The sequence below is a fragment of the Burkholderia pyrrocinia genome, from assembly GCF_003330765.1.
GTDB lineage: Bacteria > Pseudomonadota > Gammaproteobacteria > Burkholderiales > Burkholderiaceae > Burkholderia > Burkholderia pyrrocinia_B.
The window spans coordinates 1,704,291-1,759,650 of sequence record NZ_CP024902.1; the positions used below are offsets into that span (position 1 = coordinate 1,704,291).

Below are 55,360 nucleotides of genomic sequence, written 5' to 3' on the forward strand. Positions count from 1 at the left end.
CGATCAACTGGCCGATCGTGATGTCCTTGCCGACGAGGGGTGTGAAGCGACGCGAGATTTCGTCGAACGGCACCGACTTCACGCCTTCGACCTGGAACGTCGTCGGCGTCAGGTGCCGCGACAGCAGCTCTTGCAGTTGCGGCGCCTGGGGTGCGACCTGCACGGTGACGTTCGGGCCTGTCTTCGGCGTGTTGATCTGGGGAAGGGAGTCTAGCGGGTTACCCGCGACGCGCGTTTGTGCGTGTGCCGTGCCTGCCGCTGCGATGGCGAGCAGCATCATCCATCTGTCGAGTCTGGATTTCATTGTTCTTCCTCGTAGGCCTTGCTTTTCGTCTTCTTTCTAATGCGGGCGCGCGACACCAGAGGGTCGCGCGCCGCGTGCCGCAATGCCGGTTGTATTTGTACGGCCGCACCCTCTGCTCCGGCTGCGAAGGTGCGACCGTCCTCCTTACTTGCCAACGCTACCCAGCGTGCCCAGTAATCCCGTTACCGGTGCCAGCAGGCCCGTCGAGCCGCCGCCCGACGATGCCGTACCCGAGACGCTGCCGACCAGCGACGTGACCGGCGCGAGCGGGCTCGAGCCCCCGGATCCTGCTGCACCGCCAACTGCGCCGGTGACAGTATTCAGCAAACCGGTGACGGGCGCGAGAGGGTTTGCACTGCCTGCGCCACCCGTTGCGCCGCCGAGCGTGCCCGTGACCGTCGACACGAGATTCGTGACGGGCGCGAGCGGGCCGCCGCTGCCACCTGCTGCGCCACTCAGTGCGCCGGTAACCGTCGAGACGAGGCCCGTGACCGGAGCGAGCGGGCCGCTGCCCGAGCCGCCCGTTGCGCCGCCAAGTGCGCCCGTGAGCGAGCCGAGCGGAGTCGAGCCGAGACCCGACAGCAGGCCGCCGAGCGGGTTCGTCGAACCGGAACCCGACGACGTGCCGCTCTGGACGCCAGCCGTCGAGCCGCCGACGAGGCTCGTGATCAGACCGGGGATCGGTGCCGCGCCGTTCGGGCCGTTCGGGTTGACGAGGCCGCCCGCGTTGGTCACGGTGTTGCCGACCGCGGTCACGAGCTGACCGACGTCGCCGACGAGCGGCTGGTTCGACGTGCTGCCGACCTGCTTGCCGGCCGAGCTGATCGCGCCACCGACCTGGCCGAGCAGGCCCGAGACGGGTTGGCCGAGGCCGGTCGTCGTGCCGACCTGTTGTGTGACCTGGCCGGCGGTGATCACGAGCGGCGTGATCGCCGAGCTGAGCGGCTGCGTAACCTGCTGCACGGCGCCCGACGACAGCGTCGAGCCGATCGTCGTACCGGCGGCCGTCAGGCCGTTGGCGACCGTGTCGAGCACGGTGCCGACCGGGGTCGTGACAGGCGCGAGCGGCGCGAGCGGGCCCGTGCCGAGCGCCTTGACCGTCGAGCTCAGGCCGGACACCGTGTTGCTCGTCGCGCCGACGACATTACCGAGACCGGCAACCGTCGTGCCGACCGGATCCTTCGTCGAGCCGATCTGTCCCAGCCCGTTGCTCACGGCATCGGCGGCCGCCCCGACGATCGTGCCGGTGCTGGAGAGCGTGCTGCCGACACCCTTCGTCACGCCGTCGCCGAGGCCAGGCAGGCTGATGTTGCCGACCGTGCTGCCGAGGTCGCTGGTCGTCTGGCCGACCGTGCTGACGACACCGGTGGTGCCGGTGGGCGTGCCGCTGGTGCCGCTCGTGCCAGGCGTGCCGCTCGTGCCGCTGGACGAGCCGCCGTTGCTGCTGGTCGGCGGCGAGCTGACGCCGCCGCCGCCGCAGGCGGCCAGCAGGCAGGCTGCGGCGAAGGCGGTGAGGGGCGCGCGCCACTGGCGCAGGGTGGCCGTCGTGAGAGAACGTTGCTGGGACATGATGGACTCCTCGCTGTCTTGTCGATGAATGGATACTGGTTTACTTGCCGTGCGTGCCGCCGAGCAGGCCGCCGATCAGCGACGTGACAGGTGCGAGCGGATTCGATGACGAGCCCGAGTTCGTGACGGCGCCCGTGCCGCCAGTCAGTGCGGGTGCGCCGACCGTGCTGGTGACCGTGGACACCGCGTTCGTTACCGGGGCGAGCGGGCTGCTGCCGCCTGCGCCGCTCGTCGCACCGCCGAGTGCGCCCGTGACTGCGCCGAGGAGACCCGTGACCGGCGCGAGCGGGCTGCCGCTCGTGCCGCCCGTTGCGCCGCCGAGCGCGCCCGTAACCGTGGAGACGAGGCCCGTGACCGGGGCGAGCGGGCCGCCGCTGCCGCCTGTTGCGCCACCCAGTGCGCCGGTAACCGTGGAGACGAGGCCCGTGACCGGGGCGAGCGGGCCGCTGCCGCCGCCCGTTGCGCCACCCAGTGCGCCAGTAACCGTGGAGACGAGGCCGGTGACCGGGGCGAGCGGGCCGCCGCTGCCGCCTGTTGCGCCACCCAGTGCGCCGGTGACCGTGGAGACGAGGCCCGTGAGCGGTGCGAGCGGGTTGGTCACGCCGCCGGTGCCGCCCGTGAGCAGGCCGCCGACGGTCTTCACGGTGTTGCCCGTCGACGAGACGGTGTTGCCGAGGCCCGTCGTGACAGGGTTGCCGCCCGTCGATGCGAGCAGGGCGCCGGCCTGGTTCAGGCCGTTGCCGACCGTGCCGAGCAGCGTGTTGACGGGCGCGCCGAGGCCGGTCGCCGAGCCGATCGTCTGGGTCGTCTGGCCAACCATCGTCGTGATCGGCGTGATGGCCGAACTGACCGTTTGCGTGACCTGCTGGATCGGACCGGTCGACAGCGCGTTGGCGAGGGTGGTGCCGCCGTTCGATACGGCGCCGCCGAGCGTCGACACGAGGCCGCCGACGGCACCCGTGACCGGCGCCAGCGGCGACAGCGGGCCACTGCCGAGGCTCGTGACCAGGTTGCCCGTCTGCGTGACTGCGCCGCCGAGCTGATTGACCACGCTGCCCGTGCTGGCGACCGTGGTGCCGATCGGATCCTTCGTCGCGCCGAGCTGGCCGAGACCGTTGCCGAGGCCGTTGCCGAGCGCGGTCACAGCGCCGCCGACGTTTTGCACGATGCCGCCCGCTGCCTGCGTGGTGGCCGGATTGACGCCCGGCAGCGACTGGCTGGCGATGACCGAGCCGAGGCCCGATACGGACGAGCCGATACCCGTGACGAGATTGCTGCCGCTTGCGAGGACCTGTCCCACCGCGTTCGACGACACACCCGAGGTGCCGCTCGTGCCGCTGGTCGTTCCACTCGTCGAGCCGCTGGTGCTGCCGCTCGTCGAACCGCTCGTGCTGCCGCTGGTCGAGCCGCTGGTGCTGCCCGACGTGCTGCCGCTCGTCGAACCCGACGTGCCGCCCGAGGTGCCGCCCGAGGTGCCGCCCGAGGTGCCGCCGCCCGACGTGGAGATCGAATCGCCGCCGCCCGAACTCGAGCCGCCGCCGAGGCCTTGGCTGATGGAGCCGGAGCCGCCGCACGCGGAGAGGGAAAGCATGGCTGCAACGGTGGCCGCGATCAGAGTCGTCCGGAACACGCCATGGGGGATAACCTTAATGTCCATTTTATCCTCGCGTTAAAAATGTGTTGTGAACTGCGTTGTGTTGAGTGGTGCGAGGACTACTCTGCAACTGTCGTGCCATTTCGATGCGCGACGGTTCGACAACAGGTTTTAAACGAGGCAATTCCTTGTCGGAAAAGGAAGTTATGGAAATTGAAAGATTGTTGAATTTGTTTAAGTGCAGGCGAATGAGAACGGTTTCGGCCGTTTCGTAACGTAACGTCACAACATTGGCGTTACGCGTGCGGCGTAACGTGGGGCCCACGCAGGCTTGGTGGACGCGGCAACTGTTTTACTGGTGGATTAGGTGTGCACATCTAACCTATCGTAAATCCTATGTGTAAGACGTACCGAAACGCCGTACAAATACGTCGTGCTTCTGGTCATTTTTTTCGATTCGAGTCGTTGAAAGAGGTTGGAAGTTAAATAGGATCGGATATAGAATCCGGAGAAGATGTAAGCAAATGTACGGTTCGGTACACAACGTTCGGGGAGGATCACTATCGCGAATGTTAACTTGTATCAAATTGTGAGACATGCCCTTCGGGGCGAACTATAAAGAAAGCGCACCCGGTTGTCGTTACAGAAGATGTGGCGAACGATATGGGGCAACACGGCCAGATATGCGGGGACGTAGAACGTATAAAAGGCCAAAAAAACGTACGTACAGGCACGAGGAATAAAAAATGAAAGCAATCATCAAGCGTTTCTTCAAGGAAGAAAACGGGGTTACCGCGATCGAGTACGGGCTGATCGCGGGTCTCATTGCAGTTGCCATCATTGCTGGAGCCTCATCGATAGGCACTAATCTCAGCAGCACCTTCTCGAAAATCGGAACCTGTGTATCGTCGCCGAGCAGCACGTGCTGGTCCGGCTCGGGCTCCGGCACGGGTACGACGACCACTACTGGCTGATAAAAAGCACCGGTTCTGAATATCGTCTTGCGGCTGCGCGGCGGACGAATTGTTGACACAATTCGTCCGCTGTCTTGGTCGGGGTGAATCGCGACGTGATGGCTCGTCTTATCTTCATCGGGGCATTCCTGGGCTGGGCGGCATTTGTCGCAGCTAGCGATATCCGCTTCCGGCGTATTCGAAACTCGCTCGTCATCGCGGGGTTGGTCTGCGCATTGGTAGGGGCGACCATCGGTAGAAATCCCTTCGGAATTTCGCTGGCTCAATCACTGGTGGGTGCGACTGTGGGGCTCGTTTGCTTTTTCCCCTTCTTCGCATTGCGCGTAATGGGCGCAGCAGACGTCAAGGTGTTCGCCGTGCTGGGCGCGTGGTGTGGCATGCAAGCGTTACTGTGGCTCTGGATTATCGCGAGCCTTGCCGCCGGCCTGCACGCGCTCTGGCTGATGCTTCGGTCTCGGACTTCGGTCGTCGCGCTGTACGCGCGTGACACACCCGCGATGACGCTCGGAGGCCGCCGAGCGACGCCTTATGCGGCGTTTCTCGTGATGCCCGCGGTTGTGTGGCTTCTGCACCTTGTGTATGTGAGGGGATTGTGATGGCTCGATGGACGCAAGCGCGCCAGCCGTCCGCATGGCGGCGGCAACGGGGAGTGGCGGCGGTCGAGTTCGCTATCGTATTTCCTTTGTTTTTCCTGATTGCATACGCGATCGTCACGTTCGGGATGATTTTCATCATCCAGCAAAGCCTGACATTCGCGGCATCCGAAGGCGCGCGCGCCGCGTTGAACTATACGTCGGCGCCGTGCGACCGACTGCAGGTCAATGCGCGGAATGCCGTGACGCAAGCGTTGGCTGGCGCGCCGTGGTCGCAGAACGTCAATTTCGCCGCACAGGCTTTGACCTCTGCGCCTGCGCCGGCATCAACGCCCGGCGTGACCTGTGGTGTGACATTCGCATCGACGTCCACATCCGCATTCAACGTGATGGTAACGACGACATATTCATACGCGGCGAATCCGCTGATTCCCTGGATATTCATATTCAATGCGCCGCAGTTGCAGAGTAGTGCGACCGTGCAGGTTCAGCCAAGCATGCTTTGAATCGCACACCGAATGTAATCGCCCGACCGTTGTTACGCACCAGAACCTGATTCCGGCATTCCCATATCAACATGGCCAACAATCTGACAAAAATCATCGCGGGGTTGCTGATTGCGCTCGCTGTTCTGCTCGGAATCTATGCATGGATGCTTGGGCGCAGTACGTCTCGTCCCGTCCCTGCGCAACAGGCCGTCGCTGCGAACCCGGTGTCGGTGGTAATCGCGACGCGCACGCTGCCGGTCGGTCAGCCGATTGCTGCCGATGCGTTGAAGGTCCAACCGACCGCCCCCGCCCCTGCAGGCGCGTTTGCCGATCCGGCCACCGTGATCGGTCGCATTCCTGCGAGGGACATCCCAGCGTCGACCCCGATCGTTTCGGACGCACTTGTGTCCGGGCTCGCCGAAGACGTTCAGCCGGGCGAGCGCGCGATTGCGGTTCGCGTCGACGAGACCAATGCGGTCGGCAACCGCCTGCGGCCAGGCAACTTCGTCGACGTATTCGTGAACCTGAAGCGTGAAGGGGGCGGCACGATGCTCGACGGCGAAGTTTCGCAGACGCAAGCGCGGCTCCTGATGTCGAAGGTTCGCGTGCTGTCGTTCGGCGACGCGACGCCGGAGCGCGACAGCGGCAGCAACACGAACGGCAATAACGGTCAGCCGAGCAACACGCGCATCGCGGTACTCGCGGTACCGACCGCGCAGGTCGATGCACTGACACTCGGCGAGACGAGCGGCCGACTGACGCTCGCGCTGCGTAATCCGCGCGACGATGAGCTTGCGACGCAGACGGTGGCGGTGCGCACGGACAACAAGCTGTCGCCGTCGGCGCTTGCCGCAGCCGGTGTATCGCTGCAGCAGCTGTCCGGCACGCCGAGGACTGCGGTGGCCAACGTGAATGTGCCGCCGCTGCCATCGCGCCTGCAGCCGGCGATGCGGTCCGGCGGAAGCGGAGGCGGGGGCAGCATCGAGGTGATCCGCGGCGGCCGGTCGGAAACGGTTGCATATTGAACAACATCGATGGCCATCGATATCAGCGACGACAAGTAAAGGCCGTGCGACGGTCCAACAAACAATGAAAAACACACTGACTGCATTCGCGATTGCTCTCTGGGCCCTGACATTCGCCTCAATTGCAAGCGCGAGCGGCACGATCGAGCTCGCGGTCGGCGCGCAGCGGCAGATTTCCGCCGGCCGCGCGCTGCAGCGAATCGCGGTCGGCGATCCGGCGATCGCCGATGTGCTGATCATGAAGGGCAGTCGTTCCGGTTCCGTGCTGCTGACCGCGAAAGCGCCAGGCGCGACGAACGTGATGTTGTGGGAACGCGGGCGCGACGAGCCGACGGTCTGGAACGTTGAAGTCGTCGACGCGGCTGCGCATGCGGTGCTTGACGGTTCGACCCCGCAGGTGAAAGCGTACGGCGGGACGTCGGTGTTGCGAGGGGCGGCGACCTCGCTCGACGCTCACCAACGGGCCGTGGCGGTCGCCAAGAACATGAGCCCGAAAGGCACGGTGATCGATCGGTCGACGCTGGCTGGCAAGAACGTGGTGCAGGTCGACGTGCGAGTGGTCGAATTCAGTCGCTCGGTGCTCAAGCAGGTGGGGTTCAACTTCTTCAAGCAGAGCAATGGCTTTTCGTTCGGCTCGTTCTCGCCGGGCGGTGTGCAGTCGTATAACGGCGGATCAGGTCCGGGCACGGGAGGGTACATTCCGACGCTTGGTGCACCAGTTGCGTCTGCATTTAATCTGGTTGTGAACGCGGCGGGACGCGGTATCTTCGCCGATCTGTCGTTGCTCGAAGCGAACAACCTTGCCCGCGTGCTCGCGGAACCGACTCTCGTAGCGCTGTCCGGCCAGAGCGCCAGCTTCCTCGCTGGTGGCGAGATTCCGGTGCCGTCGCCGCAGGGGCTCGGTTCGACCGCGATCCAGTGGAAGCAATACGGCGTCGGGCTGTCGCTGACCCCGACGGTGCTGAGCCCGAACCGGATCGCGCTGAAGGTCGCGCCGGAATCAAGTCAGCTCGACTTCGTGAACAGCGTGACGATCAGCGGCGTCGCCGTGCCGGGCATCACGACGCGTCGTGCTGATACGACGGTCGAACTCGGCGACGGTGAGAGCTTCGTGATCGGCGGCCTGATCGACCGCCAGACGATGTCGAACGTGAGCAAGGTGCCGCTGCTCGGCGATCTGCCTATCATCGGTACGTTTTTCAAGAACCTGAATTACCAGCAGAACGACAAGGAGTTGCTGATTATCGTGACGCCGCATCTCGTCGCACCGATCGCGAAGGGGGCGGTACTGCCGGCCACGCCCGGCGAGTTGTCCGAGCAGCGTGACGGGCCGGTCTGGCGATCCTATCTCGGCGGCGCGGCGTCGCCAGATGCAGCGCCGGGGTTTTCGAAATGAATTTAAAGCATTGCGCGTTGCGGTACATCGCTACGCCTTGCGTAATCGGGGGTGTTCGACATGAATGCACGAATCCAATCATTGTGTGAACCCGCCGTGACCGACTACTTTGTTTGTGCATCGCAGAAGGAAGCGCATGTGCGCTGGCTGGCCGACACCCTGGTGTCGGCCGGTGCGGTCGAGGCCGCCTCGCTGGAGCCGGGTGTGCTCGCACAACGCATCACGGGGCTCAATCCGGCGCTTGTCTTCATCGATTTCTCCGAACGCAGCGAAGCAGCGAGCGTCGCTGCCGCCACGGTGCGCGCTGCGCATCCGGGCCTGCCGATCGTTGCGCTCGGCTCGCTCGCGCAGCCGGAGAGCACGCTTGCGGCGCTGCGTGCGGGCGTGCGCGATTTCATCGACGTGTCGGCATCGGCCGAGGACGCGCTGCGCACAACGCGTGGATTGCTGTCGCACGTCAGCGAGCCGGCGAGCCGCCACGGCAAGGTCGTCGCGCTGCTTGGCGCGCGCGCTGGCATGGGCGTGAGCACGCTCGCCGCAAATCTTGCCGTGTGGTTGCAGAAGCGTGCGCTCGGCCCGGGCGCGGCGGGTGTTCCGGATGGCGGCGCACCGGCCGGACGTCAAACCGCACTGATCGATCTGGGACTGCCCGCCGGCGATGGTGCGCTGTTCCTGAATACGCGCTGCGAATTCCATTTCATCGATGCTGTGCAGAATCTGCGCCGCATCGACCGCACGTTCGTGAACACCGCGCTCACGCGGCATCAGAGCGGCGTCGCACTGACGACGCTGCCGCCGGATCTCGGCGGGCTGCGCGATGTGTCGTATGCGTCATGCGTTGGTTTGCTGAACCGCTTTCGCGCGTTCTTCGACCAGCAGGTCGTCGATCTCGGCGGGTTCTCGAATCGCGAGTTCGTCACGCAGATCGCGGCATCGGCCGACGAGGCGTGGCTTGTCTGCGATCAGGGCGTCGCATCGATCGTGTCGGCGGCTGACCTGCTCACCGGGCTGCGCGATGCGGGCGTCGATACCGACCGCGTCAAGCTCGTGGTCAACCAGTACGATTCCGCGCTGGATCTGATGCCCGGGCAGATCGCCGAGCGTCTCGGGTTGTCGCTGGTCGGCACCTTGCCCGCGCGTCGCGTCGCGATCGGCCATGCCGCGAACCAGGGACGGCTCATTGTCGATGCGGCGGAGCGCGATCCGTATGTGCGCGCACTCGAATCCCTTGCCGCGCGGCTGCCTGGCGTATCGGGCATGGCGGGCGCGTCACGCGCCGCGCCGGGCCTGTCCGCGCTCAAACGTTTCATTCAACCCTCGTCCAAGCGGTCGTAACCGATGGCACACGACATTCAATTCGCCGACGGCGCAGCGCCGTTCTCCCAGACGCAGCAATTCCACGACATCAAGAATGCCGCGCACGAGCACTTGCTGACGCGCATCGAAGAACTGGGCGCCGAGTTCGGCCGTTGGTCCCGCCAGGCGATCAACCAGTTCGTCGATCTCGAAATCGACAGCTTCGTGCGCCTGCGCCGCATTCCGCTTAACGAGACCGAGGTGCGTGCGATTGCCGAGGCGCTGACGAAGGAACTCGCGGGCTTCGGGCCGATCGAGGACCTGCTCGCGGACCCGGCTGTCGAGGACATCCTGATCAACGGCTACAACGACGTGTATGTATCGCGTCACGGGATCCTCGCGAAACTGCCGGTACGCTTCACCGACAACGCGCACCTGCTGCGGATCGTGCGGCGGATTCTCGCGCCGATCGGCCGCCGTCTCGACGAGTCGAACCCGATGGTCGATGCGCGGCTGCCCGATGGCGGCCGCGTGAACGTTGTGATCGAGCCGCTGTCGATCGACGGCCCGGTTGTATCGATCCGGAAATTCCGTAAGGATCCGCTGAAGCCGTCCGACCTGCTCGGCAACGGGACGTTCAACGAAGAGATCAACACGCTGCTCCAGGCGGCGGTCGAGGCACGCTGCAATATTCTCGTGTCGGGCGGCACGAGTTCCGGCAAGACGTCGTTGCTCAACGCGCTCGCGTTCCACATTCCGGAAATCGAACGTGTCGTGACGATCGAGGATACGGCCGAACTGTCGCTGAACCACCCGCACGTCGTGCGGCTCGAAAGCCGGCCGGGCGGCTTCGACGGCACCGGCGTCGTGTCGATTCGCGACCTTCTGCGCAATACACTGCGGATGCGCCCGGACAGGATCATCGTCGGCGAAGTTCGCGGCGGTGAGGTGCTCGAAATGCTGCAGGCCATGAACACGGGCCACGACGGCTCGATGGGCACCGTTCACGCGAGTTCGCCGCGCGAGTGCCTGTACCGTCTCGAGATGCTGGCCGGTTTCGCGGGCTTCCAGGGTACCGAGTCGAGCTTGCGTCGCCAGATCGCGAACGCGATCGACTTCATCGTGCAGATCGGGCGGCTGTCGAACGGGCGGCGCCGGATTCTGTCGGTTACCGAAGTCACCGGCCTGTCCGACAACATCATCGCGACGCAGGAACTCTATCGCTACGAAGCGCGCGTGACGCCGGAGGGCGAGGAAGTCGATCACTGGGAATCGCTCGGCATCCATCCGCATTCGCCGAAGCTCGCGCGTTTCCGCCAGACGTTGACGAACAGCGGTTTCGGCGGCGGCTTTGGGGGCGGCGGTTTCGGCCGCGGCGGGGGCTTCAATGTATAGCGCGATGATCTGGTTGCTCGCGGTCGCGATGGTGTGCGTTGCATCGGCACTGATGCTGTGGCGACATGCGGAAACCCGGCGCGTGCGGACCGATGCGAAGCGCTTCATCGACAGCCGGCTCGAACCCGGTGCACGCGCGGCAGCGTCGGCTGTGAGACCCGCGGCACCTGCTGCGTCGCGTGCTGTGCAGTCGTCCGGTGCCGCGCACAGTGTGATGTCAGGCGCGTTCTGGGCGCACTGGTATGCAGTGGCGACTGAGTATCTGACGAACCTCGTGAGCCGCGCAGGGATCGAGGGCGCGCGTGGCAAAGCGATCGCCGCGTTGTCCGTCCTGGTCGTGATTGCAGCATTCGCAGGCAGCCACGGCGGCGCGCTTGCGTGTTTCGCGGCGCTCGTCTGCGGGAGCGCGATTTTTGGCATCTGGCTCACATCGCGAATCCAGCGGCGGCGGCTGAAAATCGTGCGGCAAATCCCGTCGTTTCTCGACGGGATTGTGCGACTGGTGACGCTTGGCAACAGCGTACCGGCCGCATTTCAGGCCGCGCTGCTGACGACGGAGGAACCGCTGCGGGCGTGCCTCGATCATGTGTCCCGGATGCTGCGTACGGGTGTCGAGATCGATCGCGCGATGCTTCATATCGCGAAGATCTACCGGGCGCAAGAATTCGAATTGCTCGGGTCGGTGCTGCGGTTATCGGTCAAATATGGCGGGCGCGCGGACGTGATGCTCGAACGCATGGCCGTGTTCATGCGTGACCTTGAGCAGGCGGAGCGCGAGCTGACGGCGATGTCGGCGGAGACGCGGCTGTCGGCGTTCGTGCTCGTGATGCTGCCGATCGGGATCGGCAGCTTTGTCGTGATGACCAATCCGAAGTACCTGGAAGGAATGTGGATCGATCCGGGCGGCCGAATTCTCCTCATCTTTGCATTCCTGATGCAGGTTGCGGGTAGCGTGTGGTTGTATCGAATGGCTCGACTCAGGTGATGCGATGACAGCAACTCAGATCGGATCGGTCGCTCTAGCGCTCGGCGCGCTCGGCGTGCTGTTGTTTGGAATGATCGCGTTGCTGCGTGCGAGCGCCGCGTCGCGTGCCGAACGTGCGCTGGCCGATGCGCTCGACCAGCGCATGGCAGCGCTGGAAGTGGCCAAGGGGCGGACCGTGACGGAGGATAATGCTGCCGCGAAACCGAACCCGCGCGGCCGCCAGCGCGTCGAGCGCATGCTCGCACGATTGTCGGCAGCAGGGATGCGCTGGCTCGACACCGGGCTCGGCAAGCACATTGTCGCGGAAGAGGATCGTCGTCTGCTCGAGCAATGCGGCTACATCGACACACGCACGCGCGGGTTGTTCCTGAGCGCGCGGATCGCGTGCGGGATCGGGGTGCCGCTTCTGTTCGCGATATTCGCCAGCGGACGAATGAAGGGCGGATACTGGATGATCGGCATGTTCGCCGCATTCGCGCTCGGTTTCATGCTGCCGAAACTTTACGTGCAGCGCCGTGCCGCCGCGCGTCGCCAGAGCGTCGTCGATGAACTGCCGCTGTTCGTGGACATGTTGCGTTTGTTGCAGGGAGTTGGGTTGTCGCTGGATCAAAGCCTGCAGGTCGTGACCAACGATTTTCGCGGGATGATGCCCGTACTGTCGTCGGAGGTTGGCATCGCGCAGCGTCAGTTCGCGGCGGGCCGCACGCGCGAGCAGTCGATGCAACGATTGTCGGGCGGGTTCGACAACGAGGACTTGCGCGCGATTGCGCGGCTGATGGTGCAGGTCGACAAGCACGGCGGCGCGGTACAGGAGCCGCTCAAGCAGTTTGGTGACCGACTGCGCGAGACGCGCCGTGCCATGCTTCGCGAGCGAATAGGTCGATTGACCGTGAAGATGACGGGTGTGATGGTCCTGACGCTGTTGCCCGCACTGCTGATCGTGACGGCCGGACCCGGGTTTCTGGCAGTGATGCATGCGCTGTCGGCGCATCATTGATGGGTGGAAGGAAAGACGATGAAGCGGATCAGCAGGATGGCGATGCACGCAAGTATCGCGACAACGGTGCTGCTGCTTGGCGCATGCGCAACCAAGGAAAGCGGGTACGGCATCGGTGCACAGACCGAACGCGCGGCGCTGATTCAGGCGGCTGACCAGAAACAAGCGGTGCCGGATACACCCGCGATGTATCTCGGGCTGATCCAGCGGATGCAGGCACAGGGTCTCTATTATGCGTCGCTCGCGCACATCGACGCTTACGACAAGGCGTACGGCGTGTCGCCGGATACGATCTTGCTGCGCGCGGACGCACTTCGGATGACTGACCAGCCGGCCGCCAGCGCGGCTGCATATACGCAGTTGCTCAAGACGCCGCTCGCCGCTCGCGGTTACCGGGGACTTGGGTTGATCGCCGGTGCGGCCGGCGATTTCGGTCAGGCGGTACAGGCACTGACACAGGCGTCGGAGCTCGCGCCGACCGACGCATCGCTGCTGTCCGATCTCGCGTATGCGAAATTGCGCAACGGCGATGTGGTCGGCGCGCGGGTGCCGCTGATGAAGGCGGCGGAACTTGACCAGCGCAATCCGAAGATCGTCAGCAATCTCGCACTGTATCTGCTCGCGGCGGGGCGCGCGCAGGACGCGCAGCGGCTGATGAACCAGCAGCATCTGCCGGCGGATATCCGCAAGGACATCAGTAGCGATGCTGCGAAAATTGCGGCCGCGGCACGTGTGCAACAGCGTGCGGTTGCGACGCCACCGGTGGTGTCGCGGCACGCCGCGACCGCGCCAATCACGCCGATGGCAAACAATTTCGGCTATGACCAGACCGTGCCGCTGCTGCAACGGTTTGCACAATGAACGGACAGGCGGGGAACGACATGAATAATAAACATTACCGGAACGCGCTTGCGGGTCGAATCGCGGTGCTGGGCGCGATCATGGCTATGGCAATGGGTACCATAACCGCGCAGGCGCAACAGAGAACGGCACCGGCCGTATCCGACGTCGACCGTTCGACGAAAGAGTGGCTCTCGATGCAGCGGGACAACCGTGCGGCGGCACCGACGCAGCCAATGCTCGGCGACGTCGCGTCGCTCGTCTACCAGCGCTATCTCGATTCGTTCAAGAACAAGATTCCGGAGTCGATGAGCACGCAGCTTGGTTCGTCCGCCGGCATGTCCGGTAGTGGGCAGGGCACGCAGTAAGCGAGATGACGATGCGCGCAGATCAACCATATGAATCTCGGTGGCGCGGCGCTCGCTGGCCGAGGAGACGACGTCAGCGCGGTTCCATCGTGGTCGTGGCAGCCGTCTGGGTCATGGTCGCGATCGTTGTGCTTGGAGTGATCGACGTCGCGAATCTGTATTTGCAGAAGAGGGATTTGCAGAGAGTCGCGGACATGGCGGCGTTGGCGGCAGTGCAGCCGATGACGAGCGATCCGAGCGGTTGCCTGAGCGATGCGAAAAATAATGTGACGACGAGTGCGAACATCAACGACAAGGGGTATGCGCTTACTTTCATAAGTGCGACGGCTACGGCAAATCCTACTGCGGGAAACGATCAAATTGCCGTCACCTGTGGGAGGTGGGATTCGTCGACTGCTTACGTGACGCCGGCGCCGTCTGTGGCGAATGCAGCGCAGGTTACAGCGTACCGGCAGGTGAACTACTTTTTCCTAGGGCTGTTGAATCAATTGAGCGGGCGGCAGGCGGTTGTCTCTGCGACGGCTACCGCACGCGCGGCGGCAATCGACACGTTTAGCGTGGGTGCGACGCTTGCGAACCTGAATACCTCCTCGTCCGCGATACTCGATCCGCTACTCACCGGATTGCTGGGTGCCTCGGCCAACGTCAATGTGGGCTTGGCGAATTACCAGGCGTTGGCCGGAGCAAACGTCACGCTGGGTCAGTTGGCGAGTGCTGCGACCCAACTCGGCACGGCGGGCTCGTCGGCGCCGGCCAGCGTCGGGAAGTTGCTCGGCCTCAATCTGACCGTATCTGATGTCCTGAACCTTGCCGCCACGGCGGTAGGCAGCAATAGCACGGTCGGCACTGTGCTCACCGCACTGGGCAAAAATGTTGGCGCAAATGTCAATGCCAACAAGATCTCTTTGGGGAGTCTCCTTCAATACTCGGGCAGCAACGCGGAGGCGGCGGCGAACGCCAGTATCAATGTACTTCAGTTGTTGCTCACGACGGCGGAGATCGGTGCATACAACAGCGCGCTGACGCTATCGGTCGGTCAAACCAGCTGCCCCGGCAGTGCGTTTTGTCCGCTCATTTCAGCGGTGTCGTTGCTTGTTCGAGTCAATAGCTTGCAATTGCAGGTGCTGGCGCCGCCGTCGATTGGAATTGGCGAGGCAGGACAAGTGAACGGCATCTGGCGCACGCAGGCGTCGCAAGCGGAGATCGGGCTCTACGTCGATGTGCAAGTGCTGGCGGATCCTCCCCCGCTGGGAATTCCTGGACTATTGACGCTTCAGCTTTCAGGGCCGCATTTGCCCCTCTATATCATTCTGGGCGGCCCAGCTCGGGCCTGGCTGGCTAATACGAGTTGTCAATCGACCTCGGCATCGAGCACCGCCACGTTTGGCGCTTTGCCGGGCGTGGCGATGATTTGCGCCGGACAAAATACCGGGGGGAAGCTGAATCTCAATTCCCCGAGCTGTGCGTCCAGCTCAGGCACGATTCCTGTTGCGAAGGTGTCGGGGGCAGGGCTACTCGGCAATTTTTCGCTTACGCAAGTCAGCCTGTCGCTGTCGAACCCCGTAGCGTACATTGGAAGCAGCACCAATGCGCCCGTCTACAGCGGGCCGCCATTGCCTTCGGCCCCTGGCGCGCTGAATGCCAGCCTGCCGTTGACCGCAACGGGTACTGTTTATCCGAACAATTCGCAATACTCGTTCTGCAATACCAAGCCGAGTAACGGTGCGTGCACTTCTTCTGCATGGTCTCCGGGGCCTAACTGGAGTACGTCGTCGACAGCGACCAACTCGCTTAACGTGCAACTGACCAATCTGTTGAATGGCCAGTCGCTCCAAATCAGCGTTGCGGGGCTGGATCTCTCTATCCTGAGCCAGATTCTTCAGCCGCTCACGGGGCAGCTCATTCCTTTGCTGCTCGGACTCGTTAACCCGTTGATCAACCAGTTGGTAACACCGTTGTTGACGGCGTTAGGATTGCAAATCGGTCAGCTGACCGTGATACAACATAGCCTGACGTGCAACGCTCCGCAAATCGTCCATTAAAAGCATCAGCAATGAGACCCACGCCCGCAATCGAAGAACTCGACCTGTACGTCTGGGAAGGCAAGGCGGACATCGTCGACCGCGTTGCCCGGTGCATGGCGAGCTTCGACGTCGAAGTGATCCGCGCCGACGATGCGGAAATCTCGCCCGAACGCGCCGCATTGCGGCCGTCGCTGGCGATCATCAGCGTGTCGATGATCGAAACCGGCGCCGCGTTCCTGCGCGACTGGCAGGCCAACATCGGCATGCCGGTCGTCTGGGTCGGCGCGGCACGCGACCACGACGCGTCGCAGTATCCGCCCGAGTATTCGCACATCCTGCCGCTCGACTTCACGTGCGCCGAACTGCGCGGCATGATCGGCAAGCTCGTCACGCAACTGCGTGCGCACGCGGCCGAAACGTCGCAGCCATCCGAACTCGTCGCGCACTCCGAATCGATGCAGGCGCTGCTGCACGAAGTCGACACGTTCGCCGACTGCGATACCAACGTGCTGCTGCACGGAGAAACCGGCGTCGGCAAGGAGCGCATCGCGCAATTGCTGCACGAAAAGCATTCGCGCTACCGTCACGGCGATTTCGTGCCGGTGAACTGTGGCGCGATTCCGGACGGCCTGTTCGAATCGCTGTTCTTCGGGCATGCGAAAGGATCGTTCACGGGTGCGGTTGTTGCGCATAAAGGCTATTTCGAGCAGGCGGGCGGCGGCACGCTGTTCCTCGACGAAGTCGGCGATCTGCCGCTGTACCAGCAGGTCAAGCTGCTGCGCGTGCTCGAGGACGGCGCGGTGCTGCGCGTCGGCGCGACGTCGCCGATCAAGGTCGATTTCCGCTTGGTCGCGGCGAGCAACAAGAAGCTGCCGCAGCTCGTGAAGGAAGGCCTGTTCCGCGCCGATCTCTACTACCGGCTAGCGGTGATCGAGCTGAGCATTCCGTCGCTGGAAGAGCGCGGCGCAGTCGACAAGATCGCGCTTTTCAAGTCGTTCGTCGCGCAGGTCGTCGGCAAGGAACGGCTCGCCGAGTTGTCCGATCTGCCGTACTGGCTGACGGATTCGGTCGCGGACAGCTATTTCCCCGGCAACGTGCGCGAACTGCGCAACCTCGCCGAGCGTGTCGGCGTGACGGTGCGGCAGACGGGCGGGTGGGACGCGGCACGGCTGCAGCGGCTGATTGCGCACGCGCGCAATTCGGCACAGCCGGTGCCGGCGGAGAGTGCGGCCGAAGTCTTCGTCGATCGCAGCAAGTGGGACATGAACGAGCGCAACCGCGTCATCGCGGCGCTCGACGCAAACGGCTGGCGGCGTCAGGACACGGCGCAGCAGCTCGGTATCAGCCGCAAGGTATTGTGGGAAAAAATGCGCAAATATCAGATATTCGACGAAGAGCCAGAGACCCGCGAAAGCGAGTAATTAATGAGATAAAATCGCGCTGAATTACAACGACTCGGGCGGGAATAAAACTTCATGAGCCATATGACGGGGTTGGGGCGGGCGTGTGTGTTGCTCGCAATAGTAGGAGGCATGCAGGGCGTTTACGCGCAGGGGTTGGCAGGCAATACTTCGCCGGCGGTGCAGCAGGCGTCGGCGCCGGTGGCAGCGATTCCGGTGATCGATTCGCAGGTCCAGACGTCGGTGCAGCCGCAGGCGGGCGAGACGACGGGGCCGAGCACGGTCGACGACCTGCAGCGCCAGATCCAGGCGCGCACGCTGACGGAAATGCGCACGAGCTACAACGGCAGCTACGGTGCGAGCCTGCTGTTCAACGTAAAGGACGGTGCGTACTTCGTCGCGCTGTTCCAGCAGAAGGCGTTCTGGCGCGTGATCAAGACTTACGACGAAACGCGCGCGGAAGCGATCTATCGCGATTTCTCGCACCAGGCGGAGCGGCTGGCCGTCAACGAACTGCGGGCGGCGAAGCTGGAATCGCAGAAGGCGCAAATGGACAAGCAGATCGAAGTCACGCAGGACCGGGCGCGGCGTCTGCAGGCCGATATCTCGATCGCACGCCAGCAGCAGGCGGCGGTCGCGGATCGCCAGAAGAGCGTACGCGGCGAAACGGCAGCGTTGCAGGCGCAACAGGCCGAACTTCAGTCGCAACTGCGTGCATTGCAGCAGCAGGTGCGTTCGCTGCAGCGCGAGGCCGACGCGGGCCTGCCGACGACGGCACGCTGAACTCGGCGGCGGTGCGGCGACATGCCGCGCCGGCCGCACAAGGGAAAAGGGCAAGCCTGTTGGCTTGCCCTTTTGTTTTACTGGCCGTCCGGCACGATTCGCCGGCGGCGCGTCACGATCACCGGCCCGTTGCCGCCGCGTGTATCCGACGGCGACGCGTTGCCGGGTGCGTCGCCGGTATCGCGCGGCGCGCCGTAGCTTTCGCGCGGTTCACGCGGGGCGCTGTAGCCTTCACGGGGTTCGCGCGGTGCGCCGTAGCCTTCGCGCGGTTCACGCGAGCCGTAACCCTCGCGCGGTTCGCGGGAGCCGTAGCCGCCATCGCCACGCGATTCGCGCGGGCCGCCGTGCGAGCCGTACGGGCTGTGACCGCCACCTTCGCGGCCGCCGGGGCGCCCGCCGGTGCGCGGCCCGCGGGGGCCGCCGCCGCCCGGGCGCGAGCCGCCCGTGTCGAGCTGGATCGTGGAAATCGCGCGCTTGTAGATGCCTTGCAGACCCACGGGGGTGCGCAGCATCACCAGGTACTGGTCGAACGACTCGATACACCCCGTCAGACGAATGCCGTTGACGAGATAGATTTCAACGCGCTTACGTTCCTTGCGCGCCGAATTGATGAAGTCGTTTTGCGGATGGGATTCTGCGGGATTGGCCATTGAGGTGCGGCAGGAGCCTGCGTCAGAGAATATGTTGTGCGTGTGTGTGACGTGTGCGTCCACAAGGTGTTTGGCGGAATTCTACCCTGTTCGATCGGGAAGCGCGCAGTCGTGATTGTGTCGAACCGTAACCCACTATAGACGTTCCAGCCCATTTTCGCGATTCGGCCGAACGGCCAAAGCTGTTTCGTTACGTCGCGTTACGATTCTCGCCGTGCCGTATCACCTCGGTGCGCGCGCGGCATTTACATTAGCTGCGCGAGCCGGGCAGGCCGGCATATCAGGGATTCAGAACATGAACAAGAGGCGACGGGCAGGGTGGGTCGGGGGCGTGGCGTTGCTCGCTTCCGGCAGTGCAATGGCGGGGCATGTCGACTTGTCGGTCGGCATTGGCGTACCGGTCGCACCGGTCTATGTCGAGCCCGCGCCGGTCTATGTGGCGCCTCAGCCGGCGGTGGTCGCCTATCCGGGATACGGACCCGGCTACTACGGCGATGACGACGACGATCGCTACTGGAAGTGGCGCAAGCACCATTACAAGCAATGGCGCAGGCACCACGGCGACGACGATGACGATTGAGCCCGAGGTCGATCCCGCCGGCGCGAATCAGAACGCGTAGTCGGGGTTTTTCGGGTCGAATGCGGTGTCGTCGAGCGTGGCCGGCGCGATTTTCTCGATGACGATCCGCTCGAAGATCTTGCCGTCGTTGTCATAGGATTCGACGGTCCGGAAATAGGGCGCGTGCAGGTCGAGCCCGAGGACTTCCTTCTTCGCGTAGAACTGCGGCCGGCCGGTCGGCGTTTCGTAGGTGAGCGCGACGACGCGCACGCCGCCGATCGTCCTGGTTTCCACCTGGGTCGGCCGCTGCACGCCGGCTTCCTCGTATTTCTTCCCTTCGGTCAGGTACAGGTTCGTGATGAACTCGGTGCCGAGATCCTTCACCTGGTGATTCGACTGGGCGCGCGCGAGCGCGCCGTCGAGTGCCGTCCACAGCGGAATCTTGCCGAGCAGGCCGCCGAGATGGCCGTACATCTCGTCCTTGCGCAGCGTCGTGTCGTAGATGGTCTCCTGTCCGGCATGCGCACCGCCCGGCAGCCATTTCGCATAAACGCGCAGCGGCTCGCGGGTGGTCTTCACGAGCATGCGGTCGGGCGTGTCGGACCATTTTCCGCTGATGCGTTCCTGGCGCACCATCGTGAACTGGTACGACGGATAGCCGTTAGGACCATTACGGATATAGAGCGGCACGGAGAGCGGATCGAGTGCCTTGAAGAGCGCCGTGAGCGTCGCGTCATCGAGTTGCGCGAGCGTGCCGCGCTGCGCGGCCGTGCGCAGCCAGCGCGCCTGCTGCGCGACCGGCTCGCGCGTGACCTTCGCAAGGTCCGCCGGCAGCGCGACATCCCGTGCCGCGCTCGCGGCATCGGCCGTTTCCTGCGCGTGCAGGCCCGGCTGCGCGAGCGACAGCATGCACGCGATTGCCGCGGCGGCAGCATGCCGCGCGTGGCGCTTCTTTCCTTCGTTCATCGACAGCGTCTCCCGGAGCGATGGATCGTTCAGCCTTGCTTCGCGGCCTTGATTTTGGCGAGTTCCTCGTCGCGCAGCGCGCGGCGCAGGATCTTGCCGACGTTCGTCTGTGGCAGTGCGTCGCGAAACTCGACGAATTTCGGCATCTTGTAGCCGGTCAGGTTCTTGCGACAGTGCGCGAGTACGTCGTCGGCCGTGAGCGACGGGTCGCGGCGCACGACGAACACCTTGATCCGTTCGCCCTGCACGTCGTCCGGAATGCCGATCGCCGCGGCTTCGCTGATGCCCGGATGCATCACGAGCACTTCCTCGATCTCGTTCGGATACACGTTGAAACCCGACACGAGGATCATGTCCTTCTTGCGGTCGATGAGGCGGATGAAGCCGCGTTCGTCCATCACGCCGATGTCGCCGGTGCCGAGCCAGCCGTCGGCGTCGATCACCTTGGCCGTCTCGTCGGGGCGCTGCCAGTAGCCGCGCATCACCTGCGGACCGTGCACGCACAGCTCGCCCGGTTCGCCGATGGCGGCCCAGGTGCCGTCCTCGCGGCGAAAGCGCACGACGGTGGACGGCGCGGGCAGGCCGATCGAACCGCTGAACGCGGCCATGTCGTTCAGGTTCACGGGATTCATCGTGACGATCGGCGAGCATTCGGTGAGGCCGTAGCCTTCGACGACCGGCCGGCCCGTCACCTGCTGGAAGCGCTCCGCGACCGCGCGCTGCATCGCCATCCCGCCCGCCATCGCGAGCTTGAGCTTCGAGAAATCGCGCTTGCGGAATTCCTCGTTGTCGAGGAACGCGTTGTACAGCGTGTTGATGCCGGTGATCCCCGTGAACGTTTCGTTGCGGATGATCTTCATCACCATCTTCATGTCGCGCGGGTTTGCGATCAGGATGTTGCGCCCGCCGAGTCCCATGAAGATGAACGCGTTCACCGTCAGCGAATAGATGTGATAGAGCGGCAGCGGCGTGAGCACGGTTTCGACGTCGCCCGAGACCTGGTCGGCGATCCATGCCTTCGCCTGCAGCAGGTTCGCGATCAGGTTGCCGTGCGTGAGCATCGCGCCTTTCGCGACACCTGTGGTGCCGCCCGTGTATTGCAGGAACGCGAGGTCGTCGCGCGTCGTCTGCACCAACTGCGGTTTGCCGCGCGCGCCGAGCGCAAGTGCGGAGCGCAGCCGGATTGCCTGCGGCAGGTGGTACGCCGGCACGAGCTTCTTTACGTGCTTCAGCACGAAATTGATCAGGCGTCCTTTCGCATTGAAGCCGTCGGCGAGCAGGTCGCCGAGCGCGGTGACGACGATGTTTTTCACCTGCGTTTCCGGCAGCGCGTCCTGCAGCGTGCGCGCGAAGTTCTCGAACACGACGATCGTCTGCGCACCGCTGTCCTTCAACTGGTGTGCGAGTTCGCGCGCGGTATAGAGCGGATTGACGTTGACGACGATCGCGCCGGCCTTCAGCGTGCCGAACAGTGCGACCGGGTACTGGAACGTGTTCGGCAGCATGATCGCGACGCGGTCGCCGGGCTTCACGCCGAGGCTTTGCAGATACGACGCGAACGCGTCGACTTTCCGCGCGAGCGTGCGATAGGTCATCGATGCGCCTGCGCTCACGTACGCGACGCGCTCGGCGAAGCGTGTCGTGCATTCGTCGAAGAACTGCACGAGCGACGCGTACTGTGCGACGTCGATTTCGTGCGGTACGCCGGGCGGGTATGACGCGTACCAGATGCCGTCGGTGTTCGGCGGAACCTGGGCCGCTGCGGTTGCTGCGGAAGATGACATGACGTGTCTCCGGTCTTGGCTCTCGGCGAGGGCAGGTACTTCAGCGCCTGCCTGTGCGCCGTGCTTCGCGGTCGATCGGCACGGGCGCCTCGACGCCCCGCATGACCGCGCGTACAAAACAATTCGTGAACGGGAAGCTGCGCGTGGCCCCGCGCGCTCAGTTCGTGGAATGCAGCGTCGCCGTATCGGCGGCCGACGCACCCGACGGCAGCCCGAACGCTTCGCTCGCCCCCGCGTCGTCCAGCACCGCCGCGAAGATCGACAGTTGCGCACTGTCGGGCATCGGTGCCTTCAGCGCGGCGACGATCAGCGATGACAGCCGCGCGATCATCTGCACGTCGTTCATCGTGCGGCCTTGCGAGAACTCGTCGATCAGGCTTTCCGTTTCGGCGCCCGCGAGCGCGCCGGACAGCGCGCCGATCGCGAAGTGCAGCCGCCAGCCGAGCTCCGTGCGCGGCAGATGCGGCAATGCGCGCTGGAACGCGTCGAAGAAGCGGCCGGCGACGCTCGCGTAGTGCGCGGTCAGGAAGTTGCGCACGAACGGCGACGGATCGGTGTATGCACGGCCGATCAGCCGGAGGAACCCGGGCCCGCCGCGTTCGGGATTGCGCGATGCCTTCAGCGCGGGAATGAACATCGCGCCGAGCACGTGCTCGCAGGTGATGTGCATGCCGAGCTGCGCATCGAAGCGGTCGAGAATGGCGAGGCGCTCCTGGTTGAGCTGGTCGAGCCGGCGCGACAGCATCGCGTGGATCAGCGCTTCCTTGCTGCCGAAGTGGTAGTTGACCGCGGCGAGGTTGACCGCCGCGCGCGAGGTGATCTGGCGCATCGACATCGCCTCGAAGCCATGCTCGATGAACAGATCCTCGGCCGCATCGAGGATGCGCGCCTTCGTCCCGCCGGTCTGCCGGGTGCCGGATGACCGTCCCCCGGGCGGCCGTCCCGCGGACGGCCGCCCTTCCTGATTTACTGCCATGTTCCGCCTCCCATGCCGGTCGCCCGGCCGCGAACAGGTGATTCGATCATCTGATTCAAACAGTCGTTTTTATTAAGATAAAAAAACGCGGGGGGAGCGGGCAAGCGGGGAATCTGGACAAAATCCTCTAGTTCGATGTGCGAATGCGGAAAGCGTGGTGCGCGGCCCCGGCGGGGCGGGGCGCGCGCGATGGTGCGATGCGGCAATGCGCGGGTTCAGCTGACCGAGCTACGCGTATTGACCGATTGCGTCATGTCGATGCCGCGTCGCTCGCGGCTGAACAGGATCAGCACGGCGATCACGACGGCGACGATGCCGGCCACGAGTGCGAGCGCGAAGCTGTAATTGTTGTTGTGCGAAACGGCGAGCGATGCCTGCATCGTCGCGTTGCCCGACGCGAGCAGGTTGCCGAGCTGGTAGACGACGCCGGGGAAGGTCGCGCGGATTTCGTCGGGCGAGATCTCGTTCAGGTGAACCGGAATCACGCCCCATGCGCCCTGTACCGAGATCTGCATCAGGAACGCCCCTGCGGCGAGGGCAACCGGGCCGCTCGAGAATGCCCACAGCGGCAGCACGGGCAGTGCGATCAGCGCGGAGATGAAGATCGCGCGACGCCGGCCGATCCGCTCCGAGATCGCACCGAACGACAGGCCGCCGACGATCGCGCCGATGTTCAGCACGATCGTGATCCACGACACGGTATGCGGATCGAAGTGATGCTGTTCGCGCAGGAACGTCGGATAGAGATCCTGCGTGCCGTGCGAGAAGAAGTTGAACGCGGTCATCAGCACGATCGCGTAGATCGTGAGCTTCCAGTTCTGCTTCATCGTGGCCCCGAGGCTTGGGCGCGTGCGCTTCTCCATCTGTTTCCACGCCGGCGATTCGGGCACGTGCGCGCGCACGTACAGCACGAGCAGCGCGGGCAGCACGCCGACCATGAACATCCCGCGCCAGCCGATGTACTGGTAGAAGAGGCCGAATACGACGGACGCGAGCAGGTATCCGCTCGGATAGCCAGCCTGCAGCAGCCCCGACACGAAGCCACGCGCATGGGTCGGTACGGTTTCCATCGTCAGCGCAGAGCCGACGCCCCATTCGCCGCCCATCGCGATGCCGAACAGCGCGCGCAGCACGAGCAGCGCGGTCAGGCTCGGTGCGAAACCTGACGCAAGCTCGAGCAGCGAATAGCACGCGATGTTGACCATCAGCGTCGGGCGGCGGCCGAAGCGATCGGCGAGCCGGCCGAAGATCAGCGCACCGAGCGGGCGCATCGCGAGCGTCAGCGTGAGCGCGAACGCAACGGCGGGGATGGTCGACGCGAATTCGGCGGCGATGTCCTTCAGCACGAAAACCATCAGGAAAAAATCGAACGCATCGAGCGTCCAGCCCAGGTAGGCGGCGATCGTGACGTTGCGTTGTTCGCGGGTCCAGCTCATGTCCGAGGTCTCCTCGTTGGCGTGCGCGCTCACGATGTGCATGCGGATGCCGGCCCGGCTTGCGCGCGGTGCGGGGGCACTGATCGAGTGTAGGCCGCCGCGCCGCGCGATGTGGGGCGCGATAACGTCGAATCGGGAATAATCCCTACGAAATGAACTGTTTCGAAAACGGAAACGGCGCCGCGCGAGGCAAGCGACAGGCATCTGTATCATTTCGGAAGGCTGTTTGTATCAATTCTGTAATGCGCCCGACGCGCATCGTCGCCGAATCAGGAGTCCCGATGACCGAACGTTCCGCCGCCGCGCTGCCCGTGCTCGAAACCGCCAGGCTGTGGCTGCGTCCGCGCGTGCTGGCCGATCTCGATGCGTGCATCGCGATGGATCGCGATCCCGAGGTCACGCGGCACATCGCAGGCCCGTGGCACGATCCCGTCGAGCATCGCCGCTTCGTCACGCACCGGATCACGCGCGACTATCCGCCGGGCCTCGGCTACTGGTCGATCTTCGAGAAGGCCGCGCCGGACGCGTTCATCGGCTGGATCCTGCTGATTCCCGACTATGCGGACGGCGCGCACGACGTCGAGATCGGCTGGCGGCTGGTGCGCACGACATGGGGGCGCGGCATCGCGAGCGAGGCCGCGGCGGCCGTCGTGCGTCACGCATTCGACACCGTGCACCTGCCGCGCGTGATCGCCGATATCGCGGAGGCCAACAGCGGTTCGCTGAACGTTGCGCGCAAGCTCGGCATGCGTCGCGTGAGCGTCGTGCAAGATTGCATTCCTTACATTCGTCATCGTCTCGAACGCAACGATCTGCGCGCGTAGCGCAGCGTCATGCGCACGCGCGGGCGGTTGTCAGAGATCGTCAATCGGATGCGTATCGAGGTCATGACGTATTAACGGCTCGCACGATCAGGAGTATCGTTGCCGGAATTTCGCAACATGGGGTACGACCATGGCACTCGGCACCGACGTTCATCTCATTCCTGTCAGGCTCGACGCGCTGCGTCCGACGCAGATGACGGTTGGCTATCGCGAAGTCAAGGCGAAGCGCAAGCACTGGAAGGCGCTCGACAAGCGCGCGCGCAAGGCTGCGATCGAATCGCACTGGTTTCCGGCCGTCCTTGGCCCGGACGGGCTGCACTACATCACCGATCACCACCATCTCGGCCTCGCGCTGATCGAGGAAGGCGAGTCGCGCGTGAACGCGATGCTGTTGAAGGATCTGTCGTGGCTCGACAACACGATCTTCTGGCGGATGATGGAACACAACCAGTGGGTGCATCCGTTCGGCGCGGACGGGTCGCGGCGCGACTATGCGCATTTGCCGAAGGCGCTGACGGGGCTCGAGGACGATCCGTACCGCAGCCTCGCCGGCGAGCTGCGCACGGCGGGCGGCTATGCGAAGGACGCGACGCCGTTCAGCGAATTCCTGTGGGCTGATTACCTGCGCCAGCACGTGTCGCTCGACCAGATCCGCAAGAACTTCGCGAAGGCACTCGACGTCGCGCTGCACCGCGCGCACGAACAGGATGCGCGCTACTTGCCCGGCTGGTCGGGCGTCATCGCCGTCAAGTCCTGACCGGCGCACGGCACCGACCGCCTCATGACGACCGCCCCGATTCGCCCCGACGCCGGCCCGCAGCATGCCGACCATTTCACCGCGCTCGACGCGCCGCCGCCGCCGCGCACGCGGCGCATCGGTCTCGATGCGCTGGCCGGCCTGTCGATCGCCGGCCTGCTGATTCCCGAGGCGGTCGCGTATGCGGGGCTGGCAAACCTGCCGCCGCAGGCCGGTCTCATCGCGCTGCTGTCGGGGCTCGTCGTCTATGCGCTCACGGGCAGCAGTCGCTTCGCGATCGTGTCGTCGACGTCGTCGTCGGCTGCCGTGCTCGCGGCGACCGTGCTCGCGGAGTCGGGGATGGCGCTTGCCGAGCAACTCGCGCTCGCGGCAGCGCTCGTGGCGATGACGGGCGTGCTGTTCATTCTGGCGGGCGCCGCGCGGCTCGGCGGCATGTCGGATTTCGTCGCGCGGCCCGTGCTGCGCGGCTTCACGTTCGGCCTCGCACTGACGATCGTCATCAAGCAGTTGCCGAAGATTCTCGCGATTCACGTGCAGCACAGCGATGCGCCGCGTGTCGCGCTCGACCTGATTACCGGCGCGCCGCACGCGAACCTCGCGAGTGCCGTGCTCGGCGCGATCGCGCTGGCGCTGCTGTTCGTGCTTGGGCGCCGCTCGCGCGTGCCGGCGACACTCGTCGTGATCGTGCTGTCGATCGCGGTCGGTTATGCGATCGACTGGCAGCGATACGGGATCGCGATCGTCGGCCATATCGACTTCCGGCATCTCGAATTCGGCCTGCCGAATCTCGACCGCAACGCATGGATGCAGACGGTCGAGCTCGCGTTCGCGCTGATGCTGATCCTGTACGCGGAGTCGTACGGATCGATCCGCAACTTTGCGCTGAAGCACGGCGACAGCGTGTCGCCGAACCGCGACCTCGTCGCGCTCGGGTGTGCAAACCTCGTGTCGGGCCTGCTGCACGGGATGCCGGTCGGCGCGGGCTATTCGGCGACCTCGGCGAACGAGGCCGCCGGCGCGCAGTCGCGCTTTGCCGGCCTGTGGGCGACGGGCGTGGTCGCGCTGATCGTCTGGCTGCTGCTGCCGCAGCTTGCGCGCACGCCGGAGCCCGTGCTCGCGGCGATCGTGATCTTCGCAGTGAGCCACTCGCTGCATCCGTCCGTATTCCGGCCGTACTGGGCGTGGCATCGCGACCGGCTCGTCGTGATCGCCGCGCTGCTCGCGGTGCTCGTGCTCGGCGTGCTGCACGGGTTGCTCGCGGCCATCGGCGTGAGCCTGCTGCTGACGCTGCGCAAGCTGTCCGAGCCGAACGTCAGCGTGCTCGGCCGGCTGCGCGACAGCCACGACTTCGTCGACGTCGCGAGCCATGCCGACGCGAAGCCGGTGCCGGGCGTGCTGATCGTGCGGCCCGAGGCGCAGCTGTTCTTCGCGAATGCGGACCGGATGCTGAATCGCGTGCGCGCGCTGATGAAGGCCGCGCCGGACGCGCATACCGTGCTGCTGAGTCTCGAGGAAACGCCGGATGTCGATGGCACGACGATCGAATCGTTGCGCACGTTCGCGGCCGAATGCACGGCGCGCGGGCTGCGGCTCGCGATCGTGCGGCTCAAGGTGCACGCGCTGCATGCGCTGCGCCGCGCGGCGGACGATACGCTGCACGACGACGCGATGTCCGAGCTGAGCGTCGACGAGAGCCTGCAGTTGCTGCAGGCCGGCATGCGGCCGGGCGGCGGCGACGGAACGACCGCCGCGTGACCGGGCGGCATGTCGGCGCCGTCTATTGCTAAAGCACCGCGTCGGCCGGGCGGTTGGCCATGTCGGCCACTTCCGCAGCCGTCGGCGCATAGGCGCCTGCATGCGCACAGGCGACCGCCGCGCACGCGGCCGCGTAGCGCAGATGCTCGGCCGCCGATGCACCGGGCCGCGCAAGCTGGCTCGCGAGCCAGCCGCCGATGCTCGCATCGCCGCAGCCGACCGTGTCGGCTACCTCGGCCGGGAACGCGGGCTGGAACAGCACGGTGTCGCGATGCAGGAGCTGCATGCCGGATGCGCCGCGCGTGACGAGCATGGTCGCATCGGGCGCCCACGCGCGCAGTTGCGCAAGTGCTGCTGCTTCGTCGAGTTCGGGAAACAGTCCGTGCAGATCCTCGTCGGATACCTTGATCCAGTCGGCGAGCCCGGCCAGCCGGCGCAGCGTGTCGCGATATGACGGTGCGGCCATCGGCGCACGGTAGTTCGGGTCGAACGAGATCCGCTTGCCGGCCGCACGCGCGGCCTGCGCAACTTCGATCAGGCGCGACGCGAGCGGTTCGCGCACGACCCCGAGCGAACCGACGTGCACGATCTCGGCCGCGTCGAGTGCACCGGCGGGCAGGTCGGCCGGATCGAACGCGAGATCGGCGCTGTTTTCGCCGATGAAGAAGTAGTGGGGCGGCTGCTTCGACGCGACCATTGCGAGCAGCGGTGTGCGATCGACCTGCCGGATGAAGCGCATGTCGAGCCCCGCGTCGGCACTCTTGCGCATCAGCTCGTCACCGAAGATGTCGCGGCTGACCGTGCCGGCGAAGGCCGTCGGCACGCCGAGTCGCGCGCCGACGCGCGCGACGTTCCAGCATGAGCCGCCGGCAACGCTGCGCCAGTGCTGCGCGTCGTCGCGGATGAAATCGGTCAGCGCTTCGCCGAATACGATCAGGCGGGGAAACGTCGTGGTCATGTCGAAACCTTGTGCCGCGGCGTTGCGCGCGGCCGTGCAGCGGGTGATGTGAGCGGGCGGGCGGCGCCAGCCGTCGCGTGCGGCGACGTGGCCCGGCACTGCCCGGTTTCGCGGGCGGGCGGCGCGATCAGCGCGGGGCGCTCCAGCCCTTGTAGCTTTTCACGTTGTCGCGCGTGATGAGCGTCGGCTCGATCAGGATCATCGGATTGGCCGGCTTCTGGCCGTTCATGATTCCGTAGCCGACGTTGACGGCCTGCTGCGCCATCGCCCACGGGTCCTGGCTCGACGACGCCTGCACCAGCGTGTTGGACTTGAGCGCCACCTCGATGTCGGGCGCGCCGTCGACCGACGTGATCACGATGCCCGGCCGGTTCAGCTGCTTCGCGGCGAGATCGCTGCCGATCGCCTGCGGGTCGTTGATCGTGAACACCGCATCGAGCTTCGGAAAGCGCGTCAGGTAGCCCTGCATCGCGTTCATCCCGCCTTCGCGCGAGCCCTTGCCATCCTGGTCGCTCGACAGCAGCTTGATGCCCGCGTTTTTCGCGAGCACGGTCTTGCAGCCGTTGACGCGATCGATCACGGCCGACACCTGCGGACCGTTCTCGATGATCACGTTGCCCTTGCCGTTGAGTTTCTTCGCGATGTAGTCGCACGCCAGCTCGCCGGCCTTCACGTTGTTGGTCTGCACTGTCGCGTTCGCGCCGGCCGCCGCGACGTCGATCGCCACGACCGTGATGCCGGCCGCCTGCGCCTTCTTCACCGCCGGCTCGATCGCCTTCGGGTCGGTGGCGTTGAGCAGGATCATGTCGACGTGTGCGGAGATGAAGTTGTCGATCTGCGTGAACTGCTTGTTCAGGTCGTAGTCGGCCGACACGGCCGTGACCTTCGCATTCGGGTTGAGCTGCCTGGCGCGCGCCTCGGCGCCCTTGACGATCGTGACGAAGTACGGGTTGCCGAGCGACCCGACCGTGACGCCGATCGATTTGAGCGGCTTGTCGGCCGCGTGTGCGGCGGAAGCGCCGAATGCGAGTGCGCAGGCGACGGCGGTCAGGGCGGCTTTGTGCTTGAACATGTCGTTGTGTCTCCGTGAGGTCGGTGGGCGGGCGGCGCAGGAGGACCTGCCTGCGCCGCAAGGTTGAATGGACGGGAAGGGTGTCAGGTGCGTGCCGAATCGCGCTGGCGATAGCGGTCGAGCGCGACGGCACCGATGATCACGAGCCCCTTGATGATGTACTGCCAGATGTCGGACACGCCGAGCAGCACGAGACCGTTCGTCAGTACTGCGATGATCAGCGCGCCGATCAGTGTGCCGACGATCGAGCCGACGCCGCCGACGAAGCTCGTGCCGCCGAGGATCACCGCGGCGATCGCGTCGAGTTCGTAGGACTGGCCGAGCTGCAGGCCGTTGGCTGCATAGAGTCGCGCGGCCGACATCACCGCGCCGAGGCCCGCGAGCAGCCCCGACGCCGCATACACGAACAGCTGGATCGCCCGCACGTTGATGCCCGACAGGCGTGCCGCTTCCGGATTGCCGCCGACCGAATAGATCCGCATCCCGAGCACCGTGCGGCGCAGGATGAACCACGAGATCGCGATCACCGCGCACGCGATGACGACGAGCCATGGCACGCCGAGGATCGTGCCGTTGCCGATGAACGCGAACGGCAGTTGCGGATTGAATAGGGTCGTGTCGTTGCCGATCAGGCGCGCGACGCCGCGCACGGCCGTCATCGCGCCGAGCGTGACGATGAACGGGGGCAGGCGCAGGAACGAGATCAGGCCGCCGTTGATCGCGCCGAACACGAGACCGACGGCGAGCGCGAAGGGCACGCCGAGCCAGCCCCAGCCCGGAATGGTCGACGCGAGCAGCGCCGCGACGGCCGCAGCGGCGAGCACCGAGCCGACCGACAGGTCGATGCCACCTGTCAGGATCACGAAGGTCATGCCGGCGGCGAGCACGATGTTGATCGACGCCTGCTGCGTGACGATCGACAGGTTCTGCAGCGTGAAGAAGCCGTCGGTCAGGAAGCCGAAGGCGATGCACAGCACCAGCAGCACCGGCAGCATGCCGGCGGTGCGGATCAGCGACTGCATGCGTGCGCGATGAGCGGCGGCGCGCAACTGGGGAGTACGATCGCCCACCGGATGGGCCGTCGCGGAAGCGAGGTTCCGCTGCTTGGTCGGGTTGATCATTTCGGTAACCTGAATGTAAGAGTGAAATGAAAGAGCGGGGCTCAGTGCGCGTCGGCGAGTTCGGCCTGCGAGCCGGTGGCGAGCGCGATGATGGCTTCCTGCGTGATGGGCGTGTGCGTGTGGCCGCCGAGTTCGCCCGCGATCTCGCCTTCGCGCATCACGAGCACGCGATCCGCGACGCCGATGATCTCCGGCAGCTCGCTCGAGATCACGATCACGCCCACGCCGGCACGGGCCAGTTCGTTGATGATCCGGTAGATTTCCGATTTCGCGCCGATGTCGACGCCGCGCGTCGGTTCGTCGAGGATCAGCACGCGCGGCTTCGTCTCGAGCAGGCGTGACAGCAGCACTTTCTGCTGGTTGCCGCCCGACAGCGCGCCGACGTTGACGTTCGCGTGGGGTACGCGGATCGACAGCGATGCAATCGCGTCGCGCGCGCGTTCGCCGCCGCGTGCGAGGTCGAGCGCGCCGAGTCGTGCATCGCGGTTGCAGACCGAGATGTTGATGTTGTCGCGCACGCTCATGTCGAGGAACAGGCCCTGGCGCTTGCGGTCCTCGGTCAGGTAGACGAGGCCCGCGTCGATCGCGGCGCGCGGCGAGTGCGCGCCGAACGTGCGGTCGCCCAGCTTCACGTCGCCGCGCACGCGCGGTTCGGCGCCGAAGATCAGCCGCGCGAGTTCGGTGCGGCCCGCGCCGACGAGCCCTGCGATGCCGAGCACCTCGCCGGCGTGCAGGTCGAGGCTGCAGCCGCGCACGCGCGCGCCGTCGGCGATGTCGCGTACCGACAGCAGCAGGTGGCCGGGGTCGTACGGCGCGTGTTCCTTCTTGTAGAAGCCGGAGATGTCGCGGCCGACCATCATCGCGACGAGGCGATCGGCCGACAGCGATTCGCGTTCGAGCGTGCCGACGTACGCGCCGTCGCGCAGCACCGACACGCGGTCGGACAGTTCGTAGATCTCCGCCATCCGGTGGCTGATGTAGATGATCGCGAGACCTTCCTCGCGCAACTGGCGGATCAGGCGGAACAGGTGCTCGGTCTCGCGCGACGACAGCGGCGTCGTCGGCTCGTCCATCACGAGGATGCGTGCGCGGGTGTGCACGGCGCGCGCGATCTCGACGAGCTGCTGTTCGGCGATCGACAGCGTGTCGACCAGCGTGTCGGGCCCGAACGATGCGCCCAGGCGCGCGAGTACGTCCTGGCAGCCGCGCGCCATCGCCGCGCGGTCGATCGTGCCCCAGCGCCGGTTGCCGCGCCGCAGTTCGCGGCCGACGTAGATGTTTTCCGCGACGGTCAGGTTCGGCGAAAGGCACAGCTCCTGGTAGATCACCGCGACGCCCGCATCGCGCGCGGCGAGCGGGCCGTCGATGTCGATGCGTTCGCCGTCGATCAGGATCTCGCCGCCGGCGTCGGCGCGGTACGCGCCCGACAGGATCTTCATCAGCGTCGACTTGCCCGCGCCGTTCTCGCCCATCAGCGAATGGATCTCGCCCGGATAAACGGTCAGGCTGACGTTGTCGAGTGCGCGTACGGCCGGGAATGTCTTGCTGATCCGGCGCATCTCGAGCAACGGGCGGGGCGACTCAGAACGCGACATGGTTGACCTCCTGCGAGTCGGTGCGGGCGCCCTTGAGGATGCCGGCCCGCGGGGAAAAGTTGAAGAACATCGGCAGCGTGGCGGCGCCGATCGCACCGGCGTCGGCGCCGAACGTGCCGCGCACGAGCACCGGGGTGCCGCGCGCTTCGGGCGCGGTGGCCACGAGCGCCGCGCGCAGGCGTGTCGTGACCGCGTCGAGCAGGCCCGCGTCGGTATCTGCGTCGAGCACGACCACCGGCGCATCGACCACGCACAGCACCGCGCGCAACGCCGGCGCAAGCGCGTCGACGCAATCGTCGATCCATTCGTCGACGGCCGGCAGGCCGCGCGCGATGCACGCTTCGAGATCCGCGCGGTTCTCGACCGTCTCACCGTGATGGCGCAGATGGCGCACGAGCGCATGCAGCGACGCGCGCGCGAGCAGGATGTCCCACGGGCCGCGCGGTGGCGGTGCGGATGCCAGCCGGCTCGGCGGCACCGGAATCACGGCGATGTCGCCCGCATTGCCGGTTACGCCGCGCAGGCAGTCGCCGTCGATCGCGATGCCGCCGCCGATCGCCGGCCCGATGAACAGGTAGACGAAATCGTCGCACTGCCGGCCGTATCCGTAGAACAGCTCGGCGATCGCGGCTGCGTTACCGTCGTTTTCGCCGAAGACGGGCAGCGACAGCGTGCGACCGAGGTCGCTCGCGAAATCGACGTCTTCCCATGCGTGGAACGTGTCGGGCGCGAGGCCGAGTTCGCGCATCCACGCGCCGAGGTTGTAAGGCTGCGCGACGCCGATGCCCGTCAGGCGGGCGCGGTCGTGGTCGGGGAGCAGGGCCTGCATCGCGTCGATGTCGTGACGCACGATCTCGAGCACGTCGGCGGGCGGAGGCAGCAGCATGTCGTGGGAGCGGCGGCCGAGCACGTCGCCCGCGAAGTTGACCAGCGCAGTTTCGATGCGCATCCGGTCGAGATGGACGCCGATGCCGAACGCGCCGCGCGGGTCGAGGCGGATCAGCGATGCCGGCTGGCCGCGCTGGCCTTCGGTGCGGCCCGCGAATTCGATCAGCTTGGCGTCGGCGAGCGACGCGATGATGCTGCCGACCGCCGTGCCCGTCATGCTCGCGAGGCGGGCGAGATCGGCCTTCGACGCGCTGCCGGCACGGCGCAGCGTCTTCAGCAGCAGGCGCTCGTTGTAACGGCGCACGTTGGCCGAATTGCTTCCCTGGCCGATGTGCGGACTTCTCATGGCGTCTCCTTCCATGTCGCGCCGCTCGGCGGCACATTAAATAAATCACGTTGATTTATTTAACCGCGGGAACGCCGGCATGTCAGCCTAGGGAAATCCCGGTTTCGTTCTGTGATGGGAGGGTGGCGGCGCGAATCCGGAGCAATTGTTTGCCGTTTGCCGCCGGATTCGCGGCATGCTTTCACGGCGTGCTGACGCTGTTCGCGGAAACCGAGGCGATTTGTCCGTACGATGGCCAGGGACGGAATCAAGCGCTCCGTGCGCGTGAGCGGGGCGGCGTGAGTTGCGTTGCCGATGCCGTGATCCTGCGGCGAGGAGGGCGCGCGCAGGGCTTGGCGAATCGATGGGGTGGAACGTGCGGCGCAGCCGCATTGAATTCCGGAGCCGGAAATGAAAAAAGGTCGGCTAGAAACCGACCTTTTTAAATGAGTGGTGCCCAGGAGAGGACTCGAACCTCCACGATGTTGCCACCGCTAGGACCTGAACCTAGTGCGTCTACCAATTCCGCCACCTGGGCACGTTTCGCTTGCTGCAATGCGAAGACCGCTATTTTAGCGTGTCTTTCCGGGCTGTCAACATAATTTGAGGTCGCGAACGAAAATAATCGGGCGGACTTTCTCGGGGGAGTCGGGCAGGGTGCGCAAACTCGTGGCGGCCAACGTGCATCGGCGAACAGGCGATTCCGGTTGCGCGTATGCGTATATCGCTTCCAGGTAGCGCAAATGAAAAAAGGCCGGCTAGAAGCCGACCTTTTTAAATGAGTGGTGCCCAGGAGAGGACTCGAACCTCCACGATGTTGCCACCGCTAGGACCTGAACCTAGTGCGTCTACCAATTCCGCCACCTGGGCACGTTTCGCTTGCTGCGATGCGAAAACCGCTATTTTAGCGTGTCGTCAGAGCCTGTCAACACAATTTCATCCGGAGCGATAAAAATACCGCGGCCCTTGCGCGACGGGCTCTCACGCGCCGACCGGGTCCGCGCGTTTCGCCGTGAAGTTCCAGCGCTGCGCGTGGCTCGTATCGACGCGGGCCGGCAGCAGTCCGGCCGCGAGGAACGTGTCGGCGATCTTCTGCTGTTCGCCGAAGTTTTGCGCGACCACTGCGCGGACGAGGTAGCTGCGTCGCGCGTTCGCTCGCGCGATCGTCGCTGCGTCGAGCCCCCAGATCGGCGCGAGCGTATTCGCGGCCTCCTGCGGGTGGTCGCGCAGCCACGTGCCGGCCTGCGACAGTTGGTCGAACAGGATCTGGACAACGTCGGGCCGCGCGGCCGCGAAACTGCTCGATGCGAGGTAGTAGCGCTGGTATGACGCGAGTCCGTTGCCGTCGGCGAGAATCCGCACGTCGGGATTCCGGTCGACCGACGCGACATAGGGATCCCACGTGATCCATGCGTCCACGCTGCCGCGCTCGAACGCTGCGCGGCCGTCCGCCGGCGTCAGGTAGTGGATCGCCGCGTCGGCGGGCGCGAGCTTCGCGCGCGCGAGCGCGGCAAGCAGCAGGTAATGGCTGCCGGCCGCCTTCGTGACCGCGATGCGCTTGCCCTTGAGATCGGCGAGCGTGTGTAGGGCGCCGTCCTGCTTGACGACGATTGCCTGCGCCTTCGGTGAAGGCGCTTCCTGCGCGATGTACACAAAACGCGCATGCGCGGCCTGCGCGAAGACCGGAACCGTGTCGGCGACGTCGGCGGTGAAATCGACGGCGCCGACGTTGAGCGCTTCGGTCAGCGGCAATCCGCTCGCAAATTCATGCCACGACACGCGCAGGCCGAGCGGCGCAAGCGCCTGCTCGAGCGTGCCGCGCGTCTTGAGCAGCGTGATGAGCGTCGACGATTTCTGGTAGCCGATGCGCAGCGCGGCAGGCGCGTTCTCTGCATGCGTCGGGATGCCCGCGACAGTGAGGCCTGCGGCCAGTATCGCGCGCGCGAACGCGCGGCGGTTTATCGACGTCATGAATCGTGCTCCTCGTTGGGTGCGTTGCATTGAAGCGAGCCGGCTAACGTACCAACGGGGCGGGCGGACGATAACCGATAAATTCTGCTATCGATCCGACTGGCGGGCATAAGGAGGAGCGCACCCGGTGCAAGGGCGTGGCAGCCGGAGCGGCGGCCGCCGGCGGGCATTGAGCCGGTGCGGGTTGGTGCCTGCGCGAGTGCCGGTGTGCCTTGAAAAATCCTGACGTCGCAATTTTTGTGTGGGTCAACAATCTGCGACTCAGCCAGCACGATGGAACACGACATGCCGAAGAACTTCCTGCTCACCGATAGCGTGGGGTTTGCGCTCGCGAAGGCACGTAACCTGGTCGCGTCCGAGATGGACGCGGCATTGAAGAATCTCGACATCACGACGCAGCAGATGGGTGTCCTGCTGTCCCTGCGGATCGGCATGGCGGCGACGCCCTTCGAATTGTCGAAATTGCTCGGGGTCGACACGGGGCTGATGACGCGCCTGCTCGATAAACTGGAGGGCAAGGGGCTCGTCGAGCGTTCGCGCAGCCTGAGCGACAGGCGGGTCGTGAACCTTGCGTCGACGGAAGCGGGGCAGGCGGTCGCGGCGCAGATTCCGGAGGTCGCGCCAAAGGTGCTCAACGCGCGGCTGCGGAAATTCACGAAGGCCGAGTTCGGCGAGCTGTGCCGACTGCTGCGCAAGTTCATCGGCGATTGAGCGGCTGCGGGGAGGCCGCGGGCGCGGTATCTTGAGTTGTCCTCACGCAAGGCGTACGGGCGCTTTGTTTCCGGGCCGGAAATGAAAAAAGGCCGGCTCGAAGCCGACCTTTTCAAAACAGATGGTGCCCAGGAGAGGACTCGAACCTCCACGATGTTGCCACCGCTAGGACCTGAACCTAGTGCGTCTACCAATTCCGCCACCTGGGCACGTTTTGCAGTAGCTGCTTGCTGCAAAGAAGCGAAATTATAGCGCCCCAATTATTCGTGTCAACACTTTTTTGTGGCGCATCGCAAACCGGCCGCCGCCGCGCCTGCCCGCGGCATTCCCGTCATTTGGTGACACAAGGCGGGTGATAGAATGATCCGCCGCCGTCAATATAGAACTGTCTGACGGACACCTCTATGTTGATGCCGGGCACCATCAGTCAACGCAACGAGAACAATCATCGACAAACCCTTGAGCAAATATCCGTACCCCATTCCGAGCCGTGAAGAGATTCTCGGCGTGCTGCGGACGAGCGACGCGCCGCTGGCCGCCAACGACATCGCCGAAGCACTGTCGATCAAGCGTCAGGAGCGCGAGGGGTTCTTCCGGCGTGTCGCTGCGATGGAACGCGACGGCCAGATCCGCCTCGACAAGCGCGGCCACTACCAGTTGACCCATCCGTCGAACTTCGTCGCCGGGCGCGTGCAGGGGCATCGTGACGGCTACGGGTTCGTGATCCGCGACGACGGTCAGGACGACCTGTTTTTGCCGAACGGCGAAATGCAGAAGGTGATGCACAACGATCGCGTGCTCGCGCGGATCGTCGGCTACGATCGCCGCGGCCGCCCGGAAGGACATGTCGTCGAAGTCACCGAACGCGCGAACAAGCGCGTGATCGGCCGCTTGCTCAACGAGAACGGTGCGCTGATCGTCGCGCCGGAAGACAAGCGCATCGGCCACGACATCATGATCACGCAGAACGTGAAGAAGGCGAAAGTCGGGCAGGTCGTCGTCGTCGAGCTGACCGATTTCCCGAGTCGTCATTCGCAGCCGCTCGGCCGTGTCGTCGAAGTGCTCGGCGATATCGACGATCCGGGCATGGAAATCGAAATCGCGGTGCGCAAGTACGGCGTGCCGCATGAATTCAGCCAGCCGGCGCTTGACGGCGCCGCAGCGCTGCCCGACAAGGTGCTGCCGGCCGACCTGCGTTTCCGCGTCGACCTGCGCGACGTGCCGCTCGTGACGATCGACGGCGAGGATGCACGCGACTTCGACGACGCCGTCTACTGCGAGCCGGTCAAGGTCGGTCGCGGCGACGGCTTCCGGCTGATCGTCGCGATCGCCGATGTGTCGCACTACGTACAGCCGGGCAGCGGGCTCGATGCCGATGCGCTCGAACGCAGCACGTCGGTCTATTTCCCGCGCCGCGTGATCCCGATGCTGCCGGAGAAGTTGTCGAACGGCCTGTGCTCGCTGAATCCGCAGGTCGACCGCTGCGTGCTCGCGTGCGACATGGTGATCACCGCGCGCGGCGAGATCAAGGCGTACCAGTTCTATCCGGCCGTTATCCATTCGGCTGCGCGCCTCACGTACACCGAAGTCGCGGCCGTGCTGTCGAACACGAAGGGGCCGGAGGCCGCGCGTCGAGCGGACCTGCTGCCGCACCTGCAGAACCTGTACGGCGTCTACAAGTCGCTGTTCACCGCACGGCAGAAGCGCGGCGCGATCGACTTCGATACGACCGAGACCTACATCGTCTGCAACTCGCAGGGCAAGATCGAGCAGATCGTGCCGCGCCAGCGCAACGATGCGCACAAGCTGATCGAGGAATGCATGCTGGCCGCGAACGTCTGCGCGGCCGATTTCCTGAAGCGCAACAAGCATCCGGGCCTGTACCGCGTGCACGCGGGGCCGACGCCGGAGAAGCTCGAGAACCTGCGCGCGTTCCTGCGCGGCATGGGCCTGTCGCTCGGCGGCGGCGACAAGCCGCATGCGAGCGACTACGCGGCGCTGATGGCGCAGATCCGCGATCGGCCCGACGCGCAGATGCTGCAGCCGATGCTGCTGCGTTCGATGCAGCAGGCCGTCTACAGCCCGGACAACATCGGCCACTTCGGTCTCGCGTATGAGGCGTACGCGCATTTCACGAGCCCGATTCGCCGCTATCCCGACCTGCTCACGCACCGCGCGATCTACGCGATCCTGTCCGGCAAGAAGTACGTGCCGAAGGAGCCGGACGGCTTCGAGCTGAACACCGCGCTGTCGCCGCGCGCCCGCGCGATGCAGCAGGCCGACGACGAGGCGAAGAACCGCTCGCGTTCGAACGTCGCGATCTGGGAAGAACTCGGCCTGCACTGCTCGGCGAACGAGCGGCGTGCGGACGAAGCGTCGCGCGACGTCGAGGCATGGCTCAAGTGCTACTTCATGCGCGACAAGCTCGGCGAGGAGTACGGCGGGATGGTAAACGGCGTGACGTCGTTCGGCATCTTCGTCCAGCTCGACACGCTGTTCATCGAAGGGCTTGTGCATGTCACGGAACTCGGCTCGGACTATTTCCAGTACGACGAGATCAAGAACGAGCTGCGCGGCGAACGGACGGGTATCCGCTATCGCCTGTCGGACCGCGTGCGCGTGCAGGTGAGCCGCGTCGATCTCGACGCGCGCAAGATCGACTTCCGCCTCGTGCGCGATACGCCGGTGAAGGCGCCGCGTCCGGCGCCCGCGCCGGCTGCCGCAGGCGCCGGTGCCGATCGCAACGGCCCGCGCGTGCATGCGCTGCCGCAGGCGGAGGAGCCCGTGCCGCGTCGCAGGAAGGCCGCGAGCACGCCGAGCGGCGCGGTGAATGACGCGCGCGCTGCACATGTTGCCGCGAAGAAGAAGGGCGGCAGTGGCGGTGGCGGTGGCGGTGCGGCGGCGAAGCCGACTGCGAAGAAGTCGCGCACCCGCAAGAAGTATTGAGCGTTCGGGGCGGCGCAAGCGCATGCCCCGCAGTATCGAAAGACGCCGCGTCACCGGTCATCGGCCGGCAACGCGGCGCTTTCCTTTTCCATGGATCGCGGCTGCGCGCGTCGCGCGGCCGCACGTTTGATCGAAGGTTGTTCCAGTCATGTCACGTCTGAAGGTTCTTTACGGTTTTCATGCGGTGACCGCACGTTTGCGGCACGATGCATCGACGGTTGCGGAGGTGCTGTACGACCAGACGCGCCGCGACCGCCGCATGCAGGACTTCCTGCACACCGCGAAAGAAGCGGGCGTGCGGCTGATCGCGGCCGACGAAACGCGCCTGTGGGGCCTCGCCCATACCGAGCGCCACCAGGGCGTCGTCGCGCGAGTCGAGGACGTCCCGCTCGCGCAGAACCTGTCCGAGCTGCTCGACGGCATCCAGGGCCCCGCGCTGCTGCTCGTGCTCGACGGCGTCACCGATCCGCACAACCTCGGCGCATGCCTGCGTGTCGCCGATTCGGCCGGCGCGCACGCGGTGATCGCGCCGCGCGACCGTGCAGTCGGCCTGAACGCGACCGCGGCCAAGGTGGCGAGCGGCGCTGCCGATACGGTGCCGTACATCACGGTGACAAACCTCGCCCGCGCGCTGCGCGAGCTGAAGGAAGCCGGCGTGTGGATCATCGGTACGTCGGACGAGGCGTCGGCAACGCTCTACGAAACGAAGCTCGACGGCCCCGTCGCGCTCGTGATGGGCGCGGAAGGCGAAGGCATGCGCCGGCTCACGCGCGACACCTGCGACAACGTGATGAGCATCCCGATGGCCGGCAGCGTGGAAAGCCTGAACGTGTCGGTCGCAAGTGGCGTGTGCCTGTACGAAGCCGTGCGCCAGCGGCGCGTGAAGGGCTGACGCAGCCCGGTCTCGCGCGATGTGCGCGCGCCTGGCATGCCCCGACGCCCCGTGCCGCGATGCGATGCGGCACGCGGCTCTCCGGAGCTCGCCACCGATGACCCTGTTGCGCGTTGGCGCATCATGCGCCGTGCTGTGCCTGCTGGCTGCCTGCACGGCGCCGTCGCTCGTCGAACGCGGCACTTACTACGCCGACACGAGCCTGCCCGCGCGCGGTGCCGATTCGCGGATCCGCTTTCTCGTGATGCATTACACCGAAAGCGACGAAGCGAAATCGCTGCGCACGCTGACGGGCGATTCGGTCAGCGTGCATTACGTCGTGCCGCCGCAGCCGCGCATCGAGCACGGGATGCCGGTCGTCTACCAGCTCGTTCCGGAATCGAAACGCGCATGGCATGCGGGCGTCAGCGAGTGGCAGGGCACGACCGAACTGAACGCGGCGTCGATCGGCATCGAGAACGTGAACCGCGGCCCGCTCGATCCGCAGAATCGCACCTGGCAGCCGTACCCGCCCGAACAGGTCGAAGCGCTGACCCGCCTGTCGAAGGACATCGTCGCGCGCTACGGGATTCCGCCGACGCGCGTGGTCGGGCACAGCGACATCGCGCCGCAGCGCAAGATCGATCCGGGGCCGCTGTTTCCGTGGCATGCGCTTGCACAGGCCGGTGTCGGCGCATGGCCAGACGATGCGGCCGTTGCTGCGCGGCTCGGCGGCCGCGACCCGCACGCGCTGGTCGATGTGCGCGAACTGCAGCTCAAGCTCGCGCGCTACGGCTACGACGTGCCGGCCGACGGCGTGCTCGACGCACGCACGCGACGCGTGTTCGCGGCGTTCCAGATGCATTTCAGGCCATCCGACTATGCGGGCAATCCGGATGCCGAAAGCGACGCGATCGCGCAGGCGTTGCTCGACAAGTACTTCCCCGACACGCAACCGGCGGACAACGCGCCCGCGGCCGGCGCGCCCTGAACACGCCGCGCACCGCGCGCCGCGGGCCGAAAAACGCGGGCCGTCATCCGAGTCCGGTAAACTGGCGGTTTTCCGCAATCCCGCAGCATTACCACTCCATGACTCAAGACGAACTCAAACGCCTCGTCGGCCAGGCCGCCGCTGATTACGTGATCCAGAACGTGCCGGAAGGCGCCGTGATCGGCGTCGGCACCGGCTCGACCGCCAACTGCTTCATCGACGCGCTCGCCGTCGTCAAGTCGCGCTATCGCGGCGCCGTGTCGAGCTCGGTCGCAACGACCGAGCGCCTGAAATCGCACGGCATCAAGGTGTTCGACCTGAACGAGGTCGACTCGCTGCAGGTGTACGTCGACGGCGCCGACGAGATCGATGCGGGCGGCGCGATGATCAAGGGCGGCGGCGGCGCGCTGACGCGCGAGAAGATCGTCGCGTCGGTGGCCGACACGTTCGTCTGCATCGCGGACGCCAGCAAGCGGGTGCCGGTGCTCGGCGCGTTCCCGCTGCCGATCGAGGTCGTGCCGATGGCGCGCACGGCGATCGGCCGGCGCGTGACCGCGCTCGGCGGCGTGCCCGTGCTGCGCGTGACGAAGGACGGCGCGCCGACCATCACCGACAACGGCAACGAGATCATCGACGTGAAGGGGCTGCAGATCGCCGATCCGCGCGGCTTTGAGGCACAGGTGAACGCATGGCCGGGCGTCGTGACGGTCGGCCTGTTTGCCGAGCGCGGCGCGAATCTGTGCTTGCTCGGCACGGAAAACGGCGTTGAAACGATCGTTTATTCGGCTAATTGAAAGAAATGAAAAGCAGTCCGTAGCGGCACGTTGTCGACCGTAATGGATTGGATGTTTAAATCTTGTGGAAATCGGGGCCTGGCAGGCGCAGCGCGCTTCCCGGGCCTTTTTTGAAGCCTTATAAATCACCCCGTCAAAAAGAGGGATAACCCTGTCAGGTGTTTACCAGATAGCGAAATATCCCCGAAATCATCAACTTATAGATCATAAGAACAGTAGTAAACAGGGCCGGCGGAACTGCGGAGCAGGTGTTCGCAAATCGACGCACGGGGAGGTGTCATGGAGCAGGGCAAAGACCGGTCACTGGTCGCCAAAGTGATGGATGGGCTTGTCTCGGGTATCGTCGAAGACAAGTACGGCGGCATCCTGCCGCCACAGGACGTGTTGTCGAAAGAGTTCGACGTGAGTCGCACTGTGATGCGGGAAGCGTTGTCGATGTTGCTTGCGCGCGACATGCTCGACGTGCGGCCGAAAGTTGGCACGCGCGTGCGGCCGATGCGCGACTGGCGCATGATCGACGAAGACGTGGTGAGCTGGCGATTTCGAGCAAAACCCGATCCGCAGTTCATGCGCGACGTCATCGAATTTCGGATGCTGATCGAACCGCGCGCGACCGCGCAGGCGGCGGTGCGTGCGACGGCGACCGACATCGCGGGCATTCGCGAAGCGTTCGATGCGTTCAAGGTGCTGCAGCCGGGCGATCCCGGCTACGACACGGCGGACGAGTTGCTGCACACGCGGATCGTCCAGGCGAGCGGCAACCAGTTCTTCCAGCAGATGGCGGCGATCGTGCGCGGTGCGGTGCGACTCGTGAATCCGCGCGTCGTGCAGAAGGAGGGGGCGCACGACATCGTGGTGAAGGCGCATGGGCGTGTCGTCGATGCGATCGAGCGGCGCGATCCGCGCGAGGCGGAAGCGGCATCGCTCGCACTGATCGATTTCAGTGCCGACGAGATCTCGCGCGATTTCTCCGTCGATGTGCCCGTGCGCGCCTGACGCTGTTCGCGTCGCTCATCCGTGTGCTGGCGAGCCGTTTATCATGACGGCCGGCCGGCAGCGTGCCGGCTACCGTCATACGACCGACACGGAAGATCAGGATGAACGACAACGACCATCGCCCGGTGCGCTTCGGCATCGTCGGCGCAGGCGGCATTGCGCGCCGCTTCGCGCAAAGCCTCGCGCACGTGCCGGGTGCCACGCTCGCCGGTGCCTGGGCCCGCCGCGCCGACGCGGCGGCAGCCTTTTGCGGAACTTGCGGCGGCACGCCCGCCACGAGCCTCGAAGCGCTCCTCGCGAGCGATATCGACGCGGTCTACATCGCGACGCTCCATGATAGTCACGCGCAGTACACGCTGGCCGCGCTTGCCGCCGGCAACGCCGTGCTGTGCGAAAAGCCCGCGACGTTGAACGCGGCGCAACTCGACACCGTGCTGCGTGCGGCACGCGACGCCGGGCGGCTTTTCATGGAAGCGATGAAGCCGCCGTTCTTTCCGCTGTACCGTCAATTGCGTGCGCACCTGCACGACGATCCGATCGGCGAGATCCGGCTCGTGCGCGCGGGGTGCGCATCGTCGTCCGTACCGGACGACCATTCCGTCTATCGCCTCGATCGCGCGGGCGGCGCGCTGCTCGATATCGGGATCTACGAGGCGTTTCTCGCGGTCGACTGGCTCGGCGCGGCGCTCGACGTGCAGACGCTCGGCCGCGTCGGCACGACGGGGGTCGACATGTTCGCGAGCCTGAACAGTCTGCATGCGAACGGCGGGATCGCACAGCTCTTTTGCGGGCTCGATGTGATGGGGCGCGGCGACGCGCTGATCGCCGCGGCCGGCGGGCACGTGACGATTCACGAGAAGTGGTGGAACCCCGCACGCGCGACGATCCGTTATGCGGACGGGCGGACGGTCGAGCTCGACGCGCCGGTCGACGGCGGCGGGCTGAACTACGAGACCGCGCATTTCTGCGATCTGCTGCGCGCGGGCGAAACCGAAAGCCCGATCATGACGCACGACCATTCGCGGCAGATGATCGCGATGACCGATGCGGCGCGCGCCGTGCTCGGCGTGCGTTATTCGGGCGAGTAGGCGGAAAGGTGGGGGCGCCGGGCACGCGTGCCCGGCGGATGGCGTGCGCTCAGTGCCGCGACGGCAGCGACAGGCGCTTTTCGTACCAGCGCTGCACCCATTCGAGGATCTGGCACAGGATCCAGTACACGGCTGCGGCGGCGAGATAGAGCGGCAGCGGCTGATAGGTCGCCGCGATCACTTCCTGCGCGCTGCGCAGCAGTTCGGTCACGGTGATCACGGACACGAGCGACGTGTCCTTGATCAGGCTGATCAGGCTGTTCGACAGGCTCGGCACGGCGATGCGCAGCGCCTGCGGACCGATCACGTAGCGCAGCGTCTGCCCCCATGACAGCCCGAGGCTGTACGCGGCGAGCCATTGGCCGCGCGCGATCCCGTTGATGGCGCCGCGCATGCTTTCGGACATGTAAGCCGCGACGTTCGCGGACAGCGCGATGACGCCGGCCGGCGTCGGGTCGAGCGAGATGCCGAGGCTCGGCAGCCCGTAATAGATGACGAAGATCTGCACGAGCAGCGGCGTGCCGCGCATCAGGCTCACATACGCGCGCGCAAGCCATGCGAGCACGTTGACCCAGATGCGTTCGAAGCCGTCGAGCGCTTCGCTCTGCCGGATGCCCATCATCGCGAGCACGACGGCGCCAAGCAGGCCGAACACCATCGACAGTACGGCGAACTTGACGGTCAGTACGGCGCCCTGGGCGAGCACCGGCAGCGATTGGACTAGCAGGGACGTTGTCGACATGGAATACGAATCGAATGCGTGCGCGAAAGCGCAATCATAAACCGGACGAATAAAACAAAGGGCGGCATCGTTGCGGATGCCGCCCTTTCCGGCCCGCCGTCAGGCGGGAAATGCAGGCGTGCTTACTTGATCGGCTTCGTCACGTCGATGCCGAACCATTTGTCGGAGATCTTCGTGAACGTGCCGTCGGCCTCGAGTTGCGCCATCGCGTCGTCGATCGCCTTCTGGAACTTCGGGTTGTCCTTCTTGAACGGGATGCCCGACGGGTTCGCCGAGCCGACGTTCGCGCCCGGGCGCAGCGGCAGCTGCGAATTCTTCGTCAGGTAGGCGAGCATCAGGCGGTCGTTGAGCGCCGCGTCCAGGCGGCCGGCCGCGAGATCGCGCAGGTACTCGGGGGCGCCCGGGTACGTCTTCACGTCGATGCCGGGCACCGATTTCGCCATGTCCATGTAGTTCGTGCCGAGCGCGACGCCGAGCTTCTTGCCTTTCAGGTCGTCCAGCGACTTGAACTGGCGCGTGTCGTCCTTGCGCTGGATCAGTTGCGCGGACGAATACGTGTACGCCGGCGAGAAGTCGAGCGTCTCCTTGCGCTTGTCGGTGATGCCGACCTGGTTGGCGATCACGTCGAACTTGCCGGCCTGCAGGCCCGCGATGATGCCGCTCCATTCGGTCGTCACGAATTCCGCCTTCACGCCGAGCTTCGCGGCCACGGCCTTCGCGATGTCGACGTCGAAGCCGACGAGTTCGCCTTGCGGGTTCTTCGAGTTGAACGGCGGGAACGTGCCTTCGAGGCCGATCCGCAGCGTGCCGCGTTGTTTCACCTGGTCGAGGAGGTCGGCCGCATGTGCGGTGGCGGCGGCGAACGACGTGCCGATCAGACCGGCAACCAGCAGCTTCTTCAGCAGCGAAAATTTCATCGTGTGAGCTTCCTTGCCCCAGCGGGGCGCTTGAGTCTGACAATAGGGCCGATGATAGCGAAAACGCAATCGAACTCTAAATATCGTTTGTTTATGCCTATATTACGCGGCGCGCTCGCGGGCGATGGCTTTCACGCATTCGGCGACGAGTGCGGGGCCGCGATAGATGAAGCCCGTATAGAGCTGGACGAGCGCCGCGCCGGCTGCGAGCTTCGCACGCGCGTCCTCGCCCGAGAAAATGCCGCCGACGCCGATGATCGGCACTTCGCTGCCGACTTGGGCGTGCAGCTTGCGGATCACTTCGTTCGATGCGTCGAACACGGGGCGGCCCGACAGGCCGCCGGCTTCGTCCGCATGCGGCAAGCCCTGGACGGCGGCGCGCGACAGCGTCGTGTTGGTGGCGATCACCGCCTCGATCTTGTGGCGCAGCAGCGTGTCGCCGATTTCCTTGACCTGTTCGTCGTCGAGATCGGGCGCGATCTTCAGCGCGAGCGGCACGAGCTTGCCGTGCAGGTCGGCGAGGCGCTGCTGCTTGTCCTTCAGCGCCGCGAGCAGTGCATCGAGCTCGCCCGCGCCTTGCAGCTGGCGCAGGTTCTTCGTGTTCGGCGACGAGATGTTGATCGTCACGTAGCTCGCGAACGGGTACACGCGCTCGAGGCAGTACAGGTAATCCTCGGCGGCGCGCTCGATCGGCGTATCGGCGTTCTTGCCGATGTTCAGGCCGAGGATGCCGCGATAGCGGGCGGCCTGGACGTTCTTCACGAACTGGTCGACGCCGTGGTTGTTGAAGCCCATCCGGTTGATCAGCGCGTCGGCCTGCGGCAGGCGGAACATCCGCGGGCGCGGGTTGCCGGGCTGCGGGCGCGGCGTGACCGTGCCGACCTCGATGAAGCCGAAGCCGAGCGCCGCGAGGCCGTCGATGGCCGCGCCGTCCTTGTCGAGGCCAGCCGCGAGGCCGACCGGGTTGCGGAACGTGAGCCCCATCACGGTGCGCGGCGCGTCGGGCACGCGGGCCGACAGCGCGCAGGCGAGGCCCGTGCGGCCGGCCGCGCCGAGCGCGCGCAGCGTGAGGTGGTGAGCGTCTTCCGCATCCATTTTGAACAGGGATGCGCGGGCCAGCGGATAGAGGGAACTGAACACGGGAATTGGGCGGACAGCCGGAATGAATGACAACCCGCTATTTTACCGGGAGTTGCGCTGCAGGGGCGCGCTTCGCTTCGTCAGCCCCGCAGTGCGCGTCAATCCGCGCCGGAATGCCCGCCCGGCAACGGTGCGCGGGCCAGCGCCGCGTCGACGGGCGGCAGGTCGATCCGTTCCGGATCGAGTATCTTCCAGCGGCCGTCGATCAGCCCTTCGAGCGGATGGAAGTTCGCCTTGTAGGCCATCTTCGGGCTCTCGCGGATCCAGTAGCCGAGGTACACGTACGGCAGGCCGAGGCTCTTCGCCTGCTCGATCTGCCACAGGATGTTGTAGGTGCCGTAGCTCGTGTGCCGATCGTCGGGCTCGAAGAACGTATAGACGGACGACAGCCCGTCGCCGAGGATGTCGATCATGCTGACCATGCGCAGCTTGCCGGGCTCGCCGCCCGGCGCGTCGAGATCGCGGAATTCGACGAGGCGCGAGTTGATCCGGCTCTGCAGCAGGAACTGCTCGTACTGGTCGCGGCTGTCGCGATCCATGCCGCCGCCCGCGTGGCGCGCAGACTGGTAGCGCATGTAGAGCGCATAGTGCTCTTCGTCGTAGTGCAGCGGCGAAACCGTCGCGACGAGCGCGCGGTGCCGCTTCCACATCCTGCGCTGCGTGCGCGACGGCACGAACGCATCGATGGGCACGCGCACCGGCACGCATGCGCGGCAGCCGTCGCAGTGCGGGCGATACGTGAAGACACCCGAGCGGCGGAAGCCGGCCTTCACGAGTTCGGTGTAGATGTCGGAGTTGATCAGGTGGCTCGGCGTCGCGACTTGCGAGCGCGCGATGCGGCCGTCCAGATAGCTGCACGGATAGGGCGCCGTTGCATAGAACTGCAGCGCCGAAAGCGGTGAAAGCGGCAGCTCAGTCGGGTGAGTCATGGGCAGCTCTCGATGCAGGGAGGGAGTGCCGCGCTAGCGCTCGATCCCGGAAAGGGCCACCGTTTCGGCGGGGCCCGTCAGCGCGGCGAGCACGCGCTTGTCGAACTGCCACGGAATCGGCGGTTCGGCTACCGCGCCGCGCACGTGAGCGACAAAGGCCTTGCGTGCGATCTCGCGGCCGCCGAGCGACGCTAGATGCGACGTATTCTGCTGGCAGTCTATCATCTCCAGCCCCTGCCCGCGAAGGTGCGCGACGAGCGCGGCCAGCGCGATCTTCGATGCGTCGGTCACGTCCGCATACATCGACTCGCCGAAAAACATCCGCCCGAACGACACGCCGTACAGGCCGCCGACACGGCGCCCGTCGTGCCAGGTCTCGATGCTGTGCGCGTTGCCGGAGCGGTAGAGTGACGTATACGCGTCGATGATCTCGGCCGTGATCCACGTGCCGCGCTGCCCGCGGCGCGGCGCCTGTGCGCAGGCGCGCATCACGCCCGGAAAGTCGTGATCGACGCGCACTTCCCATTCGGGCTCGCGCAGCACGCGCTTCAGCGTCTTGCGCAGCGAAGGCGACACCTTGAATTCGGCCGGCACGAGGATCATGCGCGGGTCGGGGCTCCACCACAGCACGGGCTGGCCGTCGGAATACCACGGGAAGATGCCGCGCAGGTACGCGTCGATGAGGCGCGACGGCAGCAGGTCGGCGCTCGCGGCGAGCAGCCCGGGCGCGCCGGTCGCGGGCCCGAGCGCGCGTTCGATGGGCGGAAACGGATCGTCCGGGCCGAGCCAGGGGACCATGGGGCGCGGGCTCAGCCGTTGCGCAGCGAGCGGAAGATATCGCCGGTGTGCACGCCGTAGTCGCCCGCGGCGCGATCGGCGAAGAAGAAGCGCAGGGTCTGGCTGACGGTCGGGAACGCAATCTCGTCCCACGGGATGTCGGCTTCGTCGAACAGCTTCACTTCGAGGCTTTCCTCGCCGGCTTCGAAAGCCGGGTCGGTGAGTCGCGCGAGGTAGAACAGGTGGACCTGGTGCACGTGCGGCACGTTGAGCAGCGTGAACAGGTTCTGCACCTCGACGCGCGCGCCGGCTTCCTCGAGCGTTTCGCGCACGGCGGCTTCCGCCGTCGTCTCGCCCATCTCCATGAAGCCCGCGGGCAGCGTCCAGAACCCGTAGCGCGGCTCGATCGCGCGGCGGCACAGCAGGATCTGATCGCCCCAGACCGGGACCGTGCCGACGACGTTGCGCGGATTCTGGTAATGGATCGTGCCGCAGTGATCGCAGACGAAGCGCTCGCGGTTGTCGCCCTGAGGAATGCGCGCGATGACTTCGTGACCGCAGACGGAGCAGAATTTCATGTCGAGTGGAAGGGACGAGGTGATGCGAGTGTATCACCGGGGCGTGGCATTCTCGAACGCCTGCGCATGCGGGCGGCGTGCCGCGCGAAGCGGAGGGCGCGGGTGCGCGAAGAGGGGCGGGGATCGTGTGCGGAAAAACAAAAAGCCCGGCACGGGGCCGGGCTTTTTGCACGAATCTGGACGTTTGGTTGCGGGGGTAGGATTTGAACCTACGACCTTCGGGTTATGAGCCCGACGAGCTGCCAGACTGCTCCACCCCGCGTCCGTCGAAGAAATGAATTATAAGGTGGTAACCGAGCGCGTGCAAGCACTTTCTGACAATCCCGTGTCGCGTCTGGCGGGGACGGTACGGCGGGCGCGTGCGCTAGAATCGAGCGGTTTGTTTCGCCCCTTCGGCAATGGCGCCGTGCGCGATCGCATCGGCGCCGTTGCGACTCACCTTACTGCATCGACGGATTCATGGACATCGCTCACGATCTGCAATCGATCGGCGCGCAGGAACAGGCGCTCGTGTTTCCCCATTTCGACCCGGCCCGCGCGTGGGCGCTGGGCAACCGGATGCATGCGCTCGCGACGACGCGCGGCTATGCAATCGCAATCGACATCGTCACGTTCGGCCAGCCGCTGTTTTACGCGGCGCTCGCCGGCGCGACGCCCGACAACGCCGACTGGGTGCGCCGCAAGCGCAACGTCGTCGCGCATTTCCGCCGCAGCTCGTATGCAATCGGCCTGCGCATGCAGCAGGCCGGCGCCACGCTGGCGGACAAGCACGGGCTGCCGATCGCCGAGTATGCGCCGCACGGCGGCGCGTTTCCGCTGACCGTCGCCGGCGCCGGCGTGATCGGCTCGGTCACCGCGTCGGGGCTGCCGCAGCGCGCGGACCACGAATTCGTCGTCGAGGCGTTGTGTGCCGAGCTCGGTCACGACTACGCCGTACTGGCCCTCGCAAGGAGCTGAGCGATGCAGCTTCCCGGATACGCATGGCTCGCGATCGCGATCGTCGCGGAAGTGATCGGCACGTCCGCGCTGCGCGCGGCGGACGGCTTCACGCGCTTCTGGCCGTCGGCGCTCGTCGTCGCCGGTTACGGCATCGCGTTCTACTGCCTGTCGCTGACACTGCGCACGATGCCCGTCGGCATCATCTATGCAGTCTGGTCGGGCGCCGGCATCGTGCTGATCACGCTCGTCGCGATGCTGCTCTATCGTCAGGTGCCGGACGTGCCGGCGGTGATCGGACTCGGGCTGATCATCGCGGGTGTCGTGGTGCTGAACCTGTTCTCGAAGATGCAGGCGCACTGAGCGTGCGACTGCCATTTGCCGGATGGCCCTCATGACCGACTCCACTTCCGCTGCCGTTTCCGCCGAATCCGCCCAGCCCGACGTACGCGCGTATGTCGAGAACCGCATCGGCTTTCTCGAACTGAACCGGCCGAAGGCGCTGAACGCGCTGTCGGTCGGCATGATCCGGCTGATGCAGCAGGCGCTCGACGCGTGGCGCGACGATCCCGAGGTCGTCGCGGTCGTCGTGCACAGCCCGCATCCACGTGCGTTCTGCGCGGGCGGCGACGTGCGCTTCTTCCACGACGCGTGGCAGCGCGGCGACCGCGATGCGGTCGACACGTTCTTTATCGAGGAATACACGCTGAACCATGCGATCTTCGCGTATCCGAAGCCTTACATCGCGCTGATGCACGGCGTCGTGATGGGCGGCGGCATGGGCATTTCGCAGGCGGCGCGGCATACGGGCGGCCTGCGCGTCGTGACCGACTCGACGAAGATGGCGATGCCCGAAACGCGCATCGGCCTGTTCCCGGACGTCGGGATGAGCTGGTTTCTCGCACGCACGCCCGGCGCGATCGGCCGCTATCTCGCCGTGACCGGCGCGCCGCTCGACGCGGCCGGCGCGCTGTACGCGCAGCTCGCCGACGTCTATCTGCCCGATGCCGCGCTGCCGGCGCTGCTCGACACGCTGCGCAGCACGCGCCTCGACAACGGCGCGCAGGCCGTCGCCTGCGTGGCCGACGCGGCTGCCGCGCACAAGGTCGTGCCGACGCCCGACACGTCGGCGCTGGCCGATGCGCGCGCCGGGATCGACCGGCATTTCGCGCAGCCGGATATCGGCGCGATCCTCGCGTCGCTCGACGACGAGCAGGATTGCGCGGCCGTCGACGGATGGGTCGAGAAGGCGACCCACGCGATGCGCGGCCAGCTGTCGCCGCTGTCGATGGCCGTGTCGCTCGAAGTCGTCGAGCGTGCACGCGGCGCGACGATGGCCGATTGCCTGCGGCGCGATCTCGATCTCACGCGCTCGACGTTCGCGCATGGCGACGTGATCGAAGGCGTGCGCGCGTTGATCGTCGACAAGGATCAGCAGCCGGTCTGGCGCTTCAAATCGGTCGCCGACATCGATCGTGCAGACGTGCTCGCAATGTTCGACAGCCCGTGGACGCCCGATACGCATCCGCTGCGGAATCTGCGGGACTGACGTCGGCCGGGCCGAGTCAAGCACGGAATCGAAATGCAAAGGCCGCGTGCATGTGCAGGCGGCCTTTGCGTTGATGGGCGTCGATTCGACTGCGATCGAAGGGCGTGGAGACCGGGCCGGGTTACGCGTCGCCCGCGTCGTCCGACATGAACGCGCGCATGAACACGAGCGCACCGAAGCCCCATACCGCGTTCGCCGCGAAGCCGGCCGCGAGCACGGGCATCATGTTGCCCGACGGCCAGATACCGCGCAGCGGATCGATCGCGAACACGCGGGCGGCCGTCAGCACGATGCCGCCGAACACCAGCGCGCCGATCCACGATGCCTCGCGCTCCGGCGAGACCCGCAGCAGCCACGCCATCGGGATCGCGCAGCACGCGCTGATCAGCGCATTCGCGACAAATTCAGGAATGCCGAGCGGCGCGAACGGCTGCGTGGAGAAGCCGGTTGCGGCGATCAGGTCAGCCGTGTGAAGGAGTGCGAGCGTGGCTTCGCGGAAGAACAGGGCGGCCAGGAAGCCGGACAGGAATGGCAGGATGACTTTCTGCATCGATGAGTGCACCGCTGGCGCGCACGGCCGGGGCCGTCCGCGCGGAGTTATTCGGATAGGTGCGTCATTATAGGGCCCGGCCGCCGCGATATTCGCTCCAGCGTCGTGCTAATCACGAAAGCGGAAAACCTAAGCTCAAAAAAATCGTTCCAAAGCCCTGCACCGATCCCTAGACTGATTTCCCAGAAACAGCCGTGCAATCGCGTCCTCGCCCGCTGCACGGCCTGACCGGCGAGCCATCCCGATTCGAACGCACACCATGCATGCGTCGCTCATCCGCGACGCGAGCAGGGCGATGTTTTTTCAAATTCCGGCAAGGACAGTCAAGCAGGAGCAGCAGATGAATGTGTTCTGGTTTATCCCCACGCATGGCGACAGCCGCTATCTCGGCACGGCCGAAGGCGCGCGCGCCGCGGATTACGCTTATTTCAAGCAGGTTGCCGTGGCGGCCGACACGCTCGGCTACGACGGCGTGCTGCTGCCGACCGGCCGTTCCTGCGAGGATGCGTGGGTCGTCGCGTCGAGCTTGATCCCGGCGACGCAGCGTCTGAAGTTCCTGGTCGCGATCCGTCCCGGCATCGCGTCGCCGGGGCTGTCGGCACGGATGGCCGCGACGTTCGACCGTCTGTCGGGCGGCCGTTTGCTGATCAATGTCGTGACGGGCGGCGATGCCGCCGAACTCGAAGGCGACGGCCTGTTCGCCGATCACGATACGCGCTACGAGATCACCGACGATTTCCTGAACATCTGGCGCGGGCTGCTATCCGCGTCGCACGACAACGGTGGCTTCGACTATATCGGCAAGCACCTGCAGTCGAAGGGCGGCAAGGCGCTTTATCCGCCGGTGCAGCGTCCGCATCCGCCGCTGTGGTTCGGCGGTTCGTCGCCGGCCGCGCACGAGATCGCGGCCGATCACATCGATACCTACCTGACCTGGGGCGAGCCGCCCGAGGCCGTCGCGAAGAAGATCGCGGACATCCGCGCCCGTGCGGAGGCGCGCGGCCGCAAGATCCGATTCGGCATTCGCATGCACGTGATCGTGCGCGAGACCGAGGACGAAGCGTGGCGCGATGCCGAGCGCCTGATCAGCCGTCTCGACGACGACACGATCGCACGTGCGCAGAAAGCGTTCGCGAACATGGATTCGGAAGGCCAGCGCCGGATGGCCGCGTTGCACGGCGGCAAGCGTGGCGGCCGCGACGCGCTCGAGGTGTATCCGAACCTGTGGGCCGGCGTCGGTCTCGTGCGCGGCGGCGCGGGTACCGCGCTCGTCGGTAATCCCGAGCAGGTCGCGGAACGCATGCGCGAATACGCTGATCTCGGCATCGAGACGTTCATTCTGTCCGGCTACCCGCACCTCGAGGAATCGTATCGCTTCGCCGAACTCGTGTTCCCGCTGATCAAGGGCAAGGGCGCGGAGCGGGCGACTGGCCCGCTGTCGGGGCCGTTCGGCGAGATCGTCGGCAACAGTTATCTGCCGAAGGCGAGCCAGAGCTGAACGAGGGGAGTCCTGCGATGACAACGAAAACATCGACGACGGGCGCCGCCGTGGCCGCCCGCGCATGGCGCGGCATCGCGCCGTGGCTCGTGCCGCTCGCGCTGCTGGTTGGATGGGAAGTCGGCGCGCGCGTCGGCTGGCTGTCGACCCGCGTACTGCCCGAGCCGGTTGCGGTCGTGCGCGCGGCCTGGTCGCTCGTGACGTCGGGCGAAATGTGGGTGAACGTGAAGGTCAGCACGTGGCGCGCGCTGTTCGGCTTCGCGATCGGCGGCGGCGTCGGCCTCGCGCTGGGGCTCGCGACCGGCTTGTCGAAGGCCGCCGAGGTCGCGCTCGATTCGACGATCCAGATGATCCGCAACATCCCGGCGCTCGCGATGATTCCGCTCGTGATCCTGTGGTTCGGCATCGACGAGAGGGCGAAGCTGTTCCTCGTCGCGCTGGGTGTGTTCTTTCCGGTCTACATCAACACGTACCACGGGATCCGCTCGGTCGACGCGAACCTGATCGAGATGGCGAAGAGCTACGGCGTGCGTGGTTTTGCGCTGTACCGCGACGTGATCCTGCCCGGTGCGTTGCCGTCGATCCTCGTCGGCGTGCGCTTCGCGCTCGGGCTGATGTGGGTGATGCTGATCGTCGCGGAAACGATCTCCGCGCAGTCGGGCATCGGCTACATGACGATGAACGCGCGCGAATTCCTGCAAACCGACGTGGTGGTGGTCGGCATCCTGCTGTACGCGGTGCTCGGCAAGCTGGCCGATGTGCTGGCGAAATGGCTCGAGCGTGTGACGCTGCGCTGGCACCCCGCTTACCAATCAGGAGCAAAGGCATGAATGCGACGACTTCGGCGGCCGCCTACGGCCCGCTCGCCGGCGCAGACCTCGAGGCCGAGCTTGCGCAGGCACGTGTCGCGGACGGCGACGCGCGAGACGCGGCGATCCTCGATCGCGACGGCAGCGCATCGGTCGTTCCGCTCGCGCGGCGGCGAGCGGGAAGCCCGGCACCCGACGACGCGGTGACGCTGTCGGGCGTCAGCAAGCGCTTCGGCGCGCGCACCGTGCTCGACAACATCGATCTCGGCATCGCGCGCGGCAGCTTCGTCGCGATCGTCGGCCGCAGCGGCTGCGGGAAATCGACGCTGCTGCGCCTCGTCGCGGGACTCGAGCAGCCGAGCAGCGGCGCGCTCGTGACGCGCGGCGAGGGTGGCGGCGCGCTCGATATGCGGATCATGTACCAGGAGGCGCGCCTGCTGCCGTGGAAGACCGTACTGCAGAACGTGATGCTGGGTCTCGGGCGCGGCGCACGCGACGAAGCGCGCGCAGTGCTCGATGAAGTCGGCCTGCTGGAACGTGCGAACGACTGGCCTGCGCAACTGTCGGGCGGCCAGCGGCAGCGCGTCGCACTGGCCCGCGCGCTCGTGCACCGGCCGCAACTGCTGTTGCTCGACGAGCCGCTCGGCGCGCTCGACGCGCTGACCCGCATCGAAATGCATGCGCTGATCGAGCGGTTGTGGCGCGAACATCGGTTCACCGCGCTGCTCGTCACGCACGACGTGCAGGAGGCCGTCGCGCTCGGCGACCGCATCCTGCTCATCGAGCAGGGGCGCGTGGCGCTCGACCAGCCCGTGCCGCTCGACCGGCCGCGTGCCCGCGCATCGGCGGCGTTTGCGGCGCTGGAGGATC

52 protein-coding genes and 4 tRNA genes (2 of these 56 only partly in view) are annotated in these 55,360 nt (G+C 65.8%); 31 read left to right on the forward strand and 25 right to left on the reverse strand.

Going from position 1 to position 55,360, the window contains the following annotated elements; all coding sequences use genetic code 11:
* The 3 genes from CUJ89_RS08115 to CUJ89_RS08125 form a co-directional block, all read right to left on the reverse strand.
* On the reverse strand, positions 1–304 hold the start of the coding sequence (locus tag CUJ89_RS08115; protein ID WP_114176871.1) for a ShlB/FhaC/HecB family hemolysin secretion/activation protein. It extends 1,382 nt beyond the left edge of the window; only the first 304 of its 1,686 coding nucleotides appear in the window; its start codon is at positions 302–304; the stop codon falls past the left edge of the window.
* Positions 305–448: 144 nt separating this feature from the next.
* Positions 449–1,873 (reverse strand): collagen-like triple helix repeat-containing protein, encoded by a 1,425-nt coding sequence (locus CUJ89_RS08120; protein ID WP_114176872.1) that lies wholly within the window; start codon positions 1,871–1,873, stop codon positions 449–451.
* Between the two features lie 40 nt (positions 1,874–1,913).
* Positions 1,914–3,530, reverse strand: coding sequence for a collagen-like triple helix repeat-containing protein (locus CUJ89_RS08125; RefSeq protein ID WP_114176873.1), 1,617 nt, complete (start codon positions 3,528–3,530; stop codon positions 1,914–1,916).
* Between the two features lie 683 nt (positions 3,531–4,213).
* Here CUJ89_RS08125 and CUJ89_RS08135 point away from each other — a divergent pair.
* The 14 genes from CUJ89_RS08135 to CUJ89_RS08200 all read left to right on the forward strand — a co-directional run bounded on the left by CUJ89_RS08135 (position 4,214) and on the right by CUJ89_RS08200 (position 18,031).
* Entirely contained in the window at positions 4,214–4,441 is a 228-nt protein-coding gene (locus tag CUJ89_RS08135; protein WP_114176875.1) for a Flp family type IVb pilin, read from the forward strand.
* Positions 4,442–4,539: 98 nt separating this feature from the next.
* Complete coding sequence (locus CUJ89_RS08140) at positions 4,540–5,037, forward strand: prepilin peptidase (RefSeq protein ID WP_114178539.1); 498 nt, start codon at positions 4,540–4,542, stop codon at positions 5,035–5,037.
* A complete protein-coding gene (locus CUJ89_RS08145; protein ID WP_114176876.1) occupies positions 5,037–5,540 on the forward strand; it encodes a TadE/TadG family type IV pilus assembly protein in 504 nt (167 codons plus the stop codon). Before CUJ89_RS08140 ends, CUJ89_RS08145 begins: the two co-directional genes overlap by 1 nt.
* A gap of 71 nt (positions 5,541–5,611) precedes the next feature.
* A complete protein-coding gene (gene cpaB / locus CUJ89_RS08150) occupies positions 5,612–6,547 on the forward strand; it encodes a Flp pilus assembly protein CpaB (protein ID WP_114176877.1) in 936 nt (311 codons plus the stop codon).
* 64 nt (positions 6,548–6,611) lie between these two features.
* Entirely contained in the window at positions 6,612–7,943 is a 1,332-nt protein-coding gene (locus CUJ89_RS08155; protein WP_114176878.1) for a type II and III secretion system protein family protein, read from the forward strand.
* Between the two features lie 60 nt (positions 7,944–8,003).
* The gene (locus tag CUJ89_RS08160) at positions 8,004–9,278 is read left to right on the forward strand and encodes a fimbrial protein (protein WP_114178540.1); all 1,275 of its coding nucleotides are present in this window, start codon (positions 8,004–8,006) and stop codon (positions 9,276–9,278) included.
* A gap of 3 nt (positions 9,279–9,281) precedes the next feature.
* The gene (locus tag CUJ89_RS08165; protein WP_114176879.1) at positions 9,282–10,634 is read left to right on the forward strand and encodes a CpaF family protein; all 1,353 of its coding nucleotides are present in this window, start codon (positions 9,282–9,284) and stop codon (positions 10,632–10,634) included.
* The gene (locus tag CUJ89_RS08170; RefSeq protein ID WP_114176880.1) at positions 10,627–11,619 is read left to right on the forward strand and encodes a type II secretion system F family protein; all 993 of its coding nucleotides are present in this window, start codon (positions 10,627–10,629) and stop codon (positions 11,617–11,619) included. Before CUJ89_RS08165 ends, CUJ89_RS08170 begins: the two co-directional genes overlap by 8 nt.
* Positions 11,620–11,623: 4 nt before the next feature.
* The gene (locus tag CUJ89_RS08175) at positions 11,624–12,616 is read left to right on the forward strand and encodes a type II secretion system F family protein (protein ID WP_114176881.1); all 993 of its coding nucleotides are present in this window, start codon (positions 11,624–11,626) and stop codon (positions 12,614–12,616) included.
* An 18-nt stretch (positions 12,617–12,634) separates the two neighbouring features.
* Complete coding sequence (locus CUJ89_RS08180; protein ID WP_114176882.1) at positions 12,635–13,477, forward strand: tetratricopeptide repeat protein; 843 nt, start codon at positions 12,635–12,637, stop codon at positions 13,475–13,477.
* On the forward strand, positions 13,474–13,824 hold the full coding sequence (locus CUJ89_RS08185) for a DUF3613 domain-containing protein (RefSeq protein ID WP_415859039.1): 351 nt from the start codon (positions 13,474–13,476) through the stop codon (positions 13,822–13,824). Before CUJ89_RS08180 ends, CUJ89_RS08185 begins: the two co-directional genes overlap by 4 nt.
* A gap of 113 nt (positions 13,825–13,937) precedes the next feature.
* A complete protein-coding gene (locus CUJ89_RS08190) occupies positions 13,938–15,866 on the forward strand; it encodes a TadG family pilus assembly protein (RefSeq protein WP_161556544.1) in 1,929 nt (642 codons plus the stop codon).
* Positions 15,867–15,877: 11 nt separating this feature from the next.
* Complete coding sequence (locus tag CUJ89_RS08195; protein WP_114176884.1) at positions 15,878–17,269, forward strand: sigma 54-interacting transcriptional regulator; 1,392 nt, start codon at positions 15,878–15,880, stop codon at positions 17,267–17,269.
* A gap of 54 nt (positions 17,270–17,323) precedes the next feature.
* Positions 17,324–18,031 (forward strand): DUF2968 domain-containing protein, encoded by a 708-nt coding sequence (locus tag CUJ89_RS08200; protein ID WP_114176885.1) that lies wholly within the window; start codon positions 17,324–17,326, stop codon positions 18,029–18,031.
* Between the two features lie 77 nt (positions 18,032–18,108).
* On the opposite strand, the gene hfq is transcribed toward CUJ89_RS08200, so the two are convergent.
* Positions 18,109–18,681 carry an RNA chaperone Hfq gene (hfq, locus tag CUJ89_RS08205; protein WP_114176886.1) on the reverse strand — a complete coding sequence of 191 codons (573 nt, stop codon included), beginning with the start codon at positions 18,679–18,681 and terminating at the stop codon, positions 18,109–18,111.
* A gap of 295 nt (positions 18,682–18,976) precedes the next feature.
* Here hfq and CUJ89_RS08210 point away from each other — a divergent pair, with 295 nt between their 5' ends.
* A complete protein-coding gene (locus CUJ89_RS08210) occupies positions 18,977–19,261 on the forward strand; it encodes a PXPV repeat protein (protein ID WP_114176887.1) in 285 nt (94 codons plus the stop codon).
* 27 nt (positions 19,262–19,288) lie between these two features.
* Here CUJ89_RS08210 and CUJ89_RS08215 read toward each other — a convergent pair whose 3' ends face one another.
* From CUJ89_RS08215 to CUJ89_RS08230, 4 genes are all read right to left on the reverse strand, one after another.
* Entirely contained in the window at positions 19,289–20,206 is a 918-nt protein-coding gene (locus tag CUJ89_RS08215; protein WP_114176888.1) for a DUF1571 domain-containing protein, read from the reverse strand.
* 29 nt (positions 20,207–20,235) lie between these two features.
* The gene (locus CUJ89_RS08220) at positions 20,236–21,990 is read right to left on the reverse strand and encodes an AMP-binding protein (RefSeq protein WP_114176889.1); all 1,755 of its coding nucleotides are present in this window, start codon (positions 21,988–21,990) and stop codon (positions 20,236–20,238) included.
* A 157-nt stretch (positions 21,991–22,147) separates the two neighbouring features.
* Complete coding sequence (locus tag CUJ89_RS08225) at positions 22,148–22,966, reverse strand: TetR/AcrR family transcriptional regulator (protein WP_114176890.1); 819 nt, start codon at positions 22,964–22,966, stop codon at positions 22,148–22,150.
* 215 nt (positions 22,967–23,181) lie between these two features.
* Positions 23,182–24,402: an MFS transporter gene (locus CUJ89_RS08230; RefSeq protein WP_114176891.1), complete on the reverse strand. Its 1,221-nt coding sequence runs from the start codon at positions 24,400–24,402 to the stop codon at positions 23,182–23,184.
* Positions 24,403–24,683: 281 nt separating this feature from the next.
* On the opposite strand from CUJ89_RS08230, the gene CUJ89_RS08235 reads away from it, so the two are divergent.
* From CUJ89_RS08235 to CUJ89_RS08245, 3 genes are all read left to right on the forward strand, one after another.
* The gene (locus CUJ89_RS08235) at positions 24,684–25,226 is read left to right on the forward strand and encodes a GNAT family N-acetyltransferase (protein ID WP_114178542.1); all 543 of its coding nucleotides are present in this window, start codon (positions 24,684–24,686) and stop codon (positions 25,224–25,226) included.
* A gap of 130 nt (positions 25,227–25,356) precedes the next feature.
* Complete coding sequence (locus CUJ89_RS08240) at positions 25,357–25,983, forward strand: ParB-like protein (RefSeq protein ID WP_114176892.1); 627 nt, start codon at positions 25,357–25,359, stop codon at positions 25,981–25,983.
* Positions 25,984–26,007: 24 nt separating this feature from the next.
* Positions 26,008–27,738 (forward strand): SulP family inorganic anion transporter, encoded by a 1,731-nt coding sequence (locus tag CUJ89_RS08245; RefSeq protein WP_114176893.1) that lies wholly within the window; start codon positions 26,008–26,010, stop codon positions 27,736–27,738.
* 28 nt (positions 27,739–27,766) lie between these two features.
* On the opposite strand, the gene CUJ89_RS08250 is transcribed toward CUJ89_RS08245, so the two are convergent.
* The 8 genes from CUJ89_RS08250 to CUJ89_RS08285 all read right to left on the reverse strand — a co-directional run bounded on the left by CUJ89_RS08250 (position 27,767) and on the right by CUJ89_RS08285 (position 35,668).
* Positions 27,767–28,696, reverse strand: coding sequence for a carbohydrate kinase family protein (locus tag CUJ89_RS08250; protein WP_114178543.1), 930 nt, complete (start codon positions 28,694–28,696; stop codon positions 27,767–27,769).
* Between the two features lie 127 nt (positions 28,697–28,823).
* Positions 28,824–29,768, reverse strand: coding sequence for an ABC transporter substrate-binding protein (locus CUJ89_RS08255; protein ID WP_114176894.1), 945 nt, complete (start codon positions 29,766–29,768; stop codon positions 28,824–28,826).
* Positions 29,769–29,851: 83 nt separating this feature from the next.
* Positions 29,852–30,889 (reverse strand): ABC transporter permease subunit, encoded by a 1,038-nt coding sequence (locus CUJ89_RS08260; protein WP_114176895.1) that lies wholly within the window; start codon positions 30,887–30,889, stop codon positions 29,852–29,854.
* A 41-nt stretch (positions 30,890–30,930) separates the two neighbouring features.
* Positions 30,931–32,484, reverse strand: coding sequence for a sugar ABC transporter ATP-binding protein (locus tag CUJ89_RS08265; protein ID WP_114176896.1), 1,554 nt, complete (start codon positions 32,482–32,484; stop codon positions 30,931–30,933).
* On the reverse strand, positions 32,471–33,718 hold the full coding sequence (locus tag CUJ89_RS08270; RefSeq protein WP_114178544.1) for an ROK family protein: 1,248 nt from the start codon (positions 33,716–33,718) through the stop codon (positions 32,471–32,473). Before CUJ89_RS08270 ends, CUJ89_RS08265 begins: the two co-directional genes overlap by 14 nt.
* A gap of 430 nt (positions 33,719–34,148) precedes the next feature.
* Positions 34,149–34,235, reverse strand: a tRNA-Leu gene (locus CUJ89_RS08275).
* A gap of 245 nt (positions 34,236–34,480) precedes the next feature.
* Positions 34,481–34,567, reverse strand: a tRNA-Leu gene (locus CUJ89_RS08280).
* Positions 34,568–34,678: 111 nt separating this feature from the next.
* Positions 34,679–35,668, reverse strand: a complete 990-nt coding sequence (locus CUJ89_RS08285) for an aliphatic sulfonate ABC transporter substrate-binding protein (protein ID WP_114176897.1) — start codon at positions 35,666–35,668, stop codon at positions 34,679–34,681.
* Positions 35,669–35,941: 273 nt separating this feature from the next.
* On the opposite strand from CUJ89_RS08285, the gene CUJ89_RS08290 reads away from it, so the two are divergent.
* Complete coding sequence (locus CUJ89_RS08290; RefSeq protein ID WP_114176898.1) at positions 35,942–36,379, forward strand: MarR family winged helix-turn-helix transcriptional regulator; 438 nt, start codon at positions 35,942–35,944, stop codon at positions 36,377–36,379.
* Positions 36,380–36,501: 122 nt separating this feature from the next.
* Here the strand turns inward: CUJ89_RS08290 and CUJ89_RS08295 are convergent.
* Positions 36,502–36,588, reverse strand: a tRNA-Leu gene (locus tag CUJ89_RS08295).
* A 250-nt stretch (positions 36,589–36,838) separates the two neighbouring features.
* Here CUJ89_RS08295 and rnr point away from each other — a divergent pair.
* The 6 genes from rnr (at position 36,839) to CUJ89_RS08325 (ending at position 44,065) form a co-directional block, all read left to right on the forward strand.
* Positions 36,839–39,325, forward strand: coding sequence for a ribonuclease R (gene rnr / locus CUJ89_RS08300; RefSeq protein WP_114176899.1), 2,487 nt, complete (start codon positions 36,839–36,841; stop codon positions 39,323–39,325).
* Positions 39,326–39,473: 148 nt separating this feature from the next.
* Complete coding sequence (gene rlmB / locus CUJ89_RS08305; RefSeq protein WP_114176900.1) at positions 39,474–40,217, forward strand: 23S rRNA (guanosine(2251)-2'-O)-methyltransferase RlmB; 744 nt, start codon at positions 39,474–39,476, stop codon at positions 40,215–40,217.
* 97 nt (positions 40,218–40,314) lie between these two features.
* Entirely contained in the window at positions 40,315–41,187 is an 873-nt protein-coding gene (locus CUJ89_RS08310) for an N-acetylmuramoyl-L-alanine amidase (protein ID WP_114176901.1), read from the forward strand.
* A 98-nt stretch (positions 41,188–41,285) separates the two neighbouring features.
* Entirely contained in the window at positions 41,286–41,981 is a 696-nt protein-coding gene (rpiA, locus tag CUJ89_RS08315) for a ribose-5-phosphate isomerase RpiA (protein WP_114176902.1), read from the forward strand.
* 279 nt (positions 41,982–42,260) lie between these two features.
* Positions 42,261–42,977, forward strand: a complete 717-nt coding sequence (locus CUJ89_RS08320; RefSeq protein WP_114176903.1) for a FadR/GntR family transcriptional regulator — start codon at positions 42,261–42,263, stop codon at positions 42,975–42,977.
* Between the two features lie 101 nt (positions 42,978–43,078).
* On the forward strand, positions 43,079–44,065 hold the full coding sequence (locus CUJ89_RS08325) for a Gfo/Idh/MocA family protein (protein ID WP_114176904.1): 987 nt from the start codon (positions 43,079–43,081) through the stop codon (positions 44,063–44,065).
* 49 nt (positions 44,066–44,114) lie between these two features.
* On the opposite strand, the gene CUJ89_RS08330 is transcribed toward CUJ89_RS08325, so the two are convergent.
* The 7 genes from CUJ89_RS08330 to CUJ89_RS08360 all read right to left on the reverse strand — a co-directional run bounded on the left by CUJ89_RS08330 (position 44,115) and on the right by CUJ89_RS08360 (position 49,410).
* A complete protein-coding gene (locus CUJ89_RS08330) occupies positions 44,115–44,807 on the reverse strand; it encodes an amino acid ABC transporter permease (protein ID WP_114176905.1) in 693 nt (230 codons plus the stop codon).
* A 122-nt stretch (positions 44,808–44,929) separates the two neighbouring features.
* On the reverse strand, positions 44,930–45,724 hold the full coding sequence (locus CUJ89_RS08335) for a cystine ABC transporter substrate-binding protein (RefSeq protein WP_114176906.1): 795 nt from the start codon (positions 45,722–45,724) through the stop codon (positions 44,930–44,932).
* 102 nt (positions 45,725–45,826) lie between these two features.
* Entirely contained in the window at positions 45,827–46,864 is a 1,038-nt protein-coding gene (locus CUJ89_RS08340; RefSeq protein ID WP_114176907.1) for a quinone-dependent dihydroorotate dehydrogenase, read from the reverse strand.
* Positions 46,865–46,962: 98 nt separating this feature from the next.
* A complete protein-coding gene (locus CUJ89_RS08345) occupies positions 46,963–47,793 on the reverse strand; it encodes an arginyltransferase (RefSeq protein WP_114176908.1) in 831 nt (276 codons plus the stop codon).
* Positions 47,794–47,826: 33 nt separating this feature from the next.
* Positions 47,827–48,591: a leucyl/phenylalanyl-tRNA--protein transferase gene (gene aat / locus CUJ89_RS08350; protein ID WP_114176909.1), complete on the reverse strand. Its 765-nt coding sequence runs from the start codon at positions 48,589–48,591 to the stop codon at positions 47,827–47,829.
* Between the two features lie 11 nt (positions 48,592–48,602).
* Positions 48,603–49,148 carry an NUDIX hydrolase gene (locus tag CUJ89_RS08355; RefSeq protein WP_114176910.1) on the reverse strand — a complete coding sequence of 182 codons (546 nt, stop codon included), beginning with the start codon at positions 49,146–49,148 and terminating at the stop codon, positions 48,603–48,605.
* Positions 49,149–49,333: 185 nt separating this feature from the next.
* Positions 49,334–49,410, reverse strand: a tRNA-Met gene (locus CUJ89_RS08360).
* A 197-nt stretch (positions 49,411–49,607) separates the two neighbouring features.
* Here CUJ89_RS08360 and CUJ89_RS08365 point away from each other — a divergent pair.
* Genes CUJ89_RS08365 through CUJ89_RS08375 form a run of 3 tightly spaced genes read left to right on the forward strand, consistent with a single transcriptional unit; the run spans position 49,608 to position 51,633 of the window.
* Positions 49,608–50,105 carry a heme-degrading domain-containing protein gene (locus tag CUJ89_RS08365; RefSeq protein ID WP_114176911.1) on the forward strand — a complete coding sequence of 166 codons (498 nt, stop codon included), beginning with the start codon at positions 49,608–49,610 and terminating at the stop codon, positions 50,103–50,105.
* Between the two features lie 3 nt (positions 50,106–50,108).
* Positions 50,109–50,447 carry a DMT family transporter gene (locus CUJ89_RS08370; protein ID WP_006764441.1) on the forward strand — a complete coding sequence of 113 codons (339 nt, stop codon included), beginning with the start codon at positions 50,109–50,111 and terminating at the stop codon, positions 50,445–50,447.
* 31 nt (positions 50,448–50,478) lie between these two features.
* Positions 50,479–51,633 carry an enoyl-CoA hydratase/isomerase family protein gene (locus CUJ89_RS08375; protein ID WP_114176912.1) on the forward strand — a complete coding sequence of 385 codons (1,155 nt, stop codon included), beginning with the start codon at positions 50,479–50,481 and terminating at the stop codon, positions 51,631–51,633.
* 121 nt (positions 51,634–51,754) lie between these two features.
* Here the strand turns inward: CUJ89_RS08375 and CUJ89_RS08380 are convergent, their stop codons facing one another.
* Positions 51,755–52,183 (reverse strand): hypothetical protein, encoded by a 429-nt coding sequence (locus tag CUJ89_RS08380; protein WP_114176913.1) that lies wholly within the window; start codon positions 52,181–52,183, stop codon positions 51,755–51,757.
* Positions 52,184–52,523: 340 nt separating this feature from the next.
* Between CUJ89_RS08380 and ssuD the strand changes: the two genes are divergently transcribed.
* The 3 genes in view from ssuD to CUJ89_RS08395 are tightly spaced (at most 17 nt apart) and all read left to right on the forward strand, a layout consistent with a single transcriptional unit that may run on beyond the window.
* Entirely contained in the window at positions 52,524–53,681 is a 1,158-nt protein-coding gene (gene ssuD / locus CUJ89_RS08385) for an FMNH2-dependent alkanesulfonate monooxygenase (protein ID WP_114178545.1), read from the forward strand.
* Between the two features lie 17 nt (positions 53,682–53,698).
* Positions 53,699–54,511 (forward strand): aliphatic sulfonate ABC transporter permease SsuC, encoded by an 813-nt coding sequence (ssuC, locus tag CUJ89_RS08390; RefSeq protein ID WP_114176914.1) that lies wholly within the window; start codon positions 53,699–53,701, stop codon positions 54,509–54,511.
* Positions 54,508–55,360, forward strand: partial view of an ATP-binding cassette domain-containing protein gene (locus CUJ89_RS08395; RefSeq protein WP_114176915.1) — the 5' portion only. The gene runs 107 nt beyond the window's last position; the window shows 853 of its 960 coding nt (coding positions 1–853); it begins with the start codon at positions 54,508–54,510; the stop codon falls past the right edge of the window. The genes ssuC and CUJ89_RS08395 overlap by 4 nt, the downstream gene beginning before the upstream one ends.

What these genes read in the sequence shown, in the direction of transcription:
- CUJ89_RS08120 (WP_114176872.1), bottom strand. Translation starts at nt 1,873, where the DNA reads ATGTCCCAGCAACGTTCTCTCACGACGGCCACCCTGCGCCAGTGGCGC.
- CUJ89_RS08125 (WP_114176873.1), bottom strand. Translation starts at nt 3,530, where the DNA reads ATGGACATTAAGGTTATCCCCCATGGCGTGTTCCGGACGACTCTGATC.
- CUJ89_RS08135 (WP_114176875.1), top strand. Translation starts at nt 4,214, where the DNA reads ATGAAAGCAATCATCAAGCGTTTCTTCAAGGAAGAAAACGGGGTTACC.
- CUJ89_RS08140 (WP_114178539.1), top strand. Translation starts at nt 4,540, where the DNA reads ATGGCTCGTCTTATCTTCATCGGGGCATTCCTGGGCTGGGCGGCATTT.
- CUJ89_RS08145 (WP_114176876.1), top strand. Translation starts at nt 5,037, where the DNA reads ATGGCTCGATGGACGCAAGCGCGCCAGCCGTCCGCATGGCGGCGGCAA.
- cpaB (WP_114176877.1), top strand. Translation starts at nt 5,612, where the DNA reads ATGGCCAACAATCTGACAAAAATCATCGCGGGGTTGCTGATTGCGCTC.
- CUJ89_RS08155 (WP_114176878.1), top strand. Translation starts at nt 6,612, where the DNA reads ATGAAAAACACACTGACTGCATTCGCGATTGCTCTCTGGGCCCTGACA.
- CUJ89_RS08160 (WP_114178540.1), top strand. Translation starts at nt 8,004, where the DNA reads ATGAATGCACGAATCCAATCATTGTGTGAACCCGCCGTGACCGACTAC.
- CUJ89_RS08165 (WP_114176879.1), top strand. Translation starts at nt 9,282, where the DNA reads ATGGCACACGACATTCAATTCGCCGACGGCGCAGCGCCGTTCTCCCAG.
- CUJ89_RS08170 (WP_114176880.1), top strand. Translation starts at nt 10,627, where the DNA reads ATGTATAGCGCGATGATCTGGTTGCTCGCGGTCGCGATGGTGTGCGTT.
- CUJ89_RS08175 (WP_114176881.1), top strand. Translation starts at nt 11,624, where the DNA reads ATGACAGCAACTCAGATCGGATCGGTCGCTCTAGCGCTCGGCGCGCTC.
- CUJ89_RS08180 (WP_114176882.1), top strand. Translation starts at nt 12,635, where the DNA reads ATGAAGCGGATCAGCAGGATGGCGATGCACGCAAGTATCGCGACAACG.
- CUJ89_RS08185 (WP_415859039.1), top strand. Translation starts at nt 13,474, where the DNA reads ATGAACGGACAGGCGGGGAACGACATGAATAATAAACATTACCGGAAC.
- CUJ89_RS08190 (WP_161556544.1), top strand. Translation starts at nt 13,938, where the DNA reads ATGGTCGCGATCGTTGTGCTTGGAGTGATCGACGTCGCGAATCTGTAT.
- CUJ89_RS08195 (WP_114176884.1), top strand. Translation starts at nt 15,878, where the DNA reads ATGAGACCCACGCCCGCAATCGAAGAACTCGACCTGTACGTCTGGGAA.
- CUJ89_RS08200 (WP_114176885.1), top strand. Translation starts at nt 17,324, where the DNA reads ATGAGCCATATGACGGGGTTGGGGCGGGCGTGTGTGTTGCTCGCAATA.
- hfq (WP_114176886.1), bottom strand. Translation starts at nt 18,681, where the DNA reads ATGGCCAATCCCGCAGAATCCCATCCGCAAAACGACTTCATCAATTCG.
- CUJ89_RS08210 (WP_114176887.1), top strand. Translation starts at nt 18,977, where the DNA reads ATGAACAAGAGGCGACGGGCAGGGTGGGTCGGGGGCGTGGCGTTGCTC.
- CUJ89_RS08215 (WP_114176888.1), bottom strand. Translation starts at nt 20,206, where the DNA reads ATGAACGAAGGAAAGAAGCGCCACGCGCGGCATGCTGCCGCCGCGGCA.
- CUJ89_RS08220 (WP_114176889.1), bottom strand. Translation starts at nt 21,990, where the DNA reads ATGTCATCTTCCGCAGCAACCGCAGCGGCCCAGGTTCCGCCGAACACC.
- CUJ89_RS08225 (WP_114176890.1), bottom strand. Translation starts at nt 22,966, where the DNA reads ATGGCAGTAAATCAGGAAGGGCGGCCGTCCGCGGGACGGCCGCCCGGG.
- CUJ89_RS08230 (WP_114176891.1), bottom strand. Translation starts at nt 24,402, where the DNA reads ATGAGCTGGACCCGCGAACAACGCAACGTCACGATCGCCGCCTACCTG.
- CUJ89_RS08235 (WP_114178542.1), top strand. Translation starts at nt 24,684, where the DNA reads ATGACCGAACGTTCCGCCGCCGCGCTGCCCGTGCTCGAAACCGCCAGG.
- CUJ89_RS08240 (WP_114176892.1), top strand. Translation starts at nt 25,357, where the DNA reads ATGGCACTCGGCACCGACGTTCATCTCATTCCTGTCAGGCTCGACGCG.
- CUJ89_RS08245 (WP_114176893.1), top strand. Translation starts at nt 26,008, where the DNA reads ATGACGACCGCCCCGATTCGCCCCGACGCCGGCCCGCAGCATGCCGAC.
- CUJ89_RS08250 (WP_114178543.1), bottom strand. Translation starts at nt 28,696, where the DNA reads ATGACCACGACGTTTCCCCGCCTGATCGTATTCGGCGAAGCGCTGACC.
- CUJ89_RS08255 (WP_114176894.1), bottom strand. Translation starts at nt 29,768, where the DNA reads ATGTTCAAGCACAAAGCCGCCCTGACCGCCGTCGCCTGCGCACTCGCA.
- CUJ89_RS08260 (WP_114176895.1), bottom strand. Translation starts at nt 30,889, where the DNA reads ATGATCAACCCGACCAAGCAGCGGAACCTCGCTTCCGCGACGGCCCAT.
- CUJ89_RS08265 (WP_114176896.1), bottom strand. Translation starts at nt 32,484, where the DNA reads ATGTCGCGTTCTGAGTCGCCCCGCCCGTTGCTCGAGATGCGCCGGATC.
- CUJ89_RS08270 (WP_114178544.1), bottom strand. Translation starts at nt 33,718, where the DNA reads ATGAGAAGTCCGCACATCGGCCAGGGAAGCAATTCGGCCAACGTGCGC.
- CUJ89_RS08285 (WP_114176897.1), bottom strand. Translation starts at nt 35,668, where the DNA reads ATGACGTCGATAAACCGCCGCGCGTTCGCGCGCGCGATACTGGCCGCA.
- CUJ89_RS08290 (WP_114176898.1), top strand. Translation starts at nt 35,942, where the DNA reads ATGGAACACGACATGCCGAAGAACTTCCTGCTCACCGATAGCGTGGGG.
- rlmB (WP_114176900.1), top strand. Translation starts at nt 39,474, where the DNA reads ATGTCACGTCTGAAGGTTCTTTACGGTTTTCATGCGGTGACCGCACGT.
- CUJ89_RS08310 (WP_114176901.1), top strand. Translation starts at nt 40,315, where the DNA reads ATGACCCTGTTGCGCGTTGGCGCATCATGCGCCGTGCTGTGCCTGCTG.
- rpiA (WP_114176902.1), top strand. Translation starts at nt 41,286, where the DNA reads ATGACTCAAGACGAACTCAAACGCCTCGTCGGCCAGGCCGCCGCTGAT.
- CUJ89_RS08320 (WP_114176903.1), top strand. Translation starts at nt 42,261, where the DNA reads ATGGAGCAGGGCAAAGACCGGTCACTGGTCGCCAAAGTGATGGATGGG.
- CUJ89_RS08325 (WP_114176904.1), top strand. Translation starts at nt 43,079, where the DNA reads ATGAACGACAACGACCATCGCCCGGTGCGCTTCGGCATCGTCGGCGCA.
- CUJ89_RS08330 (WP_114176905.1), bottom strand. Translation starts at nt 44,807, where the DNA reads ATGTCGACAACGTCCCTGCTAGTCCAATCGCTGCCGGTGCTCGCCCAG.
- CUJ89_RS08335 (WP_114176906.1), bottom strand. Translation starts at nt 45,724, where the DNA reads ATGAAATTTTCGCTGCTGAAGAAGCTGCTGGTTGCCGGTCTGATCGGC.
- CUJ89_RS08345 (WP_114176908.1), bottom strand. Translation starts at nt 47,793, where the DNA reads ATGACTCACCCGACTGAGCTGCCGCTTTCACCGCTTTCGGCGCTGCAG.
- aat (WP_114176909.1), bottom strand. Translation starts at nt 48,591, where the DNA reads ATGGTCCCCTGGCTCGGCCCGGACGATCCGTTTCCGCCCATCGAACGC.
- CUJ89_RS08355 (WP_114176910.1), bottom strand. Translation starts at nt 49,148, where the DNA reads ATGAAATTCTGCTCCGTCTGCGGTCACGAAGTCATCGCGCGCATTCCT.
- CUJ89_RS08365 (WP_114176911.1), top strand. Translation starts at nt 49,608, where the DNA reads ATGGACATCGCTCACGATCTGCAATCGATCGGCGCGCAGGAACAGGCG.
- CUJ89_RS08370 (WP_006764441.1), top strand. Translation starts at nt 50,109, where the DNA reads ATGCAGCTTCCCGGATACGCATGGCTCGCGATCGCGATCGTCGCGGAA.
- CUJ89_RS08375 (WP_114176912.1), top strand. Translation starts at nt 50,479, where the DNA reads ATGACCGACTCCACTTCCGCTGCCGTTTCCGCCGAATCCGCCCAGCCC.
- CUJ89_RS08380 (WP_114176913.1), bottom strand. Translation starts at nt 52,183, where the DNA reads ATGCAGAAAGTCATCCTGCCATTCCTGTCCGGCTTCCTGGCCGCCCTG.
- ssuD (WP_114178545.1), top strand. Translation starts at nt 52,524, where the DNA reads ATGAATGTGTTCTGGTTTATCCCCACGCATGGCGACAGCCGCTATCTC.
- ssuC (WP_114176914.1), top strand. Translation starts at nt 53,699, where the DNA reads ATGACAACGAAAACATCGACGACGGGCGCCGCCGTGGCCGCCCGCGCA.